Source organism: Comamonas serinivorans (assembly GCF_002158865.1).
Classification (GTDB): domain Bacteria; phylum Pseudomonadota; class Gammaproteobacteria; order Burkholderiales; family Burkholderiaceae_C; genus Comamonas_E; species Comamonas_E serinivorans.
On record NZ_CP021455.1, the window covers coordinates 4,432,361 to 4,490,031 of the forward strand.

The 57,671-nt window shown below is 67.2% G+C and carries 47 protein-coding genes, 1 tRNA gene and 1 pseudogene (1 of these 49 cut by a window edge); 20 read left to right on the top strand and 29 right to left on the bottom strand.

Annotated elements, in window-relative coordinates; translation table 11 throughout:
* Positions 1–162, bottom strand: the 5' portion of a protein-coding gene (gene fic, locus CCO03_RS18955; protein ID WP_087283632.1) for a protein adenylyltransferase Fic. 969 nt of this gene lie to the left of the window's left edge; only the first 162 of its 1,131 coding nucleotides appear in the window; it begins with the start codon at positions 160–162; its stop codon lies off the left edge, out of view.
* 154 nt (positions 163–316) lie between these two features.
* Between fic and CCO03_RS18960 the strand changes: the two genes are divergently transcribed.
* Entirely contained in the window at positions 317–577 is a 261-nt protein-coding gene (locus tag CCO03_RS18960; RefSeq protein ID WP_087283634.1) for a hypothetical protein, read from the top strand.
* 314 nt (positions 578–891) lie between these two features.
* Here the strand turns inward: CCO03_RS18960 and CCO03_RS18965 are convergent, their stop codons facing one another.
* From CCO03_RS18965 to CCO03_RS18990, 6 genes are all read right to left on the bottom strand, one after another.
* Positions 892–1,662, bottom strand: a complete 771-nt coding sequence (locus CCO03_RS18965) for a pilus assembly protein (RefSeq protein WP_157667805.1) — start codon at positions 1,660–1,662, stop codon at positions 892–894.
* A 69-nt stretch (positions 1,663–1,731) separates the two neighbouring features.
* Entirely contained in the window at positions 1,732–2,226 is a 495-nt protein-coding gene (locus CCO03_RS18970) for a pilin (RefSeq protein ID WP_269466884.1), read from the bottom strand.
* A gap of 125 nt (positions 2,227–2,351) precedes the next feature.
* Positions 2,352–2,879, bottom strand: a complete 528-nt coding sequence (locus tag CCO03_RS18975; protein ID WP_087283639.1) for a pilin — start codon at positions 2,877–2,879, stop codon at positions 2,352–2,354.
* Positions 2,880–3,285: 406 nt separating this feature from the next.
* The gene (locus CCO03_RS18980) at positions 3,286–4,029 is read right to left on the bottom strand and encodes a putative toxin-antitoxin system toxin component, PIN family (protein ID WP_236903943.1); all 744 of its coding nucleotides are present in this window, start codon (positions 4,027–4,029) and stop codon (positions 3,286–3,288) included.
* Positions 4,019–5,413, bottom strand: coding sequence for a THUMP domain-containing class I SAM-dependent RNA methyltransferase (locus CCO03_RS18985; RefSeq protein ID WP_087283641.1), 1,395 nt, complete (start codon positions 5,411–5,413; stop codon positions 4,019–4,021). Before CCO03_RS18985 ends, CCO03_RS18980 begins: the two co-directional genes overlap by 11 nt.
* Positions 5,414–5,587: 174 nt before the next feature.
* Positions 5,588–6,187 (bottom strand): hypothetical protein, encoded by a 600-nt coding sequence (locus CCO03_RS18990; protein WP_087283644.1) that lies wholly within the window; start codon positions 6,185–6,187, stop codon positions 5,588–5,590.
* Between the two features lie 136 nt (positions 6,188–6,323).
* On the opposite strand from CCO03_RS18990, the gene CCO03_RS18995 reads away from it, so the two are divergent.
* Positions 6,324–6,959: an MBL fold metallo-hydrolase gene (locus CCO03_RS18995; RefSeq protein WP_087283646.1), complete on the top strand. Its 636-nt coding sequence runs from the start codon at positions 6,324–6,326 to the stop codon at positions 6,957–6,959.
* A gap of 355 nt (positions 6,960–7,314) precedes the next feature.
* On the opposite strand, the gene CCO03_RS19000 is transcribed toward CCO03_RS18995, so the two are convergent.
* Positions 7,315–8,301: a M48 family metallopeptidase gene (locus CCO03_RS19000; RefSeq protein WP_087283648.1), complete on the bottom strand. Its 987-nt coding sequence runs from the start codon at positions 8,299–8,301 to the stop codon at positions 7,315–7,317.
* Positions 8,302–8,495: 194 nt separating this feature from the next.
* Between CCO03_RS19000 and CCO03_RS20125 the strand changes: the two genes are divergently transcribed.
* From CCO03_RS20125 to CCO03_RS19015, 3 genes are all read left to right on the top strand, one after another.
* Positions 8,496–10,334, top strand: coding sequence for an AmpG family muropeptide MFS transporter (locus CCO03_RS20125; protein WP_169717496.1), 1,839 nt, complete (start codon positions 8,496–8,498; stop codon positions 10,332–10,334).
* A gap of 161 nt (positions 10,335–10,495) precedes the next feature.
* Positions 10,496–11,206 (top strand): response regulator, encoded by a 711-nt coding sequence (locus CCO03_RS19010; RefSeq protein ID WP_087283650.1) that lies wholly within the window; start codon positions 10,496–10,498, stop codon positions 11,204–11,206.
* A 178-nt stretch (positions 11,207–11,384) separates the two neighbouring features.
* A complete protein-coding gene (locus tag CCO03_RS19015; RefSeq protein WP_087283652.1) occupies positions 11,385–12,629 on the top strand; it encodes a sensor histidine kinase in 1,245 nt (414 codons plus the stop codon).
* Positions 12,630–12,896: 267 nt separating this feature from the next.
* Here CCO03_RS19015 and CCO03_RS19020 read toward each other — a convergent pair whose 3' ends face one another.
* The 4 genes from CCO03_RS19020 to CCO03_RS19035 form a co-directional block, all read right to left on the bottom strand.
* On the bottom strand, positions 12,897–14,150 hold the full coding sequence (locus CCO03_RS19020; RefSeq protein ID WP_087284946.1) for an O-antigen ligase family protein: 1,254 nt from the start codon (positions 14,148–14,150) through the stop codon (positions 12,897–12,899).
* Between the two features lie 5 nt (positions 14,151–14,155).
* Positions 14,156–15,019, bottom strand: coding sequence for a glycosyltransferase family 2 protein (locus tag CCO03_RS19025; RefSeq protein ID WP_236903945.1), 864 nt, complete (start codon positions 15,017–15,019; stop codon positions 14,156–14,158).
* A 258-nt stretch (positions 15,020–15,277) separates the two neighbouring features.
* Positions 15,278–15,487: a zinc-finger domain-containing protein gene (locus CCO03_RS19030; protein WP_087283656.1), complete on the bottom strand. Its 210-nt coding sequence runs from the start codon at positions 15,485–15,487 to the stop codon at positions 15,278–15,280.
* Between the two features lie 11 nt (positions 15,488–15,498).
* Positions 15,499–16,440, bottom strand: coding sequence for a branched-chain amino acid transaminase (locus CCO03_RS19035; protein ID WP_087283659.1), 942 nt, complete (start codon positions 16,438–16,440; stop codon positions 15,499–15,501).
* A gap of 186 nt (positions 16,441–16,626) precedes the next feature.
* Here CCO03_RS19035 and CCO03_RS19040 point away from each other — a divergent pair, with 186 nt between their 5' ends.
* Positions 16,627–16,971: a hypothetical protein gene (locus tag CCO03_RS19040; RefSeq protein ID WP_157667806.1), complete on the top strand. Its 345-nt coding sequence runs from the start codon at positions 16,627–16,629 to the stop codon at positions 16,969–16,971.
* 16 nt (positions 16,972–16,987) lie between these two features.
* Positions 16,988–17,338, top strand: a complete 351-nt coding sequence (locus CCO03_RS19045) for a hypothetical protein (RefSeq protein WP_157667807.1) — start codon at positions 16,988–16,990, stop codon at positions 17,336–17,338.
* 58 nt (positions 17,339–17,396) lie between these two features.
* Here the strand turns inward: CCO03_RS19045 and CCO03_RS19050 are convergent, their stop codons facing one another.
* From CCO03_RS19050 to alr, 3 genes are all read right to left on the bottom strand, one after another.
* A complete protein-coding gene (locus CCO03_RS19050) occupies positions 17,397–18,620 on the bottom strand; it encodes an acyl-CoA dehydrogenase family protein (protein WP_087283668.1) in 1,224 nt (407 codons plus the stop codon).
* A 96-nt stretch (positions 18,621–18,716) separates the two neighbouring features.
* Complete coding sequence (locus CCO03_RS19055; protein ID WP_087283671.1) at positions 18,717–19,865, bottom strand: acyl-CoA dehydrogenase family protein; 1,149 nt, start codon at positions 19,863–19,865, stop codon at positions 18,717–18,719.
* Between the two features lie 706 nt (positions 19,866–20,571).
* Positions 20,572–21,666, bottom strand: a complete 1,095-nt coding sequence (alr, locus tag CCO03_RS19060) for an alanine racemase (protein WP_087283675.1) — start codon at positions 21,664–21,666, stop codon at positions 20,572–20,574.
* A gap of 338 nt (positions 21,667–22,004) precedes the next feature.
* Here alr and lplT point away from each other — a divergent pair, with 338 nt between their 5' ends.
* Complete coding sequence (gene lplT, locus CCO03_RS19065) at positions 22,005–23,276, top strand: lysophospholipid transporter LplT (RefSeq protein WP_087283677.1); 1,272 nt, start codon at positions 22,005–22,007, stop codon at positions 23,274–23,276.
* A gap of 63 nt (positions 23,277–23,339) precedes the next feature.
* Here lplT and CCO03_RS19070 read toward each other — a convergent pair whose 3' ends face one another.
* Together CCO03_RS19070 and CCO03_RS19075 are read right to left on the bottom strand one after the other, a co-directional pair.
* Positions 23,340–24,317 carry a DNA-binding transcriptional response regulator gene (locus CCO03_RS19070; protein WP_157667808.1) on the bottom strand — a complete coding sequence of 326 codons (978 nt, stop codon included), beginning with the start codon at positions 24,315–24,317 and terminating at the stop codon, positions 23,340–23,342.
* Positions 24,318–24,668: 351 nt separating this feature from the next.
* A complete protein-coding gene (locus tag CCO03_RS19075; RefSeq protein WP_236903947.1) occupies positions 24,669–25,499 on the bottom strand; it encodes a PPK2 family polyphosphate kinase in 831 nt (276 codons plus the stop codon).
* Between the two features lie 718 nt (positions 25,500–26,217).
* Here CCO03_RS19075 and CCO03_RS20555 point away from each other — a divergent pair.
* Positions 26,218–26,649, top strand: a complete 432-nt coding sequence (locus CCO03_RS20555; protein WP_236904168.1) for a rhodanese-like domain-containing protein — start codon at positions 26,218–26,220, stop codon at positions 26,647–26,649.
* 530 nt (positions 26,650–27,179) lie between these two features.
* Here CCO03_RS20555 and lysM read toward each other — a convergent pair.
* Positions 27,180–27,662 (bottom strand): peptidoglycan-binding protein LysM, encoded by a 483-nt coding sequence (gene lysM / locus CCO03_RS19085; protein ID WP_087283685.1) that lies wholly within the window; start codon positions 27,660–27,662, stop codon positions 27,180–27,182.
* Positions 27,663–27,777: 115 nt separating this feature from the next.
* Here lysM and CCO03_RS19090 point away from each other — a divergent pair, with 115 nt between their 5' ends.
* The 9 genes from CCO03_RS19090 (at position 27,778) to CCO03_RS19130 (ending at position 38,437) form a co-directional block, all read left to right on the top strand.
* Positions 27,778–28,566 (top strand): type III pantothenate kinase, encoded by a 789-nt coding sequence (locus CCO03_RS19090; protein WP_087283688.1) that lies wholly within the window; start codon positions 27,778–27,780, stop codon positions 28,564–28,566.
* Positions 28,567–28,872: 306 nt separating this feature from the next.
* Positions 28,873–29,655: an SDR family NAD(P)-dependent oxidoreductase gene (locus CCO03_RS19095; protein ID WP_087284949.1), complete on the top strand. Its 783-nt coding sequence runs from the start codon at positions 28,873–28,875 to the stop codon at positions 29,653–29,655.
* Between the two features lie 147 nt (positions 29,656–29,802).
* Positions 29,803–30,759 carry an AAA family ATPase gene (locus CCO03_RS19100; protein ID WP_087283692.1) on the top strand — a complete coding sequence of 319 codons (957 nt, stop codon included), beginning with the start codon at positions 29,803–29,805 and terminating at the stop codon, positions 30,757–30,759.
* An 8-nt stretch (positions 30,760–30,767) separates the two neighbouring features.
* A complete protein-coding gene (locus CCO03_RS19105; RefSeq protein WP_087283695.1) occupies positions 30,768–32,102 on the top strand; it encodes a vWA domain-containing protein in 1,335 nt (444 codons plus the stop codon).
* A 185-nt stretch (positions 32,103–32,287) separates the two neighbouring features.
* Entirely contained in the window at positions 32,288–33,364 is a 1,077-nt protein-coding gene (locus tag CCO03_RS19110) for a phosphotransferase (protein ID WP_087283698.1), read from the top strand.
* A gap of 27 nt (positions 33,365–33,391) precedes the next feature.
* Positions 33,392–34,219 carry an enoyl-CoA hydratase gene (locus CCO03_RS19115; RefSeq protein WP_087283701.1) on the top strand — a complete coding sequence of 276 codons (828 nt, stop codon included), beginning with the start codon at positions 33,392–33,394 and terminating at the stop codon, positions 34,217–34,219.
* Position 34,220: 1 nt separating this feature from the next.
* Positions 34,221–35,930, top strand: a complete 1,710-nt coding sequence (locus CCO03_RS19120) for a class I adenylate-forming enzyme family protein (RefSeq protein WP_087283704.1) — start codon at positions 34,221–34,223, stop codon at positions 35,928–35,930.
* A 58-nt stretch (positions 35,931–35,988) separates the two neighbouring features.
* Positions 35,989–37,413 (top strand): MATE family efflux transporter, encoded by a 1,425-nt coding sequence (locus CCO03_RS19125; RefSeq protein WP_087283706.1) that lies wholly within the window; start codon positions 35,989–35,991, stop codon positions 37,411–37,413.
* Position 37,414: 1 nt separating this feature from the next.
* Positions 37,415–38,437, top strand: a complete 1,023-nt coding sequence (locus CCO03_RS19130) for an amidohydrolase family protein (protein ID WP_087283709.1) — start codon at positions 37,415–37,417, stop codon at positions 38,435–38,437.
* A gap of 156 nt (positions 38,438–38,593) precedes the next feature.
* On the opposite strand, the gene CCO03_RS19135 is transcribed toward CCO03_RS19130, so the two are convergent.
* The gene (locus CCO03_RS19135) at positions 38,594–39,871 is read right to left on the bottom strand and encodes a TetR/AcrR family transcriptional regulator (RefSeq protein WP_205690338.1); all 1,278 of its coding nucleotides are present in this window, start codon (positions 39,869–39,871) and stop codon (positions 38,594–38,596) included.
* 323 nt (positions 39,872–40,194) lie between these two features.
* Here CCO03_RS19135 and CCO03_RS19140 point away from each other — a divergent pair, with 323 nt between their 5' ends.
* A complete protein-coding gene (locus tag CCO03_RS19140) occupies positions 40,195–41,451 on the top strand; it encodes an acyl-CoA dehydrogenase family protein (protein WP_418236066.1) in 1,257 nt (418 codons plus the stop codon).
* Between the two features lie 190 nt (positions 41,452–41,641).
* Positions 41,642–41,851, top strand: coding sequence for a hypothetical protein (locus CCO03_RS20005; RefSeq protein WP_157667809.1), 210 nt, complete (start codon positions 41,642–41,644; stop codon positions 41,849–41,851).
* Positions 41,852–42,104: 253 nt separating this feature from the next.
* On the opposite strand, the gene CCO03_RS19145 is transcribed toward CCO03_RS20005, so the two are convergent.
* The 10 genes and pseudogenes from CCO03_RS19145 to rplJ all read right to left on the bottom strand — a co-directional run bounded on the left by CCO03_RS19145 (position 42,105) and on the right by rplJ (position 57,663).
* A tRNA-Phe gene (locus CCO03_RS19145) sits at positions 42,105–42,180 on the bottom strand.
* A 52-nt stretch (positions 42,181–42,232) separates the two neighbouring features.
* Entirely contained in the window at positions 42,233–42,949 is a 717-nt protein-coding gene (locus tag CCO03_RS19150) for a response regulator (RefSeq protein WP_087283717.1), read from the bottom strand.
* 39 nt (positions 42,950–42,988) lie between these two features.
* Positions 42,989–45,276 (bottom strand): annotated as a pseudogene (locus CCO03_RS19155) (sensor histidine kinase).
* Positions 45,273–45,902 (bottom strand): DUF4390 domain-containing protein, encoded by a 630-nt coding sequence (locus CCO03_RS19160; RefSeq protein WP_157667810.1) that lies wholly within the window; start codon positions 45,900–45,902, stop codon positions 45,273–45,275. The pseudogene CCO03_RS19155 and the gene CCO03_RS19160 overlap by 4 nt, the downstream one beginning before the upstream one ends.
* Positions 45,874–47,202: a 16S rRNA (cytosine(967)-C(5))-methyltransferase RsmB gene (gene rsmB / locus CCO03_RS19165; protein WP_087283722.1), complete on the bottom strand. Its 1,329-nt coding sequence runs from the start codon at positions 47,200–47,202 to the stop codon at positions 45,874–45,876. The genes CCO03_RS19160 and rsmB overlap by 29 nt, the downstream gene beginning before the upstream one ends.
* Positions 47,199–47,846, bottom strand: coding sequence for a hypothetical protein (locus CCO03_RS19170; RefSeq protein WP_087283725.1), 648 nt, complete (start codon positions 47,844–47,846; stop codon positions 47,199–47,201). Before CCO03_RS19170 ends, rsmB begins: the two co-directional genes overlap by 4 nt.
* 164 nt (positions 47,847–48,010) lie before the next feature.
* Positions 48,011–52,237 (bottom strand): DNA-directed RNA polymerase subunit beta', encoded by a 4,227-nt coding sequence (rpoC, locus tag CCO03_RS19175; protein ID WP_087283731.1) that lies wholly within the window; start codon positions 52,235–52,237, stop codon positions 48,011–48,013.
* 94 nt (positions 52,238–52,331) lie between these two features.
* Positions 52,332–56,444, bottom strand: coding sequence for a DNA-directed RNA polymerase subunit beta (rpoB, locus tag CCO03_RS19180; RefSeq protein ID WP_087283734.1), 4,113 nt, complete (start codon positions 56,442–56,444; stop codon positions 52,332–52,334).
* A 289-nt stretch (positions 56,445–56,733) separates the two neighbouring features.
* Positions 56,734–57,108 (bottom strand): 50S ribosomal protein L7/L12, encoded by a 375-nt coding sequence (gene rplL / locus CCO03_RS19185; RefSeq protein ID WP_087283736.1) that lies wholly within the window; start codon positions 57,106–57,108, stop codon positions 56,734–56,736.
* A 48-nt stretch (positions 57,109–57,156) separates the two neighbouring features.
* On the bottom strand, positions 57,157–57,663 hold the full coding sequence (gene rplJ, locus CCO03_RS19190) for a 50S ribosomal protein L10 (RefSeq protein WP_087283738.1): 507 nt from the start codon (positions 57,661–57,663) through the stop codon (positions 57,157–57,159).
* Positions 57,664–57,671 lie beyond the last annotated feature (8 nt).

Genomic DNA, 57,671 nt, shown 5'->3' on the forward strand with positions numbered 1-57,671 from the left:
CAACTCGGCGGCTTGCCTGAGTTCAGCCAGGGCAGCGCGGGCGCTGATGCAGGCCTTGAGCACCTCACGCGTTTCCAGGTCGGCACGCGGCGGCAGAGGGGGCAAGACGTTGTAGGGCCGGTTGGCAGACCAGGTGAGTGCCTCAGGGGTGAAGCTCGACATGATGGAAAAATTGGATTTTTGCGACAGGTTGCAGAGGATATGTCGCCCACGACGACATGTCGAGGAAACGTGTCGCAAAAATCGGAAAATGGCGACACGTTGAGCACACTGTGGCCATCGGCGGCGCGGATGAGATGCTGAGACGAGAGAGGCGTTGTTCGGCTTCGGCGTCACGCGCGGCAACACCGGCACCTGGTATTTCGTGGGTTGCGGCCTCGCCATGGCCGTGTCGGGCTGGCTGTTCCTCAAGGGCCTGCGCCTGGCCCTGCCCGTCTATGCGCTGACCTGCGCGCTGGCCCTGGGCTGGGCCGTCTACGAATCCCCCACTTGGCTCGAAGCCGTGCTGCGCGCCGCCGTGCCGCTGATGATTGCGGGCTATGCGTTCACGGGGCGGGTGCGGGAGCGGTTGGGGTGACTGCCAGGTGATGGACGCAAGACAGCGAGCGTGCCGCCACCCGCGACACCGACGCTGGCCCGAAACATGTCGCCGTTTTTCGATTTTTGCGACACGTTTTAGGCACATGTCGCCGCCAGCGACATGTCCCGAACAGCACGGCTGACGCAGCCCCCAGAACATCGCGCCCGCCGAACGCGAACAATTTTCTGGGCCAACACGCCGTTTCGATGTTTTTCTGGGTGCCTCAGCACGAAATCTGCGCCATGCTGCCCATTCAACGCATTTTCTAAAGCCCCAAGTCGGCCCCCAAATGGCTACGAATACCTGCGCGCTCAACGCACATCAAACCCATCACCCGGCAAGAAACCCAGGATGTGGGCTTGCGCATCCAACACGGCCACCCATTCCTGTTTGTGAAGCACGGGCAAAAACGTTGCATCTCCCAGTTGCACAGCATGCTTGGCAAGAAGAAGGTCGGCTCGGTCGGCCAGTTTGGGATAACGCTTGACGAATTGCGCCAAAGGCCGTGCACGCGCCAGCGCTTTGGCTTGATAGCTCGCGTCGTAGGGCACATAGAACTCGGGACGCTGGGCGTAATCACGTCCACCCGCCACAGACTCAAACATCACAGTCTGCCGCTCTTGCGAATCTTTGGGTTCTCGAATGCCCACCACAAATGGACCCTTGAATACCTGCGGCTGTAAGCCAACGGGCAATTGGGCTAAGGCTGCCCGCACATCGGCATCGCCATAGTCCGCCATCGACACGGCACGGAAGCGATCGCGCTCATGCACCAGGTACAGCGGCCTTGCTTGATACACCGTGTGCACACCATAGGCCAGCGCCGTCAATTGAATCAGCACCACCAGCGTGACATCGACCCATCGCTCGCGGCGAGACTTGGCGGGGTTGAACAAAATCAAGGTCAACAGCGGCCCGCACACCACATCAACACCGATGAGGATCAGGAACAGATGGCGGCCACCGGAGAGCAAGTCATAGGGTGAGGGGTACCACACCCACAGCACCACGGCCGCAATCAAGGCTGCCACCAAGACAGACGCCAACAAATGCACACCCGCAGCACGCAAAGCAGCGGGCATTCGGTGAGGAAGGAATAAAGCCGTCATGGGCTGCTGGTGGTCATTTCGTCACTTCGATGATCCGAAGGATCAACGGCATTCTGCCGGTGCGTATTTGGCGGGTAAGGTCCCCAGCGTCCGGTTGCCCAAGTTGCGGGCGGCGGCTGTGATCGCCGAGGCGCTGGCACAGGCCCAATCCACGGCACCCGCTTGGCCGGCAGGCACGGTGCCATTCACGTTCGGCGAAAACACCACCGTACGGCCCAGCACATCGGAAGGGAAACCGCTACCGGGCGCGTTGGACAAGGTGATCACAATGGGCCAGGGCGTGACGGAACCTGTGATCTGAATGTCGGCAATGAATTTACTGGCCTTGTCCTGAACAGGAATGGCGTTGTAGCGAACTGCGGCTTCATCCAGTCGCGCAGGGCCACCGCCAGCCGCTTGGGCAAGCGCCTGCTTGGGCGTGGCGACCGCCACCAGCGCCTCGGTGATCTTGGCGCGCGTGGTGAACACCTGATACGCCGGCAGGGCCAGCGCGACCAGGATGCCGATGATGGCCACCACCACCATCAACTCGATCATGGTGAAGCCTCGGTGTGTCATTGATTCGTTTCCAGCGCACTGTCCAGCAATAAAAAAGAAAAAGGCCGCATGACGCGGCCTCGAAATCCACAGAGCGGCAGCTGTTCGGCCATCCGCTCACAGGATCAACGGCATTCGGAAGGCGCGTACTTGGCGGGCATGTCGCCGTTAGCAGCCACAACCAAGCCACGCGTCGTGGCAGTGGTGTTGGCGGTAGATGCGCAAGACCAGTCGATAGCACCGGTCACACCCGCAACGAGAGCAGCACCTTGCACATTAGGCGTGAAAACCAAAGTCTTACCTGCTGCTTCAGTTGGCAGACCAGCATCAGCGACGGTACCCGACATCACGGTGATGTCGCCAGCTGCGCCAATCACGATAGGAGTAGTCGGATCCAAAAATTTGCTGGCTTTTTCAGCTGCAGGACGAGCGTTATATTCTGCGACGGCAGCGGTAACGCCGGCCAAGCCATCCGATTGGAACGCTTCGCTGATCAAGCTCTTGGGCGAAGTGGCGGCGATCACCATTTCCGACACCTTCGAACGCACGGTGTAATCCTGATAAGCCGGCAGCGCGATGGCAGCCAGGATGCCGATGATCGCCACAACGATCATCAGTTCGATCAGCGTGAAGCCTTGTTGAATCTTTTTCATGGTGAACTCCTAGAGCGGAATGAGGTTGGTTGGTTGGGTAACTCAGCACACTGTGCGTCACCGCACGCCTTGTTCTTTGCAGGGGCCGTGCCAACTTGCTGCCGGCGTGCATAGTTGGCAGCGCGGCCTGAGCTGGGTCAGCAAACGTGATCCATTTGGCGTCGTTCTGGGGACAGCGCCCGAAACTGGCCCGCCCTGGTGACACGATTTGTCACTTCAGCCCGGTTCACCACCTGACAATTTGTGTCAACGTGACCATTTGTGACAAGTGATGCGCAAATGTTGTCACTTGTCCGTTGGCATGCCGTGCCAACACAGCCGCCTGTCGCCCTCTACATGGCTGGTCGACGTCAAAAAACTTGCGGCGCTTGGTTGAACGTGAAGGGCGCAGAGAAAGCCGAACCAGTCATTCGCTGGACGCTGGCAGCGGCACCGCGTCGCTCCACGCTTCCACCACCTGCACACCCAGCGCCTTGAGGCGCTTGCGCAGTTTGCGCACGTGCCAGTCTTTGCTGACCAGGGTGGCGCCGTGGGCCACGGCCAGGTCGATGAAGCACTGGTCGTCGGCGTCCTTGCAGCGTGCGGGGGCGGTGGGCGGTGCGTCTGCGGGCTGGCTCAGCGCGTCGAACTGGCGGAGCACCTGCTCGGCCGTCACGCCCTTGGTCTGGGCCACGTTCTGCAGGTGCGGGTAGGCCAGCACGCGGCGGCACTCTTCGCGCATGCGGGGCGTGGCCAGCCACCGCACCTGGCCGCTGGCAATGGCCTGGGCCAGGGCTGGCGTGCGCGGGTCCTGGAACAGGAACAGGTCGAGCACGACGTTGGTGTCGATGACCAGGGGGCGAGGGGTAGACGGCCTGCTGCCTGGGCTCAGTGGCTCGGCGCAGGCAGCGCCGGCCGCTGGCGGTGTGACTTCGACCTGGGCCGCACGCTCTTGCAACGGCTCGGCTGCGGCTTCGCTGCGAACGCTTGCACAGCCGCCTGCCAGTGTGCCCACGGCCGATGCGCCAACGACCGATGTGCAAGCCGCCGATCCGGCTCGTCCCAGGCGGTTGGGCGCCACCTCCATGGCCCCGCCCGCATCCTGCATCGCGCCGCCGGCCTCGGGGTCCGAGGGCGCCGCGCCCGCGCCTGCGCCCGCGTCAATCGTCATGGCTGGGTGGCGCCGGGGGCGCGGGCCGCTCGACCCGCGCCGTCAGGTCGAAGCGGAACAGCCGGCATTCGATGGGGCCGTTCCACATGGGCACGCGGCGGGTTTCCTTCAGGCGCAAGCGGCCCGGCAGCTTCAGGTCGGGCGTCAGCAGCCAGGCCTGCCAGCCCCCGAAATGGCGCTTCCAGTGGGCCGACAGCTGCTGGAAGAAATCGTCGCCGGCATTGACCTCGGCCTGGGCGGCGCCCGGTGCCAGCCGGCTCGCTGCATCGCGGTCCGCCGCGCCGCGACCACGGGCATCCCCCCCGTGGGTGTGGCGCTGTGCAGCCAGGGTACCCGCCTGGAACGATTCACGGCCCATCGCAAACCGCTGCATACCGGCCACACCCGCCGCCGCAATGCGTTCGCCATACGGGGGATTGAGCAGCAACAGACCGGGCACGCCCGCCGCAGGGCCGGCGGCCACGCTGGGGGGCATGCGCTGCAGCGCGTCGCCCCCGCGCAGGTGCACGGCACGGGCCACGCCGGCGCGCTCGGCGTTGCGCTGGGCAAAATCCACCATGCGGTGGGCCACGTCGCTGCCAAACACGGTTATGGCGCTGGCCGCCGGCGGGGGCAAGACCTGCATGGCGGCCTCGCGCTTGAGGGCCTGCCAGGCGGCGCCGTCGTGCGGCCGCAGCTGTTCAAAACCGAAGCGGCGCTGGCCGCCGGCCGGCAGGTTCAGCGCCAGCTGCGCGGCCTCGATGGGGATGGTGCCGCTGCCGCAGCAGGGGTCGTACAGCGGCAGGTCGGCCACGCGGCGCTCGGCCGGGTGCCACCAGCCGCTCGCGGCCAGCATGGCGGCGGCCAGGGTTTCCTTGAGCGGCGCGTCGCCCTTGTCCTGGCGCCAGCCGCGCTTGAACAGGGGCTCGCCACTGGTGTCGACGTACAGCGTGGCCGATTCGCGCGTGAGGTGGGCGAACACGCGCACCTGCGGCGCGTGGGTGTCCACGCTGGGGCGGGTGCCGTCGCCGCGGTCGCGAAACCGATCCACCAGGCCGTCCTTGATGCGCAAGGTGGCGAAGTTCAGGCTTTTGAGCGGGCTGTGCTGGGCCGTGAGGTCGATCTTGAAGGTCTGGCGCGCGGCGAACCACTCTTCCCAGGCCACCTCGCCCGCCAGGCGGTAAAGGTCGTCTTCGTGCGCATAGCCGCCATGCGCCACCTCGATCAGCACGCGCTGGGCGATGCGGCTGTGCAGGTTGAGCTGCATGACGGTGCGCCAGTCGCCACGCGCCCACACACCCCCGCGACCGGTCATCAAATCGTCGCCCGCCAGGCCGGTGAGGCCGTGAACCTCATCGGCCAGCCAGGCTTCCACGCCCGCGGCGCAGGGCAAGAACAAATGCATGTCAATCCAAACGTGAACACGGCCCACGTGGGTGCGAGCCGGGGGCGATTGTCTCAGGCACAGGCGGGCTGAAGGTCTGCGTGTGCGGATACAGCCGTTTTCGATAAGCCAGCAACGCATCCATCTGGCCGGCCAACATCGCCTGATGCGGCCCAGCGCGCTACGCGCCCAGGCTCAGGGCAGCTGAAATTCGATGCGGGGCTGATCTGCCAGCGAGCCCACAGTCCAGGTGTAGGCCTTGCTCAGCAGGCCGGGGGTGCCGTTGGCGTTGTGGCTGATGACCTTGGCTTTGGGCGGCAGGGTGATGCTGACCTTGCCGGCCACCTGGATGCCCAGCTCCTGCAGCGCCTGGCGGTCCTTGTCCTTCAGGGCGGGGCCGGTGACGGTGAGCACGCGGCGCGTGGCCCAATCCTTGTCCGAGACCTGCAACACCTCGTAGGTGGCGGCCTTCATGCCAAGGGGGCCGGGGTTGAAGTCGTCCTCGAACTTCAACGCCAGGCGGGTGTCGTCGATGGCCTTGAGCTGCTGGATGCCGGGGCGCTGGCGCTCCTTGTCGAGCTCCCGCTGCATGGCGGCCTTGTCCTTGTCGGTCAGGCCACCGGGTTTCTGGCGCGTGGCGGCAATGACCATGGCGTTGGCCACGGTGCCATCGAAACGGTAGCGGTAGCTGCCGTCGGGCTTGAAGGTGGCATCGGCGGTGAATTTCTCGGGGACCAGACAGCCGCTCAAGGCAGCGCACAGGGCTGCAGCAAGCACAGGTTTCAGCGCGTTCATGGCGGCGATTGTTGCAGAGCAGCACGCACACCCACGGGTGCGGCCACGGCAGCCAGATGGGCCATGACAGGCGCGCATGGCGGTTTCGCCGAGAATCGGCGCCATCGCTGTGCGCCCCCCTCAACCGACCCACACCATGCTGCGCTACCAGACCATCCCCGTCACGCCTTTTGCCCAGAACTGCTCCCTCGTCTGGTGCGACGACACCCAGAAAGCAGCCGTCATCGACCCCGGCGGCGACCTGCCGCAGCTGCTGGCCGCGGTGAAGGCGCTGGGGCTGGCGCTGGAGCAGATCTGGCTGACGCACGCCCACATCGACCACGCGGGCGGCACGGGCGAGCTGGCCGAAGCCCTGAACCTGCCCATCGTCGGCCCGCACCCGGGCGACCAGTTCTGGATCGACGGCCTGCCGGAGCAAAGCATGCGCTTTGGCTTTCCACCCGCCAAGCCGTTCACGCCCACGCGCTGGCTGGCGGACGGCGACACGGTGCAGATCGGCCACTGCACGCTGAACGTGCGGCATTGCCCGGGCCACACGCCGGGCCACGTGGTGTTCCACTCGCCCGAGGCCCAGCGCGCCTTCGTGGGCGACGTGCTGTTCGCGGGCAGCATCGGCCGCACGGATTTTCCGGGTGGCAACCACGAGCAGCTGCTGGCCAGCATCCGCGAGCGCCTGTGGCCCATGGGCAACGAGACGGTGTTCATCCCGGGCCACGGGCCGGAATCGAGCTTTGGGCAAGAGCGGCGCACCAACCCGTTTGTACACGATTGAACGGCTGAGAGCCCCATCAGCGACAGGGCGATGGGCGTCTTGAGGTGGGAGGCGAGCCATGGGCCCATGCCTGACCGACCCCGCCCATCCAGCTGCGGATGCCCTGCCCGCCAGACCGCGGGACCAGCCAGGCCCGATGGGGGACGATCGGCCGCCCCAACCGCGGGATCCCATGCGTGGTGATCACGGCCACAAGGGCCTGCGGGCAAGAACCCGATCCATGAACAGTTGCTGCTGTGCCGCCTGCAGGCATGGCGGCGGCTCAGGCCAGGGCGTCACCGACGCACACATTCACCCAGTATGACCCCAATCCCGTTTCATATTGAACGGGAGGCGACCCATACCCCCTCAACCATCACAGGGGTCGCCCCACTGGGGTCTGGAACGCGCCCGGCTGCTCGCCGCTGCGCGCGGGCGGTGCGCTGGGGCTGGTCGATGGGCCTGCGGCCGGCGCCGTGGTCGATTGGTGGGTGCCCACCGCGCGCTGAGGCAGGCGGGTCTGCGCCACCCGGCTCTTCTCGTACAGGCCCTGCACCTTGCCCAGGTTGGCTTCAAGCTGGCGGATGCGGTTGGGACCGCTGGGGTGGGTGGACAGGAAGCCGCCCTGGCCGCCGTCGTTGGCCATCATCTTGTTCCACAGGCTGATGCTGGCGCGCGGGTTGTAGCCCGCCCGCGCGGCGATCTCCAGCCCCACCAGGTCGGCCTCGGTCTCGTCATTGCGGCTGAACTTGAGCACCAGCAGCTGGCCGCCCAGGTTGGCCAGCGTGTTGCCCAGGTCGCCCAGGCCGAAGAGGGACGAGACGATGGACAGGCCGGCCCCCGTGGCCGTCTGCTTGGCGAGCTGCTCGCGCGCGTGTTCGCGCAGGGCGTGGGCCATTTCGTGGCCCACGATCATGGCGACCTCGTCGTCGCTGAGCTGCAGCTTGGTCAGCAGGCCGGTGTAGACGGCGATCTTGCCGCCGGGCATGCACCAGGCGTTGATGTCGTCGGCGCGGATGAGGTTGATCTCCCACTGCCACTGGCCGGCGCGCTCGTTCCAGGGGCCAGCCTGGGCCACCAGCCGCTGGGCGATGCGGCGCAGGCGCTGCAGCTGCGCGTCGCCGGCCGGCGCCAGCTGGCCTTCGGCCTTGGCCTTGGCGATGACCTCGCTGTACTGCTGCTGGGCCGCCTGCTCCAGGTCTTCGGCCGGCACCAGGCTGCGCAGGCGCGACGCGTTGCCCACATCGACCTGGGCCAGCGCGGGCGTGGCCAGCGCGGCGGCACCCAGCGTCAGCCAGGCACGGCGGTGGGACGAGAACGGGGCCAACGAGGCCGGGCGGCGGGTGAGGCAGAACTGGCACATGGTGGCCCATGATAATCAGCGGGGCGGTCCAGCGGGCCACCCGGGCCATGCACGCCGAACCGGCGCGGTGGCGCCCCAGGCCCGCTCACCCGACGCCGCCCCGACGACCACCCAACGCCCTTCACCGCGCGAGCCTGGATGCCCTGTCACGACATGCCCCTGCCTTCTTCCGCCCTGGCCCGGCGCCGCTTGCCATGACGTCCTCACCCGCCGCTCCTGTGCCACCCGGCGGCCGCTGGGCCCGCTGGCTCGCCGCCCTGCGCGTGTACCGCGAACCGGCCAGCCTGCGCATGCTGGCGCTGGGCTTCGCGGCCGGCTTGCCGCTGCTGCTGGTGCTGGGCACGCTGAGCTTTCGCCTGCGCGAAGCCGGGGTGGACCGCGCCACCATCGGTCACCTGAGCTGGGTGGGCCTGGCCTATGGCTTCAAGTGGGTCTGGGCGCCGCTGGTCGACCGCGTGCCCCTGCCCGCGCTGACGGCCATGCTGGGGCGCCGGCGCAGCTGGCTGCTGCTGTCGCAGGCGGCGATTGCGGCCGGCCTGGTGGGCATGGCCCTGCTGGACCCGCGCGACGGCCTGCAGCCGCTGGTGCTGTGCGCGCTGCTGGTGGCCTTCGCTTCGGCCACGCAGGACATTGCGCTGGACGCCTTCCGCATCGAATCCGCCCCGGGCGACCGGCAGGCCGCCCTGGCCGCCTGCTACCAGACCGGCTACCGCCTGGCCATGATCTGGTCGGGCGCCGGCGTGCTGTGGCTGGCCGCCAGCCAAGAGGTGCAAAGCCTGGCCAATGGACTGAGCGAGCGCTGCCAGGCGCTGATCAGCCAGGCCGGTGCGGTGGCGGCCGACGTGGCCCAGGGCGCGGCCCAGGCGGCCGCCGCAGGTGCCTCGCAAGCGGCGCAGGCCGCTTCGACGCAGGCGGCGCCCAGCGCCAACGCCAGCGTCGGCCAGGCGCTGGCCGGCAGCTACCAGAACGGCCCCTGGGAATTCGCCTACCTGATCATGGCCGTGTCCATGGCCGTGGGCATGCTGACCGTGTTGCTGATGCGCGAGCCCGCGCCATCCGTCCATGCCGACGCCGACAACGCCGCGGCCTACCAAGGCGCGCTGACCCGCCTCGCGCGCGACGGCGCGCCCTGGCTGGGCGTGGCGGCCTTCGCTTGGTGGGTGCTGCTGGTGGGCCTCACCATCGCCGCCGCCGCGCGCCTGTTCAGCTGGGACACGCTCACCCCCGCCGCGCTGAGTGCCCAGGGCGCCGGCTGGCTGGTGCCTTGGCTGCTGTCGGCCGTGGGCCTGGGGCTGACGGTGCTGGGCTGGCGCCGCCAGGGGCCCATGCTGGTGCCGGCCGCCGGCAGCGCCACCCAGGGCCTGCTGGCCTGGATGCTGACCGCCTTCGTGGCGCCGTTTGCCGAGTTCATCACCCGCTACCGCTGGCAGGCCGTGCTGCTGCTGGCCCTGGTGGGCACCTACCGCATCAGCGACGTGGTCATGGGCGTGATGGCCAACCCCTTCTACGTGGACATGTGCTTTTCCAAGGCCCAGGTGGCCAACGTCACCAAGGTCTACGGCGTGGTCATGACGCTGGCGGGCGCCTTCATCGGCGGCGTGCTGTCCATGCGCTTTGGCGTGATGCGCGTCATGGTGGCCGGCGCGGTGTTGAGCGCGCTGACCAACCTGGCGTTCTCGTGGCTGGCCGGCTTTGCGCCCGACATCACGCACGCCGCGCCCGCCCTGTGGCGCCTCATCGTGGTGGTCTCGGCCGACAACCTGGCCAGCGGCATCGCCTCGGCCGCCTTCGTCGCCTACCTCTCATCGCTGACCAATGTGCGCTACTCGGCCACGCAGTACGCGCTGTTCAGCTCGATGATGCTGCTGGCGCCCAAGGCCATCGCCGGGTTCTCGGGCGAGTTCGTCGATGCCCACGGCTATGCCCACTTCTTCTCGGCCACCGCGCTGCTGGGCGTGCCCGTGGTGCTGCTGGTGCTGCTGGCGGCGCGGCAGCGATCGACCACCCCCGAGAACAAACAGGAGTATGAATGATTACCCGTTGATTTGAAAACGGCCACCGCCTCATACTCCCGACAAAAATCAACCACACCCCCACGCTTTACCCATCTTTACATGAGCGACACACCCCAGGTCCAGCCCCGCGCCATGCTCAGCGCATCGGGGTTCTCCCCATGATTCGCCGCTCCCCGCCCATGTCCACGTCGCTGTTGATGATCGAAGACGACACCCGCCTGGCCAACATGGTCAGCGAGTACCTGTCGCAGTCCGGCTATGCCGTCACCCATGCCGCCGATGCCGCCCAAGGCCTGGCCCAGCTGGCGGCAGAGGTGCCGGCGCTGGTCATCCTCGACCTCATGCTGCCCGACCTGGATGGTCTGGAAGTTTGCCGCCGCATCCGTGCCTCGGCCGGCGAAGCGGCCAAGGTGCCCGTGCTCATGCTGACGGCCAAAGGCGACCCCATGGACCGCGTGGTCGGCCTGGAACTGGGCGCCGACGACTACCTGCCCAAACCCTTCGAGCCCCGCGAGCTGCTGGCCCGCATCCGCGCCGTGCTGCGGCGCAAGGGCGACGGCAGCGGCGCCCCGGCGGCGGCGAACGCCCTGCAGTTCGGCAGCCTGGCCATCGACCGCGACGCGCGCGTGGTCACGCTGGACGGCGCGCCCTGCGACCTCACGTCCTACCAGTTCGACCTGCTGGTGGCGCTGGCCGAGCGCGCAGGCCGCGTGCTGTCGCGCGACCAGATCATGGAGGCCGTGCGCGGCCGCGAACTGGAAGCCTTTGACCGCTCCATCGACGTGCACGTGGGTCGCATCCGGGCCGCCATCGAGGCCGACGCCAAAAACCCCAAGCGCATCCTCACCGTGCGCGGCGTGGGCTACGTGTTCGCCAAGCAGCAGGATTGAGGACGGCCATGCCCATCCGGTGCCCGGCTTTCGCGAGGTGCGCGGTCCCGACACCCGTCGGCGGCCACGCCGCCTGGCCGTGCCGGGACGTTGACGCGCACCCCAACCCGACACCGACGGCCCGTCCTGGTCTGCCGAGCCCGCGGGGCCGTGAGCGAACCAGCCCTTGGAGCGCGCCATGAGCGCTGCCCTGCACCGACGCCTGTTCGGCCTCTTCGGCAGCCGGCTCTACCTGCGCATCTGGCTCGCGGTGGTGGTGGCCGTCGCCCTGCTGGCCTTGTTGGCCGGCTGGGCCTGGCGCGCCGCCGAAGACGCTCGGCGCGACACCACGGTGGCGGCGGCGCGCGAGATGATCGTGCTCAACGCCGATGGCGAGGTGCTGGGCACGGGCCAGATGCGCCCCATCCGCGACGGCCGGCGCAACCCGGACGCCGGCCAGGATTTCTCGCTGCAGTTGCCGGGGCAGCCTGGTTACGTGCTGCGGATGCCGCCGCGTGAACACCGCCCCATCGGCCCGCCCTGGGCCCGTGGTCCCTACGCCACCTCGGGCTACCTGTGGCTGCTGGCGGTGGTCGCGCTGGCGGTGGGGCTGGGCGTGTACCCCCTGGTGCGCCGGTTGACCAGCCGGCTCGAAGGCCTGCACCGCGGCGTGACCGAATGGGGCACGGGCAACCTGCGGGCGCGCGTGCCGGTGCACGGCCACGACGAGGTGGCCGATCTGGCGCAGCGCTTCAACAGCGCCGCCGACCACATCGAAGCCCTGATGGACGCCCAGAAGTCGCTGCTGGCCAACGCCTCGCACGAGTTGCGCTCGCCCCTGGCCCGCATCCGGCTGGCCATTGAGCTCATGGACCACAACCCCTCGCCGGCCACGCGCAGCGAGATCAAGCGCAACATCGCCGAGCTCGATCAGCTCGTCGACGAAATCCTGCTGGCCAGCCGCCTCGATGCGCGCCAGGTGGACCTGGGCACGATCGAGTCGGTCGACATGCTGGGGCTGGTGGCCGAGGAGGCCGCCATGACGGGCGCCGAACTCCAGCTGGATGGCGAGCCCGAGCGTTGCCAGGTGAATGGCGTGGCCAAGCTGCTGCGCCGCATGGTGCGCAACCTGCTGGAAAACGCCAAGCGCTACGGCGCCGTCTCGCCGGAGGCTCCCGTGACCGTCACGCTGCTGACCCGGGGCCAGACCCTGACCATCCAGGTGGCCGACCACGGCCCCGGCGTGCCGAGCGCGCTGCGCGAGCGCATCTTCGAGCCCTTCTTCCGCACCCCGGGCGCGTCGGAAACGGCCGGCGGCGTGGGCCTGGGCCTGGCGCTGGTGAAATCGATTGCCGAGCGCCACGGGGGCGCCGTGCGCTGCGAGGCCCGCAGCGATGGCGCGACCGGCGCGGTGTTCGTGCTGGAGCTGCCGGCCGGCGCGTGAAGCGCGGCGCAGCCGGGCTCACCGCGCCGGGTCGGCACCGAACGCCGCGACCCGCTGGGGCAGCAACTCCGGAATCAGCCGGCATAGTTCACACTTTGACGGCCGGCGTCAGCCCACACGCCGGTGAGTCCGTGGAAATTCGCCTAGAGTCGGGCCCTGAACTGTCACGCATCAAGTCAGCGCTGCTTGCAGCACCACTACAAACCCATAACGACATGCTCACAACCGCTTGGCTCACGCCAAGCGGTTTTTTCTTGGGCGCTCGGATCAGGCCTGCGACCGCGCCGCGCCCGGCGTGACCAGCATGGCGCTGAGGATGGCCAACATGAACAGGTAGAACAGGTTGCCGCTGTTGTGGGCGAAAAAGACCTGGGTGAAACCAAACCCGATGTACGACAGCACCAGGCACACCCCGACCAGGCGAACCGCCAGGTCCTGCTCGCGCGCTTCGGGCGTGGCCAGTCGCTCGAGGCGCCGGCGCGAGGGCCAGAACACCGCCAGCGGCACGCCATAAAACAGCAGCAGGGCCAGCACCCCCACGCCGCCGCGGCGCGCGAAGGTATCCAGCAACTCGTTGTGCGCATGGCTGAACTGGGTGACGAACGCGCTCACCTCGCCATGCTCGGCCCGGCTGCGCTTTTCCCGCTCATAGCCTTCGCTGCCCCAGCCCCACACGGGGCGTTCCGTCCCCAGGCGCCAGGCCAGTTGCCAATGGGCGAGGCGCTGCCCGATGGAGGTGTGGGCCTCGCCGGTGTCGACATACGCGTTCACCTCCTCCATGGCCAGCGCGGTGCGCTGGCGCAGGTTGTCGTGAAAGGCGCCGCCCAGCAGCAGCACGGCCAGCAGCAGAGCGCCTGAAGCACGCCACACGCGCACCGTCGGCAGCCAGCGCAGGGCCAACCACAGCAGCACGGGCGCCAACAGCAGCAAGGCCAGCCAGCCACCGCGGCTTTGCGACAGCACCGACGCCATCAGCCCCATGAAGACACCGCCCGCCAGGGCCCAGCGTTCCGTCGGGCGCCAGCGCGCCCACAGGCAGACCAGGCCAATCAGGCACATCACGCCCAGACACAAGGCCAGGTTGCCATACTGGATCTCGTTGGTGTGGCCCGCGGCCCGTTCCAGCCCCTGGCCCCAGACCTGCCAGGCGCCCACGCAGCCCGCCCCCCAGGCGCCCACCGCCACGCCACGCCACACCGCTTTGCAGGTGGGCGCCCATTGCGCCAGCATGAGCAGACAGGGCAAGGCCGCAAGGTATTTGATGGGGCGGTCCAGCGCCTTGAGCGAGCCCGAACTCGGGTCGAAGTCCAGCAGCAAAACCAGGGCCATGAGCGTGATGGCCAGCGCCAGGCCCACAGTGTGACGCGGCACCGGCTTGCCCAGCCACTGCGGCAGGCTCAGGATGGCCAGCAGCAGCAGCGCGAGCGCACCGTATGAATACCCGGAAGGCAGCCACAGCGCAAAGCCGGGCACCAGAAAGGCGGCCACGTTCACGCCGCGTTGCAAAACCGACCTGGACAACCGCACTATCGACGCACGCGATCGGTCAGACTCTTCGCGTCATACGCCAGCGCGGCATAGCGAAAAAAGCACTCCTGGGCCACCAGCCAGCAATACAGAAAGCCGGGGCCCCCACAGAGGAAGCCGCGCTGCCAGATGTACAGCCGCAGGAACATGGCCGTGCCCGACGCCACACCGCGCCAGACCCCGCCTTTTTTGCCGCCCTGCGCGCGCTTGGCCGCGCCCAGCATGGCGTACTGGGTCATCTTTTCGAGGCTGGCACGCACGGTTTCACGGGAGTGGTGCAGCAGGCGCGACTTCATGCGCCGCTTGGGCAGGTCAGGCCGCGTGACGGCGTTTTCGTGCACCGCGCCCTCAAAGCGCAGCAAGGAGCCGGTCTTGAACAAGCGCGTGGCGCCCCCGGTGTCCATGCGCTTGAGAGGGTAGCCAAAGGCGACCTGTTCCCAATCGACGCGCCACTGCGCGTCCTCGCCGCTGGCCACGATGCGCTGCAGCTCGGCCCGCAGATCGGGGCCGATCTCCTCATCGGCGTCGAGGAAAAAAATGTACTCGGCCCGGCAGGCCACCAGTTGGTGGTTGCGCTGCGGCCCAAAGCCCTGCCAGTCCGGCTGCCGAATGACCTGCGCGCCCTGCGCCAGGGCCAGCTCGCAGGTGTTGTCGGTCGAGCCGCTGTCGACGACCAGGCGCTGGTCGGCAAAGGCGGCGCTGCGCAGGCAGGTTTCGATGTGCCGCGCCTCGTTGAAGCTCAGGATGGCGATGCAGAGGCTGCCACGGCCAAGCTGCGGCTGACCCGGCTCGGGGCTGGGGGCCGGCGACACGACACGCAAGCCACCATGGGGCATGCCGTTCGAAAGCTTGGCAGGGGTCAAGGCAGTGGTCATCCCAGGGGAAAGTGACTTAGCGGGTCGCCAGCATGCGCGCAAGCGCGGGGGCCCGTGCAAGCAGTCGTGTCGATTGTTTGCACAGGCAACGTCCGGCGAGGCGGCCCGCTGCCTCATGCGGGCCCGACAGCCGCTGAGCAAGCCTGGCTGGCCGGCTGCGCGGCGTCGGCCTGATGGCGATCAAATGCAGATGTTCATGACTCCAGCGTTTGATGTGCATATTGGCTGGAGACATTTGATTGCAAGTCAGTGTGCACCTTCGAACACTTCACCGGCCTTCAGGCGGTACTCGGTGCTGCAGTAGGGGCAGATGCCGAAGCCCTTGGCGCCGACGTTCAGGTACACCTTGGGGTGGCTGTTCCACAACGCCATGTCGGCCTTGGGGTTGGGGCAGAAGATGCCGCCTTGGTCGTTCAGGTCTTTGACCAGCAGTTCGACGGGTTGTTGGGTGCTCATGGCGTGTCCTCTCAGGCGTTCACGGGCGTGAGCCAGTGGGCGTACTTGGGGTTGCGGCCGTTGACGATGTCGAAATAGGCCATCTGGATCTGCTCGGTGATCGGGCCACGCGAGCCGATGCCGATTTCGACCCGGTCCAGCTCGCGAATCGGCGTGACCTCCGCGGCGGTGCCGGTGAAGAAGGCTTCGTCGGCGATGTAGACCTCGTCGCGCGTGATGCGCTTTTGCACCACCTCCAGACCCAGGTCCTGGGCGATGTGCAGCACGGTGTTGCGCGTGATGCCGTTCAGCGCGCCGGCCGACAGGTCGGGCGTGTAGATCACGCCATCCTTGACGATGAAGAAGTTCTCGCCCGAACCCTCGGACACGAAACCGGCCGTGTCCAGCAACAGCGCTTCGTCGTAGCCGTCGTCCGTGGCTTCCAGGTTGGCCAGGATGGAGTTGGTGTAGTTGCTGACCGCCTTGGCCTGCGACATCTGGATGTTCACGTGGTGGCGGTTGAAGCTCGACGTCTTGATGCGGATGCCACGGGCCATGCCCTCTTCGCCGAGGTAGGCGCCCCATTCCCAGGCCGCCACCATGGCGTGGATGGTGTTGCCGCGTGGGTTCACGCCCAGCTTCTCGGAGCCCAGCCAGGCCAGGGGGCGCAGGTAGCACGAGGCCAGCTGGTTCACGCGCACCACTTCTTTGTGCGCTTCGTTGATCTCGTCCTGCGTGAACGGCAGCGGCATGCGCAGCACCTTGGCGCTGTTGAACAGGCGCTTGGTGTGGTCGTGCAGGCGGAAGATCTGTGTGCCCTGGGCGGTCTGGTAGGCACGCACGCCTTCGAACACGCCACAGCCGTAGTGCAGGGTGTGGGTCAGCACATGCACCTTGGCGTCACGCCATTCGACCAGCTGGCGATCCAGCCAGATTTTTCCGTCACGGTCGGACAGGGGTAGAACGGCGCTCATCGAAGGTCCTCGTCAATTCATCTGCATCACGGTGCGGCCGCAGGCCCACCAACCACGCGAACGGCAGGCATCCGCGCAAACTTGGTGATTTTACGATCTGCCGCGTTGTCGATGGGGTCTTGGGCCGATCATTTGACCGTGCGGTGCCACTTCCCAACAACCGCGCCCTGTCCGCCCGCGTCCCTGTTGACCCCAGCCGCTTGGCCGCCCGGGGTGACCCGCCGCGCCGCGCCCGGCGACGCCGACCTGGCCGCGTTGAACGCCTGCGGCCAGCCACCGGTGCCGGTCGCCATCGGCCACGACGTGCCCGGACGCCACGACGGGGTGGCCCGGGCCCTGGACTGCACGCCGCCGGCGCGGCTGGCCGACGGCTCCTCCGACCCCGAGGCGGGCGACTGCGGGCGCCAAGGTGGCGGCGGCGAAGCCTTGGGTCAGCCGCAGCAGCGTGCCCCCGATACCAACCCACCGACGGATCGCCCGCCACGCAACGCTGAAACAGCGCCGGGCGCGTCATCAGCGCGTACAGCGTGAACAGCCCGCCGCAGGAATGCCCCAGAGCGTCTGGCGTTGGGGATCGACGCGTGCCCGCTGCGGCACGGCCGGGCGAATGCGCTCGGCGATGAGGGCCAGGAAGGGGTTTCACGCCCGCCAGGCGCCGGGCGTGACGGGGCGGGTGCTCGTCGGCGGCGCGCGGCCGGGTACCGCCTCGGACGCGCCGGCCGGCGCGTCCACGGTCGCAGCAGCTGGGGCGCCCTCCGGCCGCGAAAGCGCGCAAGCGCCGGGCACGCGGCTGGCCGCCGAAGGCATGGACATCCGCATCCAGGCCTTCCTGCACCCAAGCCCCGGCCAGCTGTTTGCCACGTCGCTGCGGCCAGTCATGCAGCCGATCACCATGTGATGGAGTATGGGCCTATTTTCGTTTTCAGAAAAACGACAACAGCCCCATACGCCTTGCCTCAACGGCTGGCGTTGAACGGCAGGTCCTTGTCCACGCGCACGTCGCCCGGCAGGTTCAGCACGCGCTCGGCAATGATGTTGCGCAGGATTTCGTCGGTGCCGCCGGCAATGCGCATGCCGGGGGCATACAGCTCGGCCGTCTGGAACCAGCCCTGCATGGGCGCGGCATCGGGGTCGAGGAGCGCGCCGGCCTGGCCTTGCAGCTCGGCCCCGTACTCGGCCATCTGGCTCAGCAGGCGGGCCGACACGATCTTGCCGATGGACGACTCCGGCCCCGGCGTCTGCCCCCGCGAGAGCTGGGTCATGGCGCGGAAGCGCGTGAACTTGAGGCCCATCTCCTGCGCATACCAGTCCGCCATGCGCTCGCGCACGCTGCTGTGCGTGATGGCGGCATGGCCGTCGATCGGCACCTGCTCGGTCAGCTGACGCAGGTCGTCCACGCTGGGGCGCGTGGTGCCGCCCACGGCCAGGCGCTCGTTCATCAGCGTGGTCAGCGCGACTTTCCAGCCGCCGTTCACATGGCCCAGCCGCTGGCTGTCCGGAATGCGCAGGTCGGTGAAGAAGATCTCGCAGAAGTTCGACGTGCCCGAAATCTGCTTGATGCGGCGGATCTCGATCCCGGGCGACTTCATGTCGATGAAGAACATGGTCAGGCCCGCGTGCTTGGGCACGTTGGGGTCGGTGCGCGTGAGCAGGATGCCGTAGTCCGAGATGTGGCCGCCCGAGGTCCAGATCTTGCTGCCGTTGATGACCCAGTCGTCGCCGTCCTTCTCGGCGCGCGTGCGCAGGCCGGCGACGTCCGAGCCGCCGGCGGGTTCGGAGAACAGCTGGCACCAGATTTCCTCGCCCCGCAGCGCCGGGCCGACGTAGCGCTGCAGCTGTTCGGGCGTGGCATAGGCCATCATGGTGGGGATGCACATGCCCAGGCCGATGGCGAACACGTTGCTGGGCACGTCGTACTCGGCCTCTTCCTCGTGGAAGATGATGTGCTGCATGGGCGTGCCGCTGCGGCCGCCCCAGCGCTTGTCCCAGGTGATGCCGGCAAAGCCGGCCTCGGCCTTCTGGCGCTGCCAGGCCTTGGCCTTGACCAGGGCGTCGGGGCTTTCGTCGTAGCGCTGGCGCACGCTGTGGGCATCCTTGCTGCGGCGCGGCACGTGGGCGTCGAGGAAGGCGCGGGCTTCGGCGCGAAACTGCGCTTCTTCGGGGGTGTCGTTGAAATCCATGGCGATGTTCCTTGTGGGCTCGGGGTCAAGCGGCAAACGGGGTATGTTCGGGTGTCCGTCTGTTTTGAAAAGCCAGTTGACCCATACTGCGGTTGATCAATGCGCGACAGCGGCCACCTTGGCCGCGGCGGGGGCATGGCTGGCACGCGTCCACTCGGCCACGACCTCTTCCTTCCAGTAACCGGCGCTGCCCAGCAGCGCCGCCAGCGAGGCCGAGCGGCGCAGGAACAGGTGGCAGTCCATCTCCCAGGTGAAGCCCATGCCGCCATGGGTCTGGATGTTTTCGCGCGCGGCGAAATTGAAGGCCTGCGTGGCCGACACGCGCGCCGTGGCGGCCGCCAGCGCCAGCTCGGCCGGCCCGTTGGCCAGGGCCCAGCAGCCAAAGTAGGCGTTCGAGCGGGCCAGCTCGTTGGCCACGTAGATGTCGGCCAGCTTGTGCTTGATGGCCTGGAACGAACCGATCGGTCGCCCGAAGGCCACGCGCTCCTTCGCGTAGGCGGTGGCGGTTTCCAGGCACACGCTGGCGCCGCCGACCTGCTCGAAGGCCACCAGCACGGCGGCTTGCGCCAGCAGGCGCTTCACATCGGCCCAGCTCACCCGGCCCGCGCCCAGCGGCTCGGCGGCGGCGCCGGCAAAGGTCAGGCGCGCCTGGGCGCGCGTGGGGTCGATGGACTGCAGGGCTTCGCGGGCGACGCTGGCCTGGGTCAGGTCGACGCGGTACAAGCCCAGCTCGTCCTGGGCGTTGCGCGCCACCACGATGGCGAAGTCGGCCTGGGCGCCGTCGGTCACGGGCCAGGCTTCGCCGTTCAGCTTGCCGGCATCCACGCGCAGCTTCACATCGGCCTCGCGCGGGTTGCCCAGGCCGGTGGCCAGCACCCAGCAACCGATGGCCTGGCCGCTGGCCAGCTTGGGCAGCCATTGGGCCTGTTGTTCGGCGCTGGCGTGCGCCTGAATCGCCGGCGTGGCCAGGTAGACGGACGAGGCAAACGGCACCGGCGCCAGGGCGCGGCCGATTTCCTCGGCCAGCACGCACAGGCCTTCGTAGCCCAGGGCCGAGCCGCCATGCTCTTCGGCGATGGTGACGCCCAGCCAGCCCAGGTCGGCCATTTGCTGCCACAGCGCGCGGTCGAAGCCCTGGTCGCCCGGCAGGTACTGGCGCACCAGCGTGGTCGGGCACTGGGCCTGCAGCATCTTGCGGGCCTGCTCGCGCAGCAGCTCGCTGTCTTCGTTGAAGTCGAAATTCATCGTTGTCTCCGGGGGAAGGGTGAGGCCGCCCACGCCAGGCAAGCGCGCGCAGCGGGTCCTCGACGGCGGCGCCGCATCGGCCCGCACTTGCCCGCCCCGGCTTCGCGTCGACCCACCGGCGCGCCGGCTCCCGTGCGGCCGGAATCCTCCGGCGGCAACCGCGGCAGCCTGCCACGCCGGCCACGTCATCGATCAACCAGGACATGGCGGCAGCAACCCATCTTGGCCATTTCCCGCCGTCCTGGATGCCACGCAAGCGACTGAGGACCCTGCTTTCAGACGCCCACGTGACGCCCACCCGCGCCGGCGACCCAGCGTCCCGAGCAGGCCATCAGAGGGTATCGTGCACAGTCGATGGCTCCTCAATCGGCACCAGCGGCCACCCCGTCCCAATCTGCTGCCAGCCACACGACGGCGGTGTCACGTGCAATCGTTTGAGCGAAAAAGGCAGTATGGCGCCATCATCGATCATCAATGATCGGCATTGGCACCATACTGCCTGTAGTCATCAAGACAAGGAGCCACACCACCGCAGCCCGAGCAATGAACGGCGCGTCCGGGCCGCGAAGGCCCGCACCGCGTCACCCATGGCGACGGCTCTGCCAGATCGGCAGGGACGGGCACGGGAAAAGAGTCCCCGGCGGACTGGCAGACGCCTTGCCAAAGACGCCCGACGCGCGAAACCTCGCGCCCACACCGGCCCGGCTCAGGCCACGCGCATGGGCACGCGCGGGGCGACGGCGCACATCAACTCGTAGCCCAGGGTGCCGGCATGGTGGGCGACCTCGTCGATGGACAGCACCGCGCCATTGGCCGCCCGCCCCCACAGGACCACCTCGCTGCCCACACCAGCCTGCGGCACGGGTGTCAGGTCGACCGAGAGCATGTCCATGCTGACCCGCCCCAGCGTGCGCGAGCGCACGCCCTGGACGAGCACGGGCGTGTCGGTCAAGGCATGGCGCGGGTAGCCGTCGGCGTAGCCACAGGCCACGACGCCGACGCGCATGGGCCGCTCGGCCACGAAGCGCGAGCCGTAGCCCACAGACTCGCCGGCCGCGATCTCCTGCACGCCGATCAGCCGGCTGGCCAGCGTCATGGTGGGCTGCAGGTCCCAGTCGGCGGCGCTGTGCTCGGGAAAGTCGGGCGAGCTGCCGTACAGCGAGATGCCGGCCCGCACCCAGTCGCCGCGCACGGCGGCATCGCCGGCCAGCCGCAGCAGGGCAGCGCTGTTGGCCAGGCTGCGCTCGCCGGGCAGGTCCTGGGTGGCGTGGGCAAAGCGCGCCACCTGCTCGGCCACACCCTTGGGCCCATCGGCGTCCGAGAAGTGGGTCATGAACGACACCTCGTCGACCTGCGGCAGGGCCGCCAGCCGCGCGTAGGCCGCGCCCACGCGCGCCGGCGCAAAACCCAGGCGGTTCATGCCCGAGTTGACCTTGAGGAAGACGCGCAGGCCGGTGTGCGTCTTGTGTGTGGCCAGCCAGTCGATCTGGGCATCGCTGTGCACGGCCAGCCACAGGCCCAGGCGGGAACAGGCTTCGAGCTCGCGCGGCTCGAACACCCCCTCGAGCAGCAGGATGGGCCCGCGCCAGCCCAGCGCCCGGATGCGCTCGGCCTCGGCGATCTCGAGCAGCGCAAAGCCATCGGCCGCACGCAGACCGTCGAAGGCGCGCTCGATGCCATGGCCATAGGCGTTGGCCTTGACGACGGCCCAGACCCGGCTGTCCTGCGCCGCCTCGCGGCAGCGTTGCAGGTTGTGGTGCAAGGCCTGGGTGTGCACGGTGGCGTGGATGGGCCGGGTCATGGCAGAGGGCAAGCGACAAAAGCGCGATTATCGGCCCGGCCACAGGTCTGCCGCGCCGGGTCGCAAGAGCAACCAGCACGGTGATGACCCGGGCCACTGTTGGGGCACCGAGGAGGCGCTGGCCGGCCGCACGCGGCGGCTCGGGGCGGCACCGCCCGGCCCTCGCGCGCCCCTTTGGCGGGCCCCACCAGCGGCCCCTCCAAGGGCTTCGGGTAGCCCAATCGAAGCAAGGGCTGCCCTGGATGGGCAAATGGGACCGCGTGCTATAACCTGCGGCTCTTTTTTCCTGCGAAGACCCATGGTGCCCAGCCACTGCGCGACCATCTGATCCCTGACCAATGAAGCGCGGTTTCTACACCATCATGGCGGCGCAGTTCTGCAGCTCGCTGGCCGACAACGCCCTGTTCGTGGTGGCGGTCGAGCTGCTGCGCTCGGGCGGCGCGGCCGAGTGGCAGCAGGCGGCCCTGGTGCCGATGTTCGCCCTCTTCTATGTGCTGCTGGCGCCCTGGGTCGGGGCCTTTGCCGACTCACGACCCAAGGGCCGGGTCATGTTCGTCAGCAACGCCATCAAGGTGGTGGGCTGCCTGGCCATGCTGTTCGGCTCGCACCCGCTGCTGGCCTACGCCATCGTCGGCCTGGGCGCCGCGGCCTACTCGCCGGCCAAGTACGGCATCCTGACCGAGTTGCTGCCGCCGTCCATGCTGGTCAAGGCCAACGGCTGGATCGAAGGCCTGACCATCACCTCCATCATCCTGGGCGTGGTGCTGGGCGGACAGATCGTCGACGCCAACCTGTGGCGCTCGGTCATGGGCTGGGGCCTGCCGGGGCTGGACAAGCCCGTGCACTGCGCGCTGGCGCTGCTCATCCTGGTCTACGTCGTGGCGGCCATCTTCAACATGCGCATCCCCCGCACCACGGCCGTGTTGCGCCCGCTGCCGCGCGACCAGGTCGCACTGCTGCAGGACTTCTGGCGCTGCAACATGCGCCTGTGGCGCGACCGGCTGGGCCAGATCTCGCTGGCCACGACCACGCTGTTCTGGGGCGTGTCGGGCAACATGCGCTACATCGTGCTGGCCTGGGCTGCGGCGGCGCTGAACTATTCCACCACCCAGGCGGCCAACCTGGTGGGCGTGGTGGCCGTGGGCACGGCCGTGGGCGCCATCGTGGCGTCCGTCATCATGAAGCTGGACAAGGCCACCTGGGTCATGCCCATCGGCATCGCCATGGGGGTGTTGCTGGCCTTGATGGCCTGGGTGCACACCACCTGGCTGGCGCTTCCCATGCTGCTGGCCCTGGGCCTGCTGGGGGGCTTCATCGTCGTGCCCATGAACGCCCTGCTGCAGCACCGCGGCCACAACCTCATGGGCGCGGGTCGCTCGATCGCGGTGCAGAACCTCAACGAACAGGCCTGCATCCTGCTGCTCGGCTTGGCGTATTCGGTTTCGGTGAACAAGGGCCTGAGCGCGCTCGGCGCGGTGCTGGCCTTCGGCATGCTCGTGGCGGCGCTCATGGGGCTGATTCAGCTCTGGCACGCCTACAACCTCAAGCACCACCGGCGCGAATGCATTCGCCTGCTGGCGATTGCGCGCAGCGACCGAACACACGGCTAAACCGCAGTATCCACCCATCCCCGTTCATGCATCAACGGGAACACGGCCATATTGCCAACCACCTCATTCTGATTGGGCATCGCGCGGCTGCGAACGCTCCACGCCGCGATGCAGCAGGAACGACAGCAGTTGCTGGCGGTCGAGCGGCACCTCCATCCAGGCGGTGCAGCCGGCGCGCTTGGCGCGCCACCGCGACACGGGCGCCTTGCGCCGGGCCACCACCACCACGCCCGGCAACATGCCCTGGGCATTGGCCGTCTGCAAAAACGCCTTGCACCACCTGACCAGGCCGGCCCCCAGCGCGCCCTGGTCGAGGAACACCATGCGGTACTCGCTGCGCGCCACCGCCTTCAGGGCCGCCGCCACGTTTTCCATCACATCCACGCCAAAGCCCATCTTGCGCAAGCCCTTGGGCAGGGTGCGCGTGCGGTGTTCGGCGTCGGCCACCACCAACACCTGCGCGGGCCAGACGTCCAGCCATTCCTGCGAGGCGAAGTCCAGGATGTCGGTCGGCCCCAGGGTGTGCGAGGAGCTCATGCGGCGCTCGTGCTCGGCGCGCCGGGCCAGGCGCAGGTCCGACGGCTCGTCGTCGGTCATGGCCAACTCGGACGGCGTCAACTCGAGGCTGGAGCTGAATTCGGAAAACTGGCTGCTGTCGCGGTCCGCCCAGGGGTCCGTTTCGGCGTACGACTCGAGGCGGCTGACGGGCGCCTCTCTGCGGGGACGGTCAGGCAATTGCCGGATCAGCTTGGTCAGCACCTGGTGGGTCTGGCTCACATCGAACGGTCGCATGACGCGCAGGAACTGATCCTGCTCGCCGCCCACGGCCAGCACGTGGGCGATGCCCTCGGTCTGCAGGCGCTGCACGCTGCCGGGGTCGTCGCCATTGACCACCCAGAAATCCGCGTGCTCGCCAGCCGCAGCAGGCAGCAACTCCGCCGTGTGTTCGCTCGCAGCCGTCAGCAGGCGCTCAATCTCTTGGCGCTCGGACGGTCGCAGGCCGACCACGGCATAGGCAAAGCGTTTGGTCTCTGTGGACATCTGGAACAACGGGACGTGTCATGGGCCTCCCACGGCCTCACCCATGCTTTCGGACCGGCCCTGTCAGCGGGCCATGACGAAAGCAACGATTGTTGCGCAATTTTTCACGCTTTCACGGAACCCAAGGGGTCTTTCGTGATCAACGCAACGCAGTATGCCAAGCCCCGTCCGCCCCCTGCCACGGCTCGCCCCATGCCCTTGTTCCTGCCTCGCGTTCCGTGATGGATTTCACCCCGCTGCGTCATTTGGGAAACAAATGTGTCAACCGCGGCCGGCCCCGCCAACGTCGCGGCCGCAAGGCAGTGTGACGGTGATGCACCACGTCGGTGCACCAGCGCGCAGCCCATGGTTTCAGCTCACCTGCACCCCGTCCAGGGCCGGATCCCCTGCGGGATAACGCAGCTTCAGGCCCACCAGCGCATCTCGCACCAACGTGGCGATCATGAGGTTGCGGTGCGTCTTGGAATTGGCGGGCACCACGGTCCACGGCGCCCAGGGCGTGCTCGTCGCCCGCAGCAGCTGTTGGTAAGCCGCCTGGTAGTCGTCCCATTGGGCGCGCGCTTCGAGGTCGCTGACATCGAACTTCCAATGCTTGCGCGGGTCGTCCAGCCGCGCCTGCAGGCGCTCGCGCTGCTCGTCCTTGCCGATGTGCAGCATGAACTTGAGGATGACGGTGCCGTTCTCGCTCAGCATGCGCTCGAAGTCGTTGATCTGGGCAAACCGCTGCTGCTGCGTCTTGGCGTCGATCCAGCCCTGGACCACGGGCACCAGCACGTCCTCGTAGTGGCTGCGGTTGAAGATGACGATTTCACCGTTGCGCGGCATCTGGGCGTGGATGCGCCACAGGTAGTCGTGCGCCTGCTCCAGGTGGCTGGGCGCCCGCCACGACACCACCCGCATGCCCAGGGGGCTGGTTTGCGCGAACACGCCACGCACGGTGCCATCCTTGCCCGAGGTGTCCATGCCCTGCAGCACCACCAGCACCTTGAAGCGCTGATCGGCATACAGCAGGTCCTGCAGCACGTCGATCTCGGCCGCCAGCGCCTCCACGCGGGCCTTGCTGTCGGCCTTGCTGCCCACGGCATAGGGCTTGGCATCTGGCGCCACATCCGCCAATTTGAAGCGGGCAGCGGCCTGGTTGGTCGGGACCTGCAGGGCAGGGCTGCGGGGGGTCGCGGGCATGAATCCTCCTGGCATCAAGGTGTGGGCGTACGATACGGGAAAACGGTTACCCCGCGCCCCAGACACCATGAACCCCGCACAGCTCTTCAATCCCGGCGATCGCAGCTTCACCTACGTGGTGTTTGACGAGAAATCGCGCGAAGCCCTCGTCATCGACCCCTGCGAAGCCGAGATCGCCCGCGACCTCTCGACGCTGCGGCGCATGAACGTCACCCCCACCGTGGTGTTGTCCACCCAGGGCCATGGGCCAGCCCTGGCGGCCGCCCAGCAGCTGGCGCTGCAGGCCGGTGCCCGGGTCTGGCAACGTCCCGACACGGCCGACACCGCCGCCTGGGGCATCTCGCTGGGACAGACCCAGGTGCAGGTTCTGCCCACACCTGGCCTGACAGACAGCGCGGTTTGTGTGTACTGGGCCCAGACGGCCGAAACCGACGCCAACGACCGCACGCCGCGCAACGATGCGCGCACGCTGCGACGCCACCTGTTCTCCGGCCTGACGCTGCTGATCGGCGACAGCGCGCCGACCGCGCCAGCCCAGGATGCGCAGCGCCAGCACCGCAGCGTGCACGAGCAGCTGTTCGTGCTGCCCGGCACCACCATCGTCTGGCCCGGCCGCGATGACCACCAGCGCTCGCAATCCACCGTGGCGGTCGAGAAGTCCTTCAACGCGCGCTTTGCCGCCGCCGTGCCCAGCCGGCCCGTGGAAACCGTCGCCCCCGTGGCGACCCGCCCCGAGGCACCGCCCCAGGTGCAGGCGGCCGAGGGCTATGCCGGCGACCTGCCCCCGACCCTGGCCTACGACTGGCTGCAAACCGGCGATGCCGTGCTGGTCGACGTCCGCACCGATGCCGAGCGGGCCTGGGTGGGCCACGTGCCCGGCGCGCTGGCCGTGGCCTGGAAGCAATGGCCCGGCATGGCCGAAAACCCGGCCTTCAACAGCGAGCTGCTGCAGGCGGTCCCGGCCGGCAAAAAGGTTCTGATGCTGTGCCGCTCGGGCGTGCGTTCGGTGGCGGCCGCGCGCCGGGCCACCGAGCTGGGCTTGACGGCCTTCAACATCCTGGAAGGCTTTGAAGGCGACCTGGACCCCTCGGGCCACCGCGGCCAGCTGGGTGGCTGGCGCCGCCGCGGCCTGCCCTGGCAGCAGGGCTAGTCGATCCAGAAGGGGTATGGCCTCATTTCCGTCATTTAATGAACGGGAACGACGGGATACTGCCGATTCAATTACCCAACCCACATCACGTTCCGCTTGCTGAGGCGCCACGGTCAGGCCATGGCGCGCAGTTGCAAGTCGGTCCGTCAAAGCAGGCGCAAAGCGGGTACACCGTGCTGACCAACACCCTCGCTCAGCCCTTGAACAACTGACTGCAAGTGTTGCACGGGGCCACCCTGGCCGAGGCAGTTGCTGCGAGGGCTGCTGCAGCCCAGGCCACGCCCCAAACAAGGCGTCGGCTGATGCGCGTCCGCCGCAGCCATGACGGTCACAGCCTCAAGCCCTGCCCGGCACGACAGCGTGAGCCACGCGACGGCCACGCCGGCGTCGCGCAGCGGGTTTCTCAGGCCCAGGGCGGCCCAACCACACCGCACACGCGGCGAAGGCGCCCCCTACCCAGGTACCAGGCACAAAAAAGCCACCCGCAAGGGTGGCTGATGCCCGGATCGGTCGTGGGACCGATGGGCTCCTCAAGCGGCCGGGATGCGCAGCTTCTGGCCCGGGTAAATCTTGTTCGGGTCGCTCAACATGGGCTTGTTGGCTTCGAAGATCTTCATGTACTGGTTGGCGTCGCCGTAGTACTTCTTGGAGATGGCCGACAGCGTGTCGCCGCTGACCACATCGTGGTACTGCGACGCGGTGCCGGGCGGGAAGCTCAGCTGGTTGTCCACCGACGTCACGCTGGCCACGTTGCCGCAGCACAGGGTCACCTTCTCGGCCGCCTCTTCGCTGGGGGCCGCGCCGGTCACCGTCACCTTGCCGCTGGCGCCGTCGTACTGCACCGCCAGGTTCTGGATGCCCAGGTTCTGCGTTTCGATGTAGGTCTTGATGGCACTGCCTGCCTTGGCATTGAGGTCGGGCAGCTTGGCCGGCTCGGCCTGTGCAGCCTGCACGTCCTTGCTGGTGCCAAACAGCTTCTCACCGGCATCCTTGATGAAACTGAACAAACCCATGTGTCGATCTCCAGGTTGTGAAAGATGGGAACGCAAAAGCTTAACGGCACCGGCTGTCGAGCGCACGACGATTCTCTGTCGGGCGCGTAGGACAAAGACGCTATATTGCGAAACCATGACTTTTTTGGCCATCGACATTGGCAACACCCGCTTGAAGTGGGCGCTGTACGAACGCGGCGCTCCGGGGGCCGCCCTGCTGGCGCAAGGCGTTGAATTCCTGGAGCACATCGACCGCCTGGCCGAGTCCGACTGGGCCAGCCTGGCCGCGCCGGATCGTGTGCTGGGCTGCGTGGTGGCCGGCGACGCCATCAAGCAGCGGGTGCGCGAGCAGCTCGACATCTGGGACAGCCCCGTGAGCTGGGTCGTGCCCAGCCCGGCCGAGGCCGGCGTCATCAACGGCTACGACTTTCCGACCCGTCTGGGCGCCGACCGCTGGGTGGCCATGATCGGCGCGCGCCACCGCGTGCAGCGCACCACGCCCGGCCGGCCCATGGTGCTGGTCATGGTCGGCACGGCGGTCACCGTGGACGCCATCGACGGCGATGGCAAGTTCCTGGGCGGCCTGATCCTGCCGGGGCACGGCATCATGCTGCGCGCGCTCGAATCGGGCACCGCCGGCCTGCACGTGCCCACCGGCGAGGTGCGCACCTTCCCCACCAACACCAGCGATGCGCTGACCAGCGGCGGCACATACGCCATCGCCGGCGCCTGCGAACGCATGATCCAGCACGTGCGCGCGCACTGCGGCGTCGAGCCCCGTTGCCTGATGACGGGGGGCGCCGGCTGGAAAATGGCGCCGCACATGTCGGCCGCCTTCGAGCTGGTGGACTCCATCATCTTCGACGGCCTGCTGGTCATCGCCGAAGAACGCGAAGCCATTCGCCAGCGGCTTGCCGCAAGCTGACGCACAAGGCAGTATCAGACAGATCCCGTTTCTCATTCAACGGCGATCACCAGATACTCCCGCCTCCTCTTGATCCAACGGGCCCATCCTTCGCCCGCCGGACCGCGGCCACCAGCTTCAGGGTGACTCGAACCACAGCCCGCCCTTGGCACGCGGCCGGCCATGATCCGGCGCAGGCCGTCCAGTGGCTGACGCTGCGGCAACACCTCCGCCCACCGCCTTGGCCCGGCGCAGTCCCGTGCGTGCCAGACGGCCGCCCCCACCCATGGAACACTGGCCGTTTAAAGACTCATCAGGAGATTGTTCGTGGCCTACCAACCCTTCAACCTGCAAGGCAAGACCGCCCTCGTGACCGGCGGCAACGGCGGCATCGGCTACGGCATGGCCGAGGCCCTGCTCGCCTCGGGCGCCAACGTGGCCATCTGGGGCTCGCGCGCCGAGAAGACCGAGCAGGCCAAGGCCAAGCTCATCGAAGCCTGCGGCGACGCCTCGCGTGTGCACGCCTTCGCCTGTGACGTGGGCGACGAGGCCGCGCTGGAAGCCACCTTCGCCGAAACCGTGAAGGCCCTGGGTGGCCGCGTCGACTCCTGCTTCGCCAACGCCGGCGTCTCGGGCAAGGGCAAGACCCTGCTGGACCTGTCGCTGGACGACTGGCAGCGCGTGCAGCGCGTGAACGTGGAAGGCGTGTTCATGACCTTCCGCGCCGCCGCCAAGCACATGATCGAGGGTGGCCACGGCGGCTCGCTGGTCGCCACCGCCTCGACCGCCGCCATCGAAGGCGCGGCACGCAACTCGGCCTATGGCGCCTCCAAGGGTGCCGTGACCTCGTTCGTGCGCGCCGTCGCCGTCGAGCTGGCCCGCTACAAGATCCGCGCCAACTCCATCCTGCCGGGCTGGATCGTGACCGAGATGACCGAGAAGTCCGTCGGCAACGACAAGTTCGCCAACGCCGTGATGCCCCGCATCCCCGCCCGCCGCTGGGGCACCTGGGACGATTTCGGCGGCATCGCCGTCTACCTCGCCAGCGAGGCCTCGAGCTACCACACCGGCGAGCAGTTCATCATCGACGGCGGCTACACCAAGTTCTGAGCCCTCGACGTTCAGACCGCGCGCCAGGCACCTTCGGGTGCCTTTTTCATGCGCAATGGCCCGGGCCCCGCAGATCGTGGCGGTCATGGCGGCGCAGCTGTCCCCGGCTGGACTGCCCGCGCCAGAGGGCGCTCACATACTGGCCCCATGAATGCAGCACTCCCACCCTCGACGCCGGCTGGCCTGGCGTCTGTTGACAGCGTCATCGCCCTGCTGGAAGGCGTGGGCTACATCGCCTCACGCCAGATCGCGACCGCGCTTTACCTGGCCCATCACTTGCGCAAACCGGTGCTCATCGAAGGGCCTGCGGGTGTCGGCAAGACCGAGCTGGCGGTGTCGGCGGCCCGCGCCCTGCAGTTTGAGCTGCTGCGCCTGCAGTGCTACGAAGGCCTGGACGACAGCAAGGCGCTGTACGAGTGGAAGTACGGCAAGCAGCTGCTGTACACGCAGATCCTCAAGGAAAAAATCGGTTTGCTGGTCGACGGCACCGATTCGCTGGACAGTGCCTTTGGCAAGCTGGCCAGCTTCCAGGACCTGTTCTTCTCGCGCGACTTCCTGGAGCCGCGTCCGCTGTTGCAGGCCATGGAGCAGCCCGGTGGCAGCGTGCTGCTGATCGACGAGATCGACAAGTCCGAGGAGTCCTTCGAGGCCCTGCTGCTCGAGGTGCTGGCCGATTACCAGGTCACCATCCCCGAGATCGGCACCATCCGCGCCGAGGTGCCGCCGCTGGTCATCCTGACCTCCAACAACACGCGCGAACTCGGCGACGCGCTCAAGCGCCGCTGCCTGCACCTGCACATCGGGTTCCCGGACTCGGAACTGGAGCAGCGCGTGCTGCGCGCTCGCGTGCCCGGCATTCAAGATCAGCTGCTGGCCCAGCTCGTGGCCTTTGTGCAAGCCTTGCGCGCCGACAACATCCGCAAGCCCCCGTCCATCGCCGAGTCGGTGGACTGGGCGCGCACCTTGCTGCTGCTGCACGCCAGCGTGCTGGACGAAGCCCTGGTGCGCGACACCCTGGGCGTGTTGCTCAAGCGCGAGACCGACGTGCGCGAGGTGGACGACCGGCTGGCGCAGATGACCCAAGCCGCACTGGCGGCGGCGTGACGCAGGCGATGGACAGCATCCTCGCCGGCTTCGTGCGGGCCTTGCGCGCCGCAGGGGCGGAGGCGTCCACGGCCGAGACCATCGACGCCGCGCGCACCCTGACCTTGCTGGGGTATGGCGACCGTGCCCAGCTGCGCGACGCCTTGGGCCTGGTGCTGGCCAAGTCCGAGGACGAGAAGCACATCCATGACCAGGTGTTTGACCTGTACTTCGGCCAGCCCCCGCACACCACAACGGCACCCGACACGGCCGCCCTGCGCACGGGCGATGAGCAGGTCGATGTGCTGCTGGCACTGGCTCAGCCCGATGCCACCGGTCAGCCACAGGATGCGCTGGCGGCCGCCCTGGCGCGCGCCGCAGCCCAGGCCGGCGTGGACGACATCCGCTTCGAGAGTCAGACCGCGTACTTCGCCGGCAAAACCCTGGAGGCCATGGGCATCGCGGCGCTGGAAGAGCGCCTGACTGAACGGCGCACGGCCCCCGACGCCGAGGAGGAGGTGCGTGCGCTGGTGGCCGCCCTCAACCAGCTGCGCCGTCAGGCACGCGCCCTGGTCAAGCAGCGCTATGCCATCTTTGGCCAGCCCGCCACCGAGGCCTTCATGACCGAGGTGGTGGTCACACGTGCGCTGGGCCGCATGGCGCCGGCCGAGATGGAGCGCATGAAGGCGGCCGTGGCCCGCATGGCGCGCAAGCTGGCGGCCCGCCACGCGCGGCGCCAGCGCGTGGAGTTGCGCGGCCAGCTCGACGTGCGCCGCACCATGCGCGCCAACGCCGGCCACGACGGCGTGCCCGTCACGCTGGCCTTCAAACACAAGCGGCGTGACAAGCCGCGCATCGTGGCCGTGTGCGATGTGTCGGGCTCGGTGGCCTCGCACGTCCGTTTCCTGCTGCTGTTCCTGTACGCCTTGCACGACGCCGTGGGCGACCTGCGCAGTTTCGCGTTCTCCAACCGCCTGCAGGACGTGGCCGAGCCGATGGAGAAGCTGCCCTTCGACGACGCCATGGAACTCGTCCTCAAAGAGGTGGGCAACGGCTCCACCGACTATGGGCAGGCCTGGCTGGACCTGCACGACCGGCACTGGGATGCGATCGACCGCCGCACCACGGTGATCGTGCTGGGCGACGGCCGCAGCAACGGCGCCGACCCGCGCGTCGACCTGTTTGCCGAACTGGCCGACCGCGCCAAGCGTGTGGTCTGGCTCTGCCCCGAGCCCGAAGGCCGCTGGGGCACGGGCGACAGCGCCATGCTGCGCTACCGGCCCTATTGCACGAGCATGTCGCACTGCGCCACCGCAGCCGACCTGGAACGCGTGCTCGACGAGGCCCTGGAGGCCTACCACTGAGCACCCCCAATTCAACACCGCACTGCATTGCGATACCACCTCAGTATCCAGTCATTTCCATTGATTCATTATCGGATACTGAGCCATACTGCCAACCACTCATCCAAGCGACAGATGTTGACACCCCGCGTGTCCACCCACCGGCCTTCAGGCTGCTGCGCCTGCCGCTCCATCGGGTTCCCCACATGACCGAAGCAAGCTCATCCCCCGGCACCACTCACGGCTTCGATGAAGCGGCCCTGCACGCCTGGCTGACCGCCCACGTGCCCGGCTTTGCGGGCCCCATGACGGTCAGCAAGTTTCCTGGGGGTCAGTCCAACCCCACCTACAGCATCGTCACACCCGGCCAGCGCTACGTGATGCGGGCCAAGCCCGGTCCGGCGGCCAAGCTGCTGCCCAGCGCCCACGCGGTCGAGCGCGAGTACACCGTGATGCAGGCCTTGCAGGGCAGCGGGGTGCCGGTGGCCCGCATGCTGGCGCTGTGCAGCGACGAGTCCGTCATCGGCCGCGTGTTTTTCATCATGGAGCATGTCGAGGGCCGCGTGCTGTGGGACCCGGCCCTGCCCGGGATGACGCCTGCCGAACGGGCCGCCCACTACGCCGAAATGAACCGCGTGCTGGCCAAGTTGCACACCGTGCCGCATGTCGAGCGCGGCCTGGCCGACTACGGCAAACCCGGCAACTACCTGGAGCGCCAGATCGCCCGCTGGGGCAAGCAGTACCAGGCCTCGATCACCCAGCCCATCCCCGAGATGGACGCGCTGCTGCAATGGCTTCCGGCCCACATTCCGGCCAGCGGCCGGGACGGCAAGGCGTGCGTGGTGCATGGCGACTACCGGCTCGACAACATGATCTTTCACCCCACCGAGCCGCGCGTGGTGGCCGTGCTGGACTGGGAGCTCTCGACGCTGGGGCATCCGCTGGCGGACCTCAGCTACCACTGCATGGTCTGGCATGTCGACCCCTCGACGCAGCGCGGCCTGGAGGGCTTGGACCTGGCGGCGCTGGGCATCCCCTCGCTCGACGACTACATGGCCCAGTACTGCGCGCACAGCGGGCTCAGCACCCCCGAGGTGCTGCGGCGCGACTGGTCCTTCTACATGGCCTACAACCTGTTCCGCATGGCCGCCATCGCGCAGGGCATCGCCAAGCGTGTGGAGGCCGGCACGGCCTCCAGCGAGCAGGCCAAGGCCGCCGGCGCGAGCGCACCCTCGCGGGCCAAGCGCGCCTGGGAATGGGCGCAGCTGGCGCAGCACGCTTAGATCCCACAACCCCCAACAGGAGACACCATGAGCGAATCCACCCTGAACACCGGGACACCGGACCTGCTGGCCACGCTGGACGCCGGCGTGCTGACCCTGACCCTGAACCGCCCCGATGCGCGCAACGCCATGAGCCGCGCCATGACCACGGCCCTGCAGGAGCAGCTGGCCCTGGCCGAGTTCAACCACGATGTGCGCTGCATCGTGTTGACCGGCGCCGGCAAAGGCTTTTGCGCGGGCGGCGACGTCAAGGGCATGGCCGCCAGCGGCGATGGCACCGTGGGTGCGCAAACCATCGACCAGGCCATTCACCGTCAGCGCGTCAACCAGCGCGCCACGGCCGGCAAGCTGTTCAAGATGCCCAAACCCACGCTGGCCGCGCTGCCCGGCGCGGCCGCCGGCGCCGGCCTGGCGCTGGCCCTGGCCTGCGACCTGCGCATCATGGCCAGCACGGCCGTCATGACCACGGCATTCGCCAAGGTGGGCTTCTCGGGGGACTACGGCGGCACCTACTTCCTCACGCAGCTGGTCGGCACGGCCAAGGCGCGCGAGCTGTACTACCTGTCCGATCGCGTCAGCGCAGACGAGGCCTTGCGCCTGGGCCTGACCAACTGGGTCTGCGCGCCCGACGAATTGGCCGAGCGCACGCGCGCACTGGCCCAACGCCTGGCCGCAGGCCCCGCGGTGGCGTACCGCTACATGAAAGAAAACCTCAACCGCGCGCTGGCCGGCGAGGTCGACGATTGCATGGACCTGGAAGCCACGCACCATGTGCACTGCGGCCAGACGGAAGACCACCGCGAGGCCACCAAGGCCTTCGTCGCCAAGCGCGAACCGGTCTTCCACGGACGTTGACATGGCCACCCCCGTCACACGCCAGGAGGCCATCGCCGCGCTGACCGCGCCTGGCATGCCTTACGCGCTGGAAGAACTCACTGCGCTGGGCCGCAAGGTCCGCGTGTTCAGCAAAGCGCCGGCCTCGCTGCGCGTGCTGTACGAGGAGACCGCCACCGACCTGCCCTTCCTGGTCTACCAGGACGAGCGCATGACATTCGCCGAAGCCTGGCGCGCGGCCAGCCGCGTCGGCCATGTGCTCGTGCACGGCTGCGGCGTGCGCCCGGGCGACCGCGTGGCGATTGCCATGCGCAACTACCCCGAATGGGTGCTGGCCTTTTGCGCGATCACGAGCATCGGCGCCGTGGCCGTGGCCATGAACGGCCACTGGCAGGCCGACGAGCTGCTCTACGGCCTGCAGGACAGCGGTGCCACAGTGGTGCTGGCCGACGCCGAACGCCTGGCCCGGCTGACCCAGCCCCAGGTGCGCGCCGCGCTGCCGCAGCTGCAGTGCCTGGCCGTGCGCACGCCCGAGCTGCCGGCCGGCGTGCGTGCGCTGCAAGCGCTGACCGATGCGGTGGGCGAGGTGTCCATGCCACCCGCCAGCATCGCGCCCGACGACCACGCCACCATCCTGTACACCTCCGGCTCCACGGGCCATCCCAAGGGCGTGGTCTCCACGCACCGCAACATCCTGTCGGCCCTGCTGTCCTGGGAGCTCGACCGCGCCGTGGCCGAGCGCGTGGCCGGCCTGGAGCCTCCCGCCGTGCCGCCGCCCCAGCCCGGCACGCTGCTGGCCGTGCCGCTGTTCCATGTGTCGGGCCTGCACGCGTCCTACCTGGTCGGCTACCGCATGCAGCGGCGCATGGTCGCCATGTACCGCTGGGACGCCGAACAGGCGGCCGAGCTCATCGCGCGCGAGCGCCTGACCTCGGTCAACGCGCCGGCCGCGATGACGGGCGACCTGGTCCGCGTGGCGCGGCAGAACAGGCTGAGCCTGGACACGCTCGTGACCGTGGGCGGCGGCGGCGCGCCGCGCGCGCCCGAGCAGGTGCGCCAGATCGGCGCGAGCTTCGGCCATGCCCTGCCCAACACGGGCTGGGGCATGACCGAGACCAACGCCATCGGCACCGGCATCGGCGGCGAGGACTACCTGGCCCTGCCCGCCAGCTCGGGTCGCTGCGCGCTGGTGCTGGAGCTGCGCATCGTCGACGAGACGGGGCAGACGCTGCCGGCGGGCCAGCGCGGCGAACTGCTGGTGCGCGGCACCTCGGTGTTCCCGGGCTACTGGAACCGGCCCGAGGCCAATGCGCGCAGCTTCGTCGATGGCGACTGGTTCCGCACCGGCGATGTGGCCTACATCGACGACGAAGGCTTCCTCTTCATCGTCGACCGCATCAAGGACCTCATCATCCGCGGCGGCGAGAACATCGGCTGCGGCCAGGTGGAGGCCGCGCTGCTGTTACACCCCGACGTGCACGAAGCCGCGGTCTATGCCGTGCCCGACGAGCGCATGGGCGAGGAGGTCGGCGCCACGGTCCACGGCGCCCCTGGCCTGGACGTCGAGGCGCTGCGCGCCTTCCTCACCCAGCACCTCGCGCGCTTCGAGATCCCGCGCTACATCCGCGTCGCCACCGAGCCGCTGCCGCGCACGCCGTCCGGCAAGATCCTCAAGCGCCAGATCCAGCAGGCCGCGCTGGCCGAGCACCAGGGCCAAGCCACCAGCGTGTGAGCACCGCCGGGCCGCCCCAAGGGGCTCAACACCGCAGCGCGCAGCGCGAAGGTACGCCATGACCGCAGCTTCCCACGCCCTGGCCAGCCGCTTCGTCACGGGACCGATCACGCCCGTGCTGCTGCGGTTTGCGCTGCCGCTGCTCACCACCAATTTGTTGCACGCCGCCCTGGGCACCTGGGCCGCGCTGTGGGTGGGGCAATTGCTGGGCGCCCACGCGTTGCCGGCCGTGGCCACGGCGGCGGTGCTGGTGTTCATGCTGATGGGCGCAGTGATGGGCATGGGCACCGCGGCCGGGGTGGCCATCGGCCAGTCGCTGGGCGCGGGCGACGAAGACTCGGTCAAACGCGTGGCGGGCTGTGCACTGGCCTTTGTGACGGGCTTTTCGCTGCTGGTGGCCGCCGGCGGCTGGGCGCTGGCGCCGCTCGTCATCGATGCCCTGGGCACGCCAGCGCAAGCCCGCAGCTTCGCGGTGGTGCACCTGCGCTTCACATGCCTGTCCATGCCGGCGCTCTTCATCTACCTGGTGCTGGTGATGATGCTGCGCGGCAGCGGTGATTCGCGCACGCCTTTTCGCTTCACGCTGGTCTGGATCGGGTTGTCGCTGCTGCTGGTGCCGGTGCTGCTGCGCCTGCTGGGCATTGCCGGCGTGGGCTTGGCCAACCTGCTGGGCGCAGGCACCGCGCTGGCGGGCTTGCTCACCTATGTGTACCGCTGGCGCCTGCCGATTGCCCTGCGCGGCGCGGACATCCGGCACCTGCGGCCCGAGCGCGCCTTGCTGCTGCTCATGCTGCGGCGTGGCGTGCCGGTGGCGCTGGAGTCCATCGTCACGCAGGGAGCGTACTTCGTCTTGCTGAGCCTGGTCAACCGCTATGGCGCGACCACGGCGGCGGCGTATGCGGGGGCGGCCCAGCTGTGGACCTATGTGCAGGTGCCGGGCAACGCCCTGGCCGCGTCCATGTCGGCCATGGCCGCCATGAACATCGGCGCCGGCCGCTGGCCCCGCGTGGAGCAGATCGCACTGCGCGGCTGCCTGGCCAGCCTGGCCGTCTCCACCGCGGCCACCTTGCTCATCTACACGCTGGGTGCGGTGTTCGATGACTTGCCGCTGCGCCTGTTCATCCGCGCCGATGAGGCGGTGCTGGCGCAGGCGCGCCACATCCACTTCACCACGCTGTGGGGCTGGATTGCGCTGTCCGTCACCGTCGGCCTCTTTGCCGTGGTGCGCGCCAACGGCGCCATGCTGGCGCCCACGCTGATCTTCGTCGTCACGATGTGGGTGTTTCGCGTGCCGTTTGCGATGGGGCTGGCCCCCTGGCTGGGCAGCGCCGCCATTTGGTGGAGTTTTCCGTTCGGCAGCATCAGCTCTGCCTTGCTGGCCTGGGCCTACTTCCGCTGGGGCACCTGGCGCCAGCGGCCGCTGATGCTGAGCACCGTGACGTCGCACCGGCCCACAGAGGCCACCTTTTCTTCAGGAGACTGACATGGACACACCCCGCCCCCAAGCTGGCACCCAGGCCTGGTTGAACCAGGTGCGCGAGGAGCCGCTGGATCCCGACCGCCCCATCATCGACCCGCACCACCACCTCTGGCGCGCGCGCGGCGACTGGGGACCCTACCTGCTGGGCCAGCTGTGGGCCGACACGGGCGCCGGCCACAACATCCAGAAGACCGTGTTCATCGAATGCCGGGCCGGCTACCGCACGGATGGGCCCGAGCACCTGCGCAGTGTGGGCGAGGCGGAATTCGTGGCCGGCATCGCGCGCGCGGGCCGCGAAGGCGGTGGCGGCGCCGAGATCGCGGGCTTCGTCGGCCACACCGACCTGCGCCAGCCCGAGGCGCAACTGCGCGAGGTGCTGGCCGCGCAGGTGGACGCGGCCCAAGGCCTGTTTCGCGGCATCCGCCATGCCGGCGCCCGCGACCCGCAGCCCCAGCACCTGGTCATTCCGGGGCATGGCGCTGAAGGCCTGTACGCCGACGCCGGCTTTCGCGCCGGCGTGGCCCTGCTGGGCCGCCTGGGCTACACCTACGACACTTGGCACTACCACCACCAGAACGCCGACTTTGCCGCCCTGGCGCGGGCCGTGCCCGGCACGACCCTGGTGCTCGACCACTTCGGCACGCCGCTGGGCGTGGGCCCTTACGCCGGCCAGCGCGACGCCATCTTCAGCCAGTGGCAACGCGACATCGAGGCGATTGCGCGCTGCCCCAACGTGGTCGCCAAGCTCGGCGGCCTGGCCATGCCCGACAACGGCTTTGGCTGGGACAACCGGGCGCTGCCGGCCCATTCGGACGAGCTGGTCGAGGCCCAGGGCCGCTACTACCACCACGCCATCGCGTGCTTTGGGCCCGAGCGCTGCATGTTCGAGAGCAACTTCCCGGTGGACCGGCGCTCGCTGCCCTACGTGAGCTACTGGAACGCCATGAAGAAGATGGCGGCGGCGTATTCGGCCGATGAACAACACGCGATGTTCTTTGGCACGGCGCAGCGCGTGTACGCGCTGTGAGGGGGCGCCTGACCGGCTTGGCGCATCCGCAAGGCCATGCCATGCCATGCCATGCCATGGGAACGGTCATCCATTGATGGGTATGCCTGAATTGCCGTTTTAATTAAAACGGCAATGACCACATACTGCTAATTTCAGGATGATCCCACAGTCGCGTCAAGGCGGCGTGAGGATGCCAGTGAACAGCGGCTGTGCGTACAGCGGCACGGCATCGTCCACGCCGACATCGCCCACCCAGTTGCGCAGCGAGGCGGCGGCATTGACCATGGCGGCCACCTGCTGGGCGGCCAGGCTGGCATCGACGGGGCGAATGGCCCCCTCGCGCATGCCGTCGACGATGAACAGGCCAAAGCGCTCGGTCAACTGGTTGCCCCGCTGGATGGGGTCATGGCGTGCGCCCTCGGCCAGCGCGCTGCGGGCCGATGAGCGCAGCAACGGACCGGCCTCGGACAGCTGAAACCGCACCAGGGCGCAGGTGCTGGTCACCAGCCGCTCCCAGCCCGACGGGGTCTGGGCCATGGCCTGCAGCTGGGTCTGGCGGATGACGTCGAAACTGCGCGCGAAGCACTGCGCGATCAGCTCGTCTTTGCTGGCATGGTGGTGGTAGAACGAGCCCTTGGTCAAGTGCAGGCGCGCCGAAATGGCGCTGACCGAGGCGCCGCGAAAGCCTTGCTCATTCACGAGTGCGGTGGCGGCACGCAAGAAGGCTTCGCGCACCTCGGAGCCATCGGCCTGCGCAGGGGCCGCGCGCAAGGCCGGCAGCTCGGGCATCGCCGGGGCGCGCCAGGCTTGCGGCTGGGCCGCCAGCCCACCCAGCAGCAGATCAGCCAGCGCATCGGCCGCGTGGCCATAGTCGTCCGGCTCGTAGCGGTCGATCCAGGTGTGCATGCCATTGGCCAGGGTTTGCAGCAGGTGGGTTCGCGCATTGCGGTGCGCGTGCTGCCAGCCTGGATCACTCGGGAGGCACTGACGCAGGCTGCGAAACAGGCTGTTGTAGGCCTCTGCCACGCGGTCGCCATGCGGTGGCGCCAGCGCGCGAACCTCCTGGAAGGACACCAGCGCCCCCCGCCGCCCCGTGGCCATGTCGGCCAGCAAGGCCGCCTGACCGCGGAGGAAGGCGTGAATGCGTTGTGCGGGCGAGGGCTGCGTGAGGGCGGCTTGCACCACCCCCTGCATCGCCGCGATGGCTTGCAGCATGCAGTCGGCCGCCAGGTCTTCCTTGCGCCGGTGGTAGTAGCTGACGCTGGCTTTTTGCAGGCCCACGCGCTCGGCCACGCTGGCCAGGGTGACGCCCTTCAGACCATGCCGGTTGAACTCCTCCGCCGCCACGGCGAGGATGGCCTCCCGCTTGACCTGAAAGCGATCGGTGGTGCGGTTGGCCGTCGGTGGCGCGGCCACGCGGTGCTGGGGTGTCTGACCCGGCGCAGTGCTCACAGGGGCCCTCGTGGCGGGCGTGTTGGCTGGTGGCATGTCGGTGTTCCGGTGAGCGTGCCGTCGCAGGGCATCTCCATACTCAAAAGATGAAAAATCGATGACGCATCACGCTCGATGGGGATAGCTTACAGGCATGCAGCGGGATCACGTTGCTGGTGATCTTTGCTATGCTGTCGCGAAACGGACTCCTCGGCCTGCGCCGATATTCCATACTGAATGTCCGAATTCACCCCTTAACCACCACGTCTCGGAGACGCCAGACCATGAGCAAGACCACCCCGACATTCGGGTTCAACCCCAGCGACGAACTGAACGACCTGCGCATGTCCGCCAAGGCCTTGCCGCTGTATGAGCACGTGAAGCGCTTCGTCGCCGAAACGGTGGCGCCGATGGCGGAGAAGTACGAAGCCCTGGGCAAGAACCGCGTCGGGGAAGACCGCTGGCAATACGCGCCCGGTCAGCTGGAGCTGCTCGAGGCCGCCAAAGACCAGGCCAAGAAAGAAGGCCTGTGGAACTTCTTCCTGCCCGACGCGGAAACGGGCGAGGGCCTGTCGAACCTGGACTACGCCTACATCGCCTCGGAGCTGGGCAAGCAGCCGCTGGCCAGCGAATGCATGAACTGCTCGGCGCCCGACACCGGCAACATGGAAGTGCTGGAGCGCGTGGGCACGCCGGAGCAAAAAGAGCGCTGGCTCAAGCCGCTGCTGAACGGTGAAATCCGCTCGGCCTACTCCATGACCGAAGTGCACCATGCCTCGTCGGACGCCAAGAACGTGGCCACCAGCGCCGTGCTGGATGGTGACGAGTGGGTCATCAACGGCGAGAAGCACTACATCTCGGGCGCAGGCAGCCCACGCTGCAAGATCCTGATCACCATGGTGCGCACCAGCCCCGATGCGCCGGCGCACAAGCAGCAATCCATGATCCTGGTGCCCAAGGACACCCCGGGCGTCAAGATCGTCGGCGCCATGCACGTGTTCGCCGAGGACCATGCCCCGCACGGCCACATGCACGTGGTGTACGACAACGTGCGCGTGCCCAAGGAAAACATGCTGCTGGGCGAAGGCCGCGGCTTCGAGATCTCGCAGCTGCGCCTGGGCCCCGGTCGCATCCACCACTGCATGCGCTCGATCGGCGCGGCCGAGAAGGCGCTGGACCTGATGGTCGAGCGCGGCATCTCGCGCGAAGCCTTCGGCAAGCAGCTGGCCTGGCTGGGCGGCAACGTGGAGATCATCTCTCGCGCGCGCATCGAGATCGAGAGCATGCGGCTCATGGTGCTCAAGGCGGCCAAGGCCATGGACGTGCTGGGCAACCGCGAGGCGCGCCAGTGGGTGCACATGGTCAAGGCCATGGTGCCCGAGCGCGTCTGCAAGATCATCGACCAGGCGATCCAGATGCACGGCGCGCTGGGCGTGTCGCAGCACACGCCGCTGGCCCACATGTACGCGCAGCAGCGCACGCTGCGCCTGGCCGACGGTCCGGATGAGGTGCACCACCTCGTGGTGGGGCGCAACGAGATCCGCATGCACGAAGGCAGCAAGGAAGACGACGCCAGCATGGCAGCCGTGTTCCGCAACTGATCCAGCCTTGGATTCGACAACCTAGGCCCTGGGCTTGCTGCCCAGGCCTTTCAGGGCACACCGGTTCGCCTGCTTGGCGACCGGTGTGCTTTTTTGTGGCCCAACCATCTCGCCTCGAATCGCCCCGCTCGGGCGTCTGGGGCTTCGCAGCGACGGTCATCGAGTTGCAGGCCGCCCAAGGATGTGCTGAGTGACCCGATTGCTTACTCAGCCAGGCTTTCTGGCGATGGCACGGCGCATCGTCCGCAGGTGGCTGATCATCTTGCGTCGTCGCGGCGGCCAGCGGGCGCTCATCGCCCTTGAACAGCTCGCCGCGTCGGTTGAAGATGGAAATGAATGGGCTCGAAAAGAGACCCGCGCTGACAACCTGACCAAGACCGCCAAAGGGTCAAGTCGGTGAACAGCGTCTTGAATGCGCCATGACGATATGCAGTATGCAGCCATTTCCGTTTAAAAATGAACGGCAATCGGCTCATACTCCATCATGAAAATCCCCACCCCGGGCCCATTTTCACAGACACACGCCGACTAAATATGGGCGGCTAACCACTGGTTACGGCAGCGTCTCTTGACGACCTCACACAACGCGCCCAAGAAAAAACCGCTGCTATTGCATGAATAGCAGCGGTTCTTTGTGCCACATGGGCGAATTCTGGTGGCCTGGGGCGGAATCGAACCACCGACACGCGGATTTTCAATCCGCTGCTCTACCAACTGAGCTACCAGGCCGTCAAAGATGAAATTGTAGCACGGTTTTTGCGACTCGCGCAAACGATCTTCATCAATTGTTGCCCACCACCTGGCGCTTGTTGCGCGAGAGGTCGACACCCAGCTGCTTGAGCTTGCGGTACAGGTGGGTGCGCTCCAAGCCGGTCTTCTCGGCCACACGCGTCATGGAGCCGCCCTCTTTCGACAGGTGGAACTCGAAATACGCCTTCTCGAACTCATCGCGCGCTTCGCGCAGGGGTTTGTCGAGCTCGAAACTCTGTTGGTCCTGGGGCCCCAGGTTGGCCGGCAGGGTCGACACCTGGCCGCCGGTCATCGCCTCCTCCACCGTCACCTCGGCACCGCTGGGGCGCGCAGGCACGGGCACCTCGCGCGCCATGCTGACCTCCGCCACATGACGCGCCAACGCAGCCCGCGCGAGCGATTGCTCCACGGCCTTGAGCAGCTTCTGCAGGGTGATCGGCTTTTCGAGGAAGGATTGGGCCCCGATGCGGGTGGCTTCGACGGCTGTGTCGATCGTGGCATGCCCGCTCATCATGATGACGGGCATGTCGAGCTGACCGGTTGACGCCCACTCCTTGAGCAGGGTCACCCCATCGGTGTCCGGCATCCAGATGTCGAGCAGGACCAGATCGGGCCGCGAGGCATTGCGCAAGGCACGGGCTTCCGCCGCGTTCTCGGCGAGGTCCACATGATGTCCTTCATCGTTGAGGATTTCGGACAGCAGATCTCGAATACCTAGTTCATCGTCGACGACAAGAATGTTTGCCATGTCTCGCGTTCTTCCTCTCCACATGCCGTCCCTGCGGGCTCATGAGACAGCTTCTGATTGGGGGCCCGGGATGTTGAATGATAACGACACTTGTGCGCCAGCGACGGTGCCGTTGTTCACACGATTGCCCAGATCGATTTGCGCACCGTGCTCTTCTGCTATCTTTTTTACGACAGCCAGCCCCAAACCGGTGCCTTTGTCCTTGGTGGTCACATAGGGCTCGAAGGCCCGTTTGAGGATCATGTCACTGAACCCCGGCCCTGTGTCGACGATGCTCAGGCGCACGCGGCGGGCGTTCTCCAGCCACTGGGTGCGCACCGTCACGGTGGGCATGTCCTCGTGGCTGCCCGGGGCCTCGCACGCGTCGAGCGCGTTCTGGATGAGGTTGTGCACCACCTGGCGCAGCTGCATGGCATCGCCCAGGATGTCGGGGCAGCGCTCATCGAGTTCGCACACCAGGTGCACCTGGTGGCGCGGCATCGGGCCTTCGAAGTCATACATGTGCATGATGTCGGTCAGCAGCGCGTTGAGGTTGATGGGGTGCAGCTGCGCCGCAGGCAGGCGGGCGTAATCGCGGAACTCGTTCACCAGGCGCTTCATCGCATCCACCTGGTCGACGATGGTCTTGACCCCCTTGACCAGCACGGCCTGATCCTGACCCTCCAGCTTGCGCGCCAGCTTGTACTCCAGGCGTTCGGCCGACAGCTGGATGGGGGTCAGCGGGTTCTTGATCTCATGCGCCAGACGCCGGGCCACCTCGCCCCAGGCCTGCATGCGCTGGGCCGATACCACTTCGCTGATGTCGTCGAACACCAGCAGCCGCGTGGCATCGGGCAGTACCGCCCCCGCACCACCAGGGTCTGGGCATCGGCGGGCACGCCTTGCTCGTTGTCGCGCAAGGTGAAGGTGTGCTGCCAATGGTCGAGCAGGTGCTCTTCGCGTCCCGCGTCCAACAGGGCAAACTGCTGCTGCACACCAGCCCCCAGCTCGGCCAGGCCGGCCAGCTCGGCCAGCGGCTTGTGCATGCTGGCGGCGACCGGCACCCGCAGGATGCGCGTGGCGCCCGGGTTGGCGCTTTGGATGTGGCCCTGCTCGTCCAGCACCATCACGCCCGCGGTGATGTTGTCCAGGATGGTCTGCAGGCTGCCGCGGGCCTCGTCCAGCTGGGCCATGCTGCGCGCCACGGCCTCACGGGCGTCGGCCAGCTGGCGCGTCATGTCGGCAAACGAGCGCGTGAGCCCGCCCATTTCGTCCATGCCATAGAGCATGGGCTTGGGGCGCAGGTCGCCGGCGGCCACCTGGCGCACCCCGTCGGCCAGCATGAGCAAGGGCGTCGCCAGCTGCTTGCCAAAGAAGGCCGCAAACAGCAGCGCACCGAACACCGCCAGGAACAGCGCCAAGGTCAAGGTACCGATGTACATGCGCTTGAGACCTTCACGGCTCAACGCACGCTCTTGATACTCCCGATTGGCCTCTTGCACCGCAATCGCGTTCTGCACCAGGGTCTTGGGCAAGGGCTGGACCACCTCCAGAAAGCGGTTGTCCACGGCCAGGCCCAGGCCCGAGCCGCTCACCACCGCCACGGCGCGGACGGTTGCCGGTGCGCCGTCCGGCTGCATGCCCCATTCGTCCACGCCTTCGACCTGCGTCACCACGTTGGCGGCCCGCGCACTGCGCAGCAGGTTCGCGCTGGGGCGCGTCCGGCTGATCTGGTAGCGCTGCTCGCCGGTGCTGGCCAGCAGCTGGCCGTTGGCCGACCACAGGGCCACCTCGGTGGCGCCCAGTTGATCGCGGATGCGCTCCAGCTCGACCCCCGCGGCGGCGTCCGGGGTGTCGTTCAGCCCGCGCGCCACGCCCCGCACCTGGCTGGCGAACTCCCCGGCCAGCGCATCCAGCGTGGCCGAGCCCAGGTTCACGCCCGCCGTCAGGGCGCCCTCCACCTTCACATCGAACCAGTTTTCAATCGAGCGCGCCACGAACTGGTAGGACACCAAATAGATCAGCAGCCCCGGCACCACGCTGGCCAGGCCAAAGATCATGGCGAACCGGATCAGCAAGCGGCTGCCGAACTTGCCCCGCCGCTGCCGCAGCCGCAGCCGCCACACGCCCCAGACGATGGCCAGTGCCAGCACGGTGGCCACCACCACATTGAGCACGAACAACCGTTCGTAGTTGCGCTCGTAAAAATCGCCGCTGCCGGTGGCCTGGGTCAACAGGAACAGCAGGACCAGGCCCACCGCCAGGCAGATCACGGCGATGCCACCAGCCGTGGCCTTGCGCAACTTGCGGCGCACACTGGGCGGTTGGGGCTCGGCGGTGTCGCTCATGGCGTTCGCGGCGGCACAGGGTCCACACGGAAGGTGGACAAGGCCCAGTCGGCATTGCCCGATTGGCCGATGACGAACGGTCGGGGCAACTGCTTGGCGTCGATGTCGAAGCTGAACTGCACCTCATGCCCATCCAGCTTGCCCAGGTGCTCGGCATCGGCAATCTGCCAGTGGGCAAAGCGGCCCATGGCGGCGACGGCGGCATCCAGCGACTCGAAGTACTGACTCAGGGACACCCCCAGCCCCGACGTGGCCAGCGGCGACGACGACGCATTCACCCGCCAGCGGCGGGTCAGCGGCTGGTAGACCAGGCGCATGTGCCGACTGGCTTGTGCCAGCACGGCATCGCGCCAGTACCAGCGCTCTTTCACCACCTGGACCGAGGCCACGAAATACAGCGGCACGCCCTTGTTCAGGGCCTCCTGCATGGCATGCGACACCGTGATCGCCAGCTGGGCCGTGAGGTAAAGGCCATCGCTCTCGTTCGTCAACTGGTATTCGGACACCTGGATGCTGCTGGGCTGCGCGCCGACGTCCACGGCCAGCAGCAACAAGGCCAGCGCCAGGCCCCAGGGCGCCAAAACGGCGCGCACCACGTCACGCCAGCCGCTTGTGCAGGCGTGCATAAAAGAAGCCATCGTGTTCACGGATCGAATTTTCGCCTGCGTCGGACGCGCTGGCTGACACCCCCGGCAGCAAATGCCCAGGGGCAGCGCAGGCCTGCGCATCGCTGTGGCGCTGAAGGAACAGCCGGATCTGATCCTCGCCCTCGGCCTTGAACACCGAGCAAGTGGCATACACCAGGGTGCCGCCAGGCCGGAGCACGGGCCACAGGCGCTCGAGCAAATTCCGCTGGGTCTGCACCAGGGCCTCGATGTCGGCGGCACGGCGCAACCAGGGCACATCCGGGTGGCGCCGCACGATGCCCGAGGCACTGCACGGGGCGTCGAGCAGGATGCCATCGAACGCCTGGCCGTCCCACCAGCCGGCCACGTCCGCGGCATCGGCGCAGCGCACCTCGGCGTTCAGCTGCAGCCGCGCCAGGTTGTCGTGGATGCGCGGCACCCGCGTGGCCTCGATCTCCAGCGCCAGCAACTCGGCGTCCGGCGCCACCTCAAGCAGGTGCGCCGTCTTGCCCCCCGGGGCGGCGCAGGCGTCCAGCAGGCGCAGGGGTTGCCGGGCGTTCAGCCCTTGCATCAACAGCGGGGCGGCCAGCTGGGCCGCGAGGTCCTGCACCGAAAACCACCCATCGGCGTACCCAGGCAGCTGGGTCACGGGCAGCGACCGGGCGAGCCGCACGCCCGCCTCACCCACGGGCTGCGCCGCCACACCGGCGGCAGCCAAGGCGTCAAGAAAAGCTGGGCGGTCGATGCGCAAGCGATTCACGCGCAGCACCAGTGGCGCGGCTTGCTGGCTGGCTTGCAGCACCGCCTGCCAATCCTGCGGATGGTCGCGGCGCACGCGCGCCACCCACCACGCCGGGTGATTCCATTGCGCCACCTCGTCCAGCTCGGCCAGCAGCTGCTCGCGCTCGCGCAAAAAGCGGCGCAGGCAGGCGTTGACGAAGCCCGCCTGTTTGCGCATGCCGGCGTGCCGCTGCGCAGCGGTCACCGCCTGGTCGACCAGCACGTGGTCGGCATAGGCGGGCGTGGCTTGCAGCAGCAAGGCCAGGGCCGTGATCAACAGGCCGGCCAGCGCCTCGGGCGGCTTGCGAGCGGCCAATCGGTTCAGCACCGCCTGCGCCCGGCCATGCTGGCGCATGGCCTGAAAGCTGAGTGCCTGCACGCCGCTGCGCAGCTCGGACGGCACGGTCGCCAACGCCGCGGTCAGCGAACGGCCTTTGCGCACGTCGCACACCACCAGCTGCGTGGCCTGCAGCAGGCGCCACAGGGGCGGCCCGAGGTCGGAAGGGCTCGCGGCGCTCATGGCGTGTGGCGCAGGCCGGCCAACGGGCCTGCGGGACGAAAGCCGAGGAAGCGCGCCAGCACCAGGGCCGGCAGGCGCGTGATGGCGAGGTTGTGCCGAGTCACCTCGGCGTTGAAGTCCTGAATCGCCGAGCCCAGCTTGAGCTCGAGCTGGGCCCTGCCCATCACGTCGTCGGGTATCCCCATGGTGGCGTTTGAAGTGTCATCGGCCAGCGCCGATGCGGGGTTGACATCGAGGCGATCGAGGGCTTGCTCGAACACCTGGTAAGCGGTGGACAGCATGGCCATGGCATCGGCGTCCAGCGGATGGCTGCGCGCATGCACCAGGGCCGCGTCCAGCTGCCGGGCCGCCGCCTGGCCGCTGCGCCAGGCCTGGTCCTGCAGGTCGTGCAGCTCGTCGAACAAGGGCGGTTGAACCGGCAACGGGTCGGGCGTCCCGTCCGCCGCAGCCTCGCCGGGCGTCGCAGCGGGCAACTCGGGCGACTGGGCCAGGGCCCACCCCACCTCATCCCGCATGGCCTGCTCCACGGCGGCCAGCGCGCTGACCACGGCGGCACGCAGCCGAACCAGGCGGTTGTAAGCCCCCAAGGCCCAGCAGATCAGGGCCAGCACCGCCAGCCAGGCAACGAGGGTCTGCATCGACATGGGCAAATTATGGTCTGTCGCCGGGCGCAAAACGCAAAAACCCCTCACCGGATACCGGCAAGGGGTTGATGGGCGATGAACCGTTGTCGAGATGAGCAGTATGGACCAGCTGCCGTTAAAGATTCAACGGCAATCAGCCCATACTCCCGTCATTCAACCGATCATCAATCGGCCGACGGGTCCATGGTTTCGCCCGGTGCGTCTTCCACCGCTTCGGCCCCGGCCAGCTCGGCCGCTTCGGCTTCGGCAATGGCTCGGCGCTCGGCTTCGTCCATGGCGTCCTTGGCACGACGGGCTTCGTGGTAGGCCATGCCGGTGCCGGCAGGGATCAGGCGACCCACGATCACGTTTTCCTTCAGGCCACGCAGCTCGTCGCGCTTGCCCATGATGGCCGCTTCGGTGAGCACGCGGGTCGTCTCCTGGAACGAGGCCGCCGAGAGGAAGCTGTCGGTCGACAGCGACGCCTTGGTGATGCCCAGCAGCAGGTTGCTGAAGGTGGCCGGCAGCTTGCTGTCGGCACGCAGCGCGTCGTTGGTGTTGAGCACCTCGGAACGCTCGACCTGTTCGCCGGCGATGTAGTTGGACTCGCCGGGGTTCTCGATGACCACGCGACGCAGCATCTGGCGAACGATCACCTCGATGTGCTTGTCGTTGATCTTCACGCCCTGCAGGCGGTACACGTCCTGCACCTCATCGACGATGTAGCGTGCCAGCTCTTCCATGCCCATCAGGCGCAGGATGTCCTGCGGGTCGGCGGCGCCATCGATGATGGTTTCGCCCTTGTTGACCACCTGGCCTTCGTGCACCAGCACGTTCTTTTCCTTGGGGATCAGCTCTTCCCACACCGAGCCTTCCGGATCGGTGATCTGCAGGCGGATCTTGCCCTTGGTTTCCTTGCCGAACGACACCGTGCCGGTGATCTCGGCCAGCACACCCTTGTCCTTGGGGGTACGGGCTTCGAACAGCTCGGCCACACGCGGCAGACCGCCGGTGATGTCCCGCGTCTTCTGGCCTTCGACCGGGATGCGGGCCAGCACTTCGCCAGGGCCCACGTCCTGACCGTCACGCACCTGGATCAGGGCGCCGACCTGGAAGCCGATGGTCACCGAGTGGTCGGTGCCGGGCAGCTTGACTTCGTTGCCCTGGGCATCGGCCAGCTTGACCTGCGGACGCACGACCTTGGCCGAACCGCGACGCTTGGGATCGATCACCACCAGCGTGGACAGGCCGGTCACTTCGTCGACCTGCTTGGCCACGGTGAGGCCTTCTTCCACGTTCTCGAACTTCACCTGACCGGCGTACTCGGTGATGATGGGGCGCGTCAGCGGGTCCCAGTTCGCCAGGATGGTGCCGGCCTTGATCTGCTGATCGGCCTTGATCGTCAGGATGGCGCCATACGGCACCTTGTGGCGCTCGCGCTCGCGGCCATGCTCGTCCTGGATGACGATTTCGCCGGAACGCGAAATCACCACCAGCTCGCCCTTGGTGTTGGTCACGTAACGCATCGTGGCGTTGAAGCCGATGATGCCGTTGGACTTGGCTTCCACGCTCGAGGCCACCGCGGCACGCGAGGCCGCGCCCCCGATGTGGAAGGTCCGCATGGTCAGCTGCGTGCCCGGCTCACCGATGGACTGGGCGGCGATCACGCCGACCGCCTCGCCCACGTTCACCAGACCGCCACGGCCCAGGTCGCGGCCATAGCACTTGGCGCACAGGCCAAAGCGCGTGGCGCAGGTCAGTGCGGTGCGCACCTTCACCTCGTCCACGCCGGCGGCTTCCATGACGTCGAGCAGGTCTTCGTCCAGCAGCGTGCCGGCGGGCACGATGACGGCACGCGTCTCGGGGTTCAGCACGTCTTCGGCAGCCGTGCGGCCCAGCACGCGGTCGCGCAGCGATTCGATGACTTCACCGCCCTCGACCACGGCGCGCATCAGCGAGCCGTCGTGCGTGCCGCAGTCGTGCTGCGTCACCACCAGATCCTGCGTCACGTCGACCAGACGGCGCGTCAGGTAACCCGAGTTCGCCGTCTTCAAGGCCGTATCGGCCAGACCCTTACGTGCACCGTGCGTCGAGATGAAGTACTGCAGCACGTTCAGGCCTTCACGGAAGTTGGCCGTGATGGGCGTCTCGATGATGGAGCCGTCGGGCTTGGCCATCAGGCCGCGCATGCCGGCCAGCTGGCGGATCTGTGCCGCAGAGCCCCGGGCACCGGAGTCGGCCATCATGTAAATCGCGTTGAACGATTCCTGATCGACTTCCTTGCCGTGGCGGTCCGTGGTCTTTTGAACCTTGAGCTGGTTCATCATCACCTTGGAGACCTCGTCACCGGCCTTGCCCCAGATGTCCACCACCTTGTTGTAGCGCTCACCGGCCGTCACCAGACCCGAGACGTACTGCTGCTCGATCTCTTTGACCTCTTTTTCGGCCGCATCGATGATGCTGGTCTTCTCCGGCGGCACCAGCATGTCTTCGATGGCGATCGAGATGCCGGCACGCGTGGCCAGGCGGAAGCCGTTTTGCAGCAGCTTGTCCGCGAACACCACGGTTTCCTTCAGGCCGCACTTGCGGAAGGACGCGTTGATGAGGCGCGAGATCTCCTTCTTCTTGAGCGGACGGTTCAGGTTCTCGAACGGCAGGCCCTTGGGCAGGATTTCGGACAGCAGCGCGCGACCCACGGTGGTGTCCACCACGCTGGTCGAACCCTGGAACTCGCCCGTGGCCTTGTCCTTGGTGTACTGCGTCAGGCGCACGCCGATCTTGGACGTCAGCTCCACCTGGCCGGCCTCGAGCGCGCGCTCGATTTCGCCCAGGTCGGCAAACACCATGCCTTCGCCCTTGCCGTTGATCTTCTCGCGGGTGGCGTAGTACAGACCCAGCACGACGTCTTGCGACGGCACGATGGAGGGTTCGCCCGAAGCCGGGAACAGCACGTTGTTCGAGGCCAGCATCAGCGTGCGGGCTTCGACCTGTGCTTCCACCGACAGCGGCACGTGAACGGCCATCTGGTCACCGTCGAAGTCGGCGTTGAAGGCCGCGCAGACCAGCGGGTGCAGCTGAATGGCCTTGCCTTCGATCAGGATGGGCTCGAAGGCCTGGATGCCGAGGCGGTGCAGCGTGGGCGCACGGTTCAGCATCACGGGGTGTTCCTTGATGACCTCATCCAGGATGTCCCACACCACCGGCGTACCGCTTTCGACTTCCTTCTTGGCGGCCTTGATCGTCGTGGCGATGCCCATGGCTTCCAGGCGCGCAAAGATGAAGGGCTTGAACAGCTCCAGCGCCATCAGCTTGGGCAGACCGCACTGGTGCAGCTTGAGGTAAGGACCCACGGTGATCACGGAACGACCGGAGTAGTCCACGCGCTTGCCCAGCAGGTTCTGGCGGAAGCGACCGCTCTTGCCCTTGATCATGTCGGCCAGCGACTTCAGGGCGCGCTTGTTCGCGCCCGTCATGGCCTTGCCACGGCGGCCGTTGTCCAGCAGCGAATCGACGGCTTCCTGCAGCATGCGCTTTTCGTTGCGCGCGATGATTTCTGGCGCCTTCAGCTCCAGCAAACGGCGCAGACGGCTGTTGCGGTTGATGACGCGGCGGTACAGGTCGTTCAGGTCGGACGTGGCGAAGCGGCCACCGTCCAGCGGCACCAGCGGACGCAGGTCCGGCGGCAGCACGGGCAACACCTGCAGCACCATCCACTCGGGCTTGATGCCCGACTTCTTGAAGGCCTCGAGCACCTTCAGGCGCTTGGAGTTCTTCTTGACCTTGACTTCGGAACCCGTCAGGTCGCCGCGCAGGCGCTCGATCTCGGTTTCGATGTCGATGGCTTCCAGCAGGTCCTTGACGCCTTCGGCGCCCATCTTGGCCTCGAACTCGTCGCCGTATTCCTTGCGCTTGGCGTCGTAGTCGTCCTCGCTCATGATGCCGCCCTTTTTCAGGGGCGTCATGCCGGGGTCGGTCACCACGTAGGCTTCAAAGTACAGCACGCGTTCGATGTCGCGCAGCGTCATGTCCAGCACCAGGCCCAGACGCGACGGCAGCGACTTCAGGAACCAGATGTGGGCGCAGGGCGCGGCCAGGTCGATGTGACCCATGCGCTCGCGGCGCACCTTGGTCTGCGTGACTTCGACGCCGCACTTCTCGCAGATCACGCCGCGGTGCTTGAGGCGCTTGTACTTGCCGCACAGGCACTCGTAGTCCTTGATGGGGCCGAAGATCTTGGCGCAGAACAGGCCGTCACGCTCGGGCTTGAACGTGCGGTAGTTGATGGTCTCGGGCTTCTTCACCTCACCGAACGACCACGAGCGAATCTTTTCGGGCGAGGCCACGCCGATCTTGATGGCATCGAAGTGCTCATCGGGCGTGAACTGCTTGAACAGGTCGAGTAGCGATTTCATGTGACTCTTTCCGTTTCAGTGTTTCTTATTACAGGGGTATCAGGCTATTCCCGTTTGTTTTCAATCGGGAATCAGCCCATACCCCCTGCATGGATCAGTTGCGTTCGAGCTCGATGTCGAGGCCCAGAGAGCGGATTTCCTTCACCAGCACGTTGAAGGACTCCGGCATGCCGGCGGTGATCGAGTGCTCGCCCTTGACGATGGACTCGTACACCTTGGTGCGGCCCTGCACGTCGTCGGACTTCACGGTCAGCATTTCCTGCAGCACGTAGGCGGCGCCATAGGCTTCCAGCGCCCACATTTCCATCTCCCCGAAACGCTGGCCACCGAACTGGGCCTTGCCGCCCAGCGGTTGCTGCGTGACCAGCGAGTACGGGCCGGTGGAGCGGGCGTGCATCTTGTCGTCGACCAGGTGATGCAGCTTCAGGAAGTGCATGTAGCCGATGGTCGTCGGACGATCGAACCGATCGCCGGTGCGGCCGTCGTACAGGTACGCCTGCGTGCGCGTGGGCGTCAGGCCCTTGCGTTGCGCCTCTTCCTCGGGGTAGGCCACCTGCAGCATGTCGTAGATGTCCTGCTCTTCGGCACCGTCGAACACCGGCGTGGCGAACGGCAGACCGCCCTTCAGGTTCTCGGCCATGGCCAGGATCTGGTCATCCGAGAACGCGTTCAGGTCTTCCTGGTGGCCACGCGTGTTGTAGAGCTTCTCGAAGTACTGACGCAGCTCGGCGACCTTGACCTCTTGAGCCAGCATGTCGTTGATGCGCTGGCCAATGCCCTTGGCCGCCCAACCCAGGTGGACCTCGAGCACCTGACCCACGTTCATGCGCGATGGCACGCCCAGCGGGTTCAGCACGATGTCGGCGGGCGTGCCGTCGGCCATGTGCGGCATGTCTTCGATCGGGACGATCTTGGACACCACGCCCTTGTTGCCGTGACGGCCGGCCATCTTGTCGCCGGGCTGCAGGCGGCGCTTGACGGCCAGGTAGACCTTGACCATCTTGAGCACGCCCGTGGGCAGCTCGTCACCCTGCGTGAGCTTCTTGCGCTTTTCTTCAAACGACAGGTCGAAGTTGTGGCGCTGCTGCTCGATCGAGTTCTTGATCGATTCGAGCTGCGAGGCGATCTCGTCTTCGGCCGGACGGATGTCGAACCAGTGGTACTTCTCGACCGAGTCCAGGTAGGCCTTGTCGATGGTGCTGCCCTTGGACAGCTTGTTCGGGCCGCCGTTGGCCTTGCGGCCGGTCAGCAGCTTCTCGATCCGGGCGAAGGCGTCGGCTTCGGCAATGCGCAGCTGGTCGTTCAGGTCCAGGCGATAGCGCTTGAGTTCATCGTCGATGATCTGCTGGGCGCGCTTGTCGCGCTGGATGCCTTCACGCGTGAACACCTGCACGTCGATCACGGTGCCTTGCGAGCCCTGGTCCACACGCAGCGAGGTGTCCTTCACGTCGGAAGCCTTCTCGCCGAAGATGGCGCGCAGCAGCTTCTCTTCAGGCGTCAGCGTGGTCTCTCCCTTGGGCGTGACCTTGCCGACCAGCACATCGCCGGGCTGCACTTCGGCACCCACGTAGATGATGCCGGACTCGTCCAGGCGGTTGAGCTGCTGTTCCGACAGGTTCGGGATGTCGCGGGTGATTTCCTCCGGGCCCAGCTTGGTGTCGCGGGCCATGACCACCAGCTCCTCGATGTGGATCGAGGTGTAGCGGTCATCGGCCACCACGCGCTCGGAGATCATCACCGAGTCTTCGAAGTTGTAGCCGTTCCAGGGCATGAACGCGATCAGCATGTTCTGGCCGATGGCGATTTCACCCAGGTCGGTCGAGGCGCCGTCGGCGATCACGTCGCCCTTGGCCAGCACGTCACCGCGCTTGACGATGGGGCGCTGGTGGATGTTGGTGTTCTGGTTGGAGCGCTGATACTTGATCAGGTTGTAGATGTCCACACCGATCTCACCGGCCACGGCTTCTTCGTCGTTGACGCGGATCACGATGCGCGAGGCATCGATGTAGTCGACCACGCCACCACGCTTGGCCGTCACCACGGTGCCGGAGTCGACCGCGGCGACGCGTTCGATGCCGGTGCCGACCAAGGGTTTCTCGGGACGCAGCACGGGCACGGCCTGGCGCGACATGTTGGCGCCCATCAACGCGCGGTTCGCGTCATCGTGCTCCAGGAAGGGCACGAGCGAGGCGGCCACGGAGACGATCTGCGCGGGCGACACGTCCATGTACTGGACACGTTCGGCCGACACCAGGGTCGATTCGCCCTTTTCGCGCGCCGACACCAGGTCACCCGTCAGGCGGCCTTCGGCGTCGAGTTCAGCGTTGGCCTGGGCGATGATGTACTTGCCTTCTTCGATGGCCGACAGGTAGTCGATGTCCATCGTCACCTTGCCATCGACCACACGGCGGTACGGCGTTTCGATGAAGCCGTATTCGTTCAGGCGGGCATACAGGGCCAGCGAGTTGATCAGGCCGATGTTCGGGCCTTCAGGCGTTTCGATCGGGCAGACGCGGCCGTAGTGGGTCACGTGCACGTCGCGCACTTCGAAGCCGGCACGCTCGCGCGTCAGACCGCCCGGGCCCAGGGCCGAGACGCGGCGCTTGTGCGTGATCTCGGCCAGCGGGTTGGTCTGGTCCATGAACTGCGACAGCTGCGAAGCACCGAAGAACTCCTTGAGCGCCGCCGAAATCGGCTTGGAGTTGATCAGGTCGTGCGGCATCAGGGGGTCCTGCTCGGCCTGACCCAGACGCTCCTTCACCGCCTTCTCGATGCGCGCCAGGCCGGTGCGGAACTGGTTCTCGGCCAGCTCGCCCACACAACGCACGCGGCGGTTGCCCAGGTGGTCGATGTCATCGACCTCACCGCGGCCGTTGCGCAACTCCACCAGGATCTTCACCACGGCGAGGATGTCCTCGTTGGTCAGCACCATGGGGCCGGTGGCTTCGTCGCGGCCCACCTTGGCGTTGAACTTCATGCGGCCCACGCGCGACAGGTCGTAGGTGTCGGGGTTGTAGAACAGGCGCTGGAACAGGGCCTGCACGGCATCCTCGGTCGGCGGCTCGCCGGGGCGCATCATGCGGTAGATGGCCACGCGTGCGGCGAATTCATCCACCGTTTCGTCGATGCGCAGGGTCTGCGAGATGTGCGCCCCCTGGTCCAGCTCGTTCGTGTAGATGCACTGGATGTCGTGGATGCCGGATGCGCGCAGCTTCTTCAGCAGGGTTTCGGTCAGCTCTTCGTTGGCCTTCGCCAGGATCTCACCCGAATCGGGGTCGATGATGTTCTTGGCAACGACACGGCCGAGCAGGAAGTCCTCGGGCACGGAGATGTGCGTGGTGCCGGATTGCTCCAGTTCACGCGTGTGACGCGCGGTGACCCGCTTGTCCTTGGCGACCACGACCTTGCCCGACTTGTCGGTGATGTCGAAGCGCGCCACTTCACCCTTGAGGCGATCGGCCACGAACTCCATCTGCGCGCCGCTTTCCATCAACTTGAACTGGTCGTTGACGTAGAAGTTGGCGAGGATGCTCTCAGGCGTCATGCCGATGGCCTTGAGCAGGATGGTGGCCGGCATCTTGCGACGGCGGTCGACGCGGAAATACAGCACGTCCTTCGGGTCGAACTCGAAGTCCAACCAGGAACCGCGGTAGGGGATGATGCGTGCCGAGAACAGCAGCTTGCCGGAGCTGTGCGTCTTGCCCTTGTCGTGCTCAAAGAACACGCCCGGCGAACGGTGCAGCTGCGAAACGATCACGCGCTCGGTGCCGTTGACGATGAACGAGCCCTTGTCGGTCATGAGGGGCACTTCGCCCATGTAGACCTCTTGCTCCTTCACTTCCTTGACGACCTTGGACTGGGAGGTCGACGACTCGCGGTCGTAAATGATGAGCTGCACGCGCGCGCGCACGGCCGAAGCGAAGGTCAGACCACGCGTCTGACATTCGCGCACGTCGAACGCCGGCTTGGCCAGGTTGTACTCGATGAACTTCATCTCCACGTAGCCGTTGTGGGAGACGATGGGGAACGCCGATTCGAAGGCAGCTTGCAGGCCTTCGTGGGTGCGCTTCTTGGGCGCAGCGTCTGCTTGCAGAAACGCCGTGTAGGCATCGCGTTGCATCTGCAGCAGGTAGGGCACTTCAAGCACGCTCTCGCGCGTGCCAAAGCTTTTGCGAATGCGCTTGCGTTCGGTATAGGTGTAGGCCATGAATTCTCCGGGCAAGTCAGGGACCCTGAATCTTTGGCGACTGGATGGAAAGCACGGGGCCCAGTGCTTTCGACCTTGGCGGCTGGCCACTACCAGCCATGGCGGACGGTCACGCGTTGCACGCGACCCGAACCAAGTGGGCTTCTGCAGTCGGGATCAGAAGACACATGCAAGCAACCCCGGGGCGGTGCTGCTTGCATCTGCACTCTGAAAGCGCAAAAAGGCTGGTGCAATCACCAGCCCGCAAACCTTGCACATGCGCTGGCAAGCCAACGCATGTGCAGTCGATTTACTTGAGTTCAACCTTGGCGCCGGCTTCTTCCAGCTTCTTCTTGGCGGCTTCGGCGTCAGCCTTGGACACGCCTTCCTTGACGTTCTTCGGAGCGCCGTCCACCAGGTCCTTGGCTTCCTTCAGGCCCAGGCCGGTGATTTCGCGCACGGCCTTGATGACCGACACCTTGTTGGCACCGGCTTCAGCCAGCACCACGTTGAATTCGGTCTGCTCAGCAGCAGCGGCAGCACCAGCGCCGGCAGCAGCTGCAGGAGCGGCCATGGCGGCAGCGCTCACGCCGAACTTTTCTTCGATGGCCGAGACCAGGTCGTTCAGCTCCATCACGGTCATGCTGTCGAGTGCGGTCAGGAATGCGTCTTTGTCGAATGCCATTTTGATTACCCTAATACTTGAAAATGTTGAATGACTTCTGGAATGCGATCAGGCAGCGGCGACTTCGCCTTCGCCCTTCTTCGCGGCCAGGGCGCCCAGCACAACGGCCGTGCGCGAGATGGGGGACTTGAGCAGGCCGCACAGTTGCGCGAGCAGCACTTCCTTCGTGGGAATGCTGGCCAGCTTCTTGACGCCATCCGCGTCCAGGGCCTTGCCGCCATACACGCCGGAGCGAATCACCAACTTGTCGTTGGTCTTCGCGAAGTCGGCCACCACACGGGCGGCGGCGACGGCGTCTTCCGAAAAGCCATAGATCAAGGGACCGGTCATTTGGTCCACCGCGACTTCAAAGCTGCTGCCTGCCACGGCACGGCGAGCCAGCGTGTTCTTCAACACGCTGAGCGACACGCCATTGCCACGGGCTTCAGAGCGCAGCTTGGTCATGTCAGCCACGGTGATGCCGCGGTATTCGGCCAACACCAGGGTCTGACTCTTCGCGGCCAGAGCGGTCACTTCACCAATGACCGCTTCTTTTTCACTGCGATTGAGACTCAAGGTCTACT

What these genes read in the sequence shown, in the direction of transcription:
- CCO03_RS18965 (WP_157667805.1), bottom strand. Translation starts at nt 1,662, where the DNA reads ATGCCCGCTGCTTTGCGTGCTGCGGGTGTGCATTTGTTGGCGTCTGTC.
- CCO03_RS18970 (WP_269466884.1), bottom strand. Translation starts at nt 2,226, where the DNA reads ATGATCGAGTTGATGGTGGTGGTGGCCATCATCGGCATCCTGGTCGCG.
- CCO03_RS18975 (WP_087283639.1), bottom strand. Translation starts at nt 2,879, where the DNA reads ATGAAAAAGATTCAACAAGGCTTCACGCTGATCGAACTGATGATCGTT.
- CCO03_RS18980 (WP_236903943.1), bottom strand. Translation starts at nt 4,029, where the DNA reads ATGACGATTGACGCGGGCGCAGGCGCGGGCGCGGCGCCCTCGGACCCC.
- CCO03_RS18985 (WP_087283641.1), bottom strand. Translation starts at nt 5,413, where the DNA reads ATGCATTTGTTCTTGCCCTGCGCCGCGGGCGTGGAAGCCTGGCTGGCC.
- CCO03_RS18990 (WP_087283644.1), bottom strand. Translation starts at nt 6,187, where the DNA reads ATGAACGCGCTGAAACCTGTGCTTGCTGCAGCCCTGTGCGCTGCCTTG.
- CCO03_RS18995 (WP_087283646.1), top strand. Translation starts at nt 6,324, where the DNA reads ATGCTGCGCTACCAGACCATCCCCGTCACGCCTTTTGCCCAGAACTGC.
- CCO03_RS19000 (WP_087283648.1), bottom strand. Translation starts at nt 8,301, where the DNA reads ATGTGCCAGTTCTGCCTCACCCGCCGCCCGGCCTCGTTGGCCCCGTTC.
- CCO03_RS20125 (WP_169717496.1), top strand. Translation starts at nt 8,496, where the DNA reads ATGACGTCCTCACCCGCCGCTCCTGTGCCACCCGGCGGCCGCTGGGCC.
- CCO03_RS19010 (WP_087283650.1), top strand. Translation starts at nt 10,496, where the DNA reads ATGTCCACGTCGCTGTTGATGATCGAAGACGACACCCGCCTGGCCAAC.
- CCO03_RS19015 (WP_087283652.1), top strand. Translation starts at nt 11,385, where the DNA reads ATGAGCGCTGCCCTGCACCGACGCCTGTTCGGCCTCTTCGGCAGCCGG.
- CCO03_RS19030 (WP_087283656.1), bottom strand. Translation starts at nt 15,487, where the DNA reads ATGAGCACCCAACAACCCGTCGAACTGCTGGTCAAAGACCTGAACGAC.
- CCO03_RS19035 (WP_087283659.1), bottom strand. Translation starts at nt 16,440, where the DNA reads ATGAGCGCCGTTCTACCCCTGTCCGACCGTGACGGAAAAATCTGGCTG.
- CCO03_RS19045 (WP_157667807.1), top strand. Translation starts at nt 16,988, where the DNA reads ATGCCCCAGAGCGTCTGGCGTTGGGGATCGACGCGTGCCCGCTGCGGC.
- CCO03_RS19050 (WP_087283668.1), bottom strand. Translation starts at nt 18,620, where the DNA reads ATGGATTTCAACGACACCCCCGAAGAAGCGCAGTTTCGCGCCGAAGCC.
- CCO03_RS19055 (WP_087283671.1), bottom strand. Translation starts at nt 19,865, where the DNA reads ATGAATTTCGACTTCAACGAAGACAGCGAGCTGCTGCGCGAGCAGGCC.
- alr (WP_087283675.1), bottom strand. Translation starts at nt 21,666, where the DNA reads ATGACCCGGCCCATCCACGCCACCGTGCACACCCAGGCCTTGCACCAC.
- lplT (WP_087283677.1), top strand. Translation starts at nt 22,005, where the DNA reads ATGAAGCGCGGTTTCTACACCATCATGGCGGCGCAGTTCTGCAGCTCG.
- CCO03_RS19070 (WP_157667808.1), bottom strand. Translation starts at nt 24,317, where the DNA reads ATGTCCACAGAGACCAAACGCTTTGCCTATGCCGTGGTCGGCCTGCGA.
- CCO03_RS19075 (WP_236903947.1), bottom strand. Translation starts at nt 25,499, where the DNA reads ATGCCCGCGACCCCCCGCAGCCCTGCCCTGCAGGTCCCGACCAACCAG.
- lysM (WP_087283685.1), bottom strand. Translation starts at nt 27,662, where the DNA reads ATGGGTTTGTTCAGTTTCATCAAGGATGCCGGTGAGAAGCTGTTTGGC.
- CCO03_RS19090 (WP_087283688.1), top strand. Translation starts at nt 27,778, where the DNA reads ATGACTTTTTTGGCCATCGACATTGGCAACACCCGCTTGAAGTGGGCG.
- CCO03_RS19100 (WP_087283692.1), top strand. Translation starts at nt 29,803, where the DNA reads ATGAATGCAGCACTCCCACCCTCGACGCCGGCTGGCCTGGCGTCTGTT.
- CCO03_RS19105 (WP_087283695.1), top strand. Translation starts at nt 30,768, where the DNA reads ATGGACAGCATCCTCGCCGGCTTCGTGCGGGCCTTGCGCGCCGCAGGG.
- CCO03_RS19110 (WP_087283698.1), top strand. Translation starts at nt 32,288, where the DNA reads ATGACCGAAGCAAGCTCATCCCCCGGCACCACTCACGGCTTCGATGAA.
- CCO03_RS19115 (WP_087283701.1), top strand. Translation starts at nt 33,392, where the DNA reads ATGAGCGAATCCACCCTGAACACCGGGACACCGGACCTGCTGGCCACG.
- CCO03_RS19120 (WP_087283704.1), top strand. Translation starts at nt 34,221, where the DNA reads ATGGCCACCCCCGTCACACGCCAGGAGGCCATCGCCGCGCTGACCGCG.
- CCO03_RS19125 (WP_087283706.1), top strand. Translation starts at nt 35,989, where the DNA reads ATGACCGCAGCTTCCCACGCCCTGGCCAGCCGCTTCGTCACGGGACCG.
- CCO03_RS19130 (WP_087283709.1), top strand. Translation starts at nt 37,415, where the DNA reads ATGGACACACCCCGCCCCCAAGCTGGCACCCAGGCCTGGTTGAACCAG.
- CCO03_RS19140 (WP_418236066.1), top strand. Translation starts at nt 40,195, where the DNA reads ATGTCCGCCAAGGCCTTGCCGCTGTATGAGCACGTGAAGCGCTTCGTC.
- CCO03_RS19150 (WP_087283717.1), bottom strand. Translation starts at nt 42,949, where the DNA reads ATGGCAAACATTCTTGTCGTCGACGATGAACTAGGTATTCGAGATCTG.
- CCO03_RS19160 (WP_157667810.1), bottom strand. Translation starts at nt 45,902, where the DNA reads ATGCACGCCTGCACAAGCGGCTGGCGTGACGTGGTGCGCGCCGTTTTG.
- rsmB (WP_087283722.1), bottom strand. Translation starts at nt 47,202, where the DNA reads ATGAGCGCCGCGAGCCCTTCCGACCTCGGGCCGCCCCTGTGGCGCCTG.
- CCO03_RS19170 (WP_087283725.1), bottom strand. Translation starts at nt 47,846, where the DNA reads ATGTCGATGCAGACCCTCGTTGCCTGGCTGGCGGTGCTGGCCCTGATC.
- rpoC (WP_087283731.1), bottom strand. Translation starts at nt 52,237, where the DNA reads ATGAAATCGCTACTCGACCTGTTCAAGCAGTTCACGCCCGATGAGCAC.
- rpoB (WP_087283734.1), bottom strand. Translation starts at nt 56,444, where the DNA reads ATGGCCTACACCTATACCGAACGCAAGCGCATTCGCAAAAGCTTTGGC.
- rplL (WP_087283736.1), bottom strand. Translation starts at nt 57,108, where the DNA reads ATGGCATTCGACAAAGACGCATTCCTGACCGCACTCGACAGCATGACC.